46 protein-coding genes, 1 riboswitch and 1 other annotated feature are annotated in these 57,671 nt (G+C 50.7%); of the genes, 42 read left to right on the plus strand and 4 right to left on the minus strand.

Annotated features, from left to right (window positions below):
- Positions 1-110 precede the first annotated feature (110 nt).
- The 8 genes from thrH (at position 111) to ACXMYH_RS07205 (ending at position 10,064) form a co-directional block, all read left to right on the plus strand.
- Entirely contained in the window at positions 111-716 is a 606-nt protein-coding gene (gene thrH / locus ACXMYH_RS07170) for a bifunctional phosphoserine phosphatase/homoserine phosphotransferase ThrH (RefSeq protein WP_118513444.1), read from the plus strand.
- A gap of 255 nt (positions 717-971) precedes the next feature.
- Positions 972-1,640 carry a FadR/GntR family transcriptional regulator gene (locus tag ACXMYH_RS07175; protein ID WP_118531914.1) on the plus strand — a complete coding sequence of 223 codons (669 nt, stop codon included), beginning with the start codon at positions 972-974 and terminating at the stop codon, positions 1,638-1,640.
- A gap of 426 nt (positions 1,641-2,066) precedes the next feature.
- Positions 2,067-3,359: a nickel-dependent lactate racemase gene (gene larA, locus ACXMYH_RS07180; protein WP_486555784.1), complete on the plus strand. Its 1,293-nt coding sequence runs from the start codon at positions 2,067-2,069 to the stop codon at positions 3,357-3,359.
- Positions 3,360-3,498: 139 nt separating this feature from the next.
- The gene (locus ACXMYH_RS07185) at positions 3,499-4,938 is read left to right on the plus strand and encodes an FAD-binding oxidoreductase (RefSeq protein WP_118531706.1); all 1,440 of its coding nucleotides are present in this window, start codon (positions 3,499-3,501) and stop codon (positions 4,936-4,938) included.
- A 142-nt stretch (positions 4,939-5,080) separates the two neighbouring features.
- Positions 5,081-6,217, plus strand: a complete 1,137-nt coding sequence (locus ACXMYH_RS07190) for an acyl-CoA dehydrogenase family protein (RefSeq protein WP_118296809.1) — start codon at positions 5,081-5,083, stop codon at positions 6,215-6,217.
- A gap of 102 nt (positions 6,218-6,319) precedes the next feature.
- The gene (locus tag ACXMYH_RS07195; RefSeq protein ID WP_118531704.1) at positions 6,320-7,096 is read left to right on the plus strand and encodes an electron transfer flavoprotein subunit beta/FixA family protein; all 777 of its coding nucleotides are present in this window, start codon (positions 6,320-6,322) and stop codon (positions 7,094-7,096) included.
- An 86-nt stretch (positions 7,097-7,182) separates the two neighbouring features.
- On the plus strand, positions 7,183-8,151 hold the full coding sequence (locus tag ACXMYH_RS07200) for an electron transfer flavoprotein subunit alpha/FixB family protein (RefSeq protein ID WP_118320939.1): 969 nt from the start codon (positions 7,183-7,185) through the stop codon (positions 8,149-8,151).
- Between the two features lie 287 nt (positions 8,152-8,438).
- Positions 8,439-10,064, plus strand: coding sequence for an IS1182 family transposase (locus ACXMYH_RS07205; RefSeq protein ID WP_486554761.1), 1,626 nt, complete (start codon positions 8,439-8,441; stop codon positions 10,062-10,064).
- 185 nt (positions 10,065-10,249) lie between these two features.
- On the opposite strand, the gene ACXMYH_RS07210 is transcribed toward ACXMYH_RS07205, so the two are convergent.
- A complete protein-coding gene (locus tag ACXMYH_RS07210) occupies positions 10,250-12,943 on the minus strand; it encodes a transglycosylase domain-containing protein (protein WP_486555785.1) in 2,694 nt (897 codons plus the stop codon).
- Between the two features lie 358 nt (positions 12,944-13,301).
- Here ACXMYH_RS07210 and ACXMYH_RS07215 point away from each other — a divergent pair, with 358 nt between their 5' ends.
- The 3 genes from ACXMYH_RS07215 to ACXMYH_RS07225 all read left to right on the plus strand — a co-directional run bounded on the left by ACXMYH_RS07215 (position 13,302) and on the right by ACXMYH_RS07225 (position 16,913).
- A complete protein-coding gene (locus ACXMYH_RS07215) occupies positions 13,302-13,955 on the plus strand; it encodes a YigZ family protein (protein ID WP_118296801.1) in 654 nt (217 codons plus the stop codon).
- Between the two features lie 419 nt (positions 13,956-14,374).
- Positions 14,375-16,216 (plus strand): translational GTPase TypA, encoded by a 1,842-nt coding sequence (gene typA, locus ACXMYH_RS07220; RefSeq protein WP_118531696.1) that lies wholly within the window; start codon positions 14,375-14,377, stop codon positions 16,214-16,216.
- Between the two features lie 220 nt (positions 16,217-16,436).
- Positions 16,437-16,913, plus strand: coding sequence for a 2-thiouracil desulfurase family protein (locus tag ACXMYH_RS07225; protein WP_215702812.1), 477 nt, complete (start codon positions 16,437-16,439; stop codon positions 16,911-16,913).
- A gap of 484 nt (positions 16,914-17,397) precedes the next feature.
- Here ACXMYH_RS07225 and ACXMYH_RS07230 read toward each other — a convergent pair whose 3' ends face one another.
- Positions 17,398-17,862, minus strand: a complete 465-nt coding sequence (locus ACXMYH_RS07230) for a methylglyoxal synthase (protein ID WP_118531692.1) — start codon at positions 17,860-17,862, stop codon at positions 17,398-17,400.
- A 301-nt stretch (positions 17,863-18,163) separates the two neighbouring features.
- Positions 18,164-18,390 (plus strand) — a binding site (T-box leader).
- A gap of 68 nt (positions 18,391-18,458) precedes the next feature.
- On the opposite strand from ACXMYH_RS07230, the gene pheS reads away from it, so the two are divergent.
- The 17 genes from pheS to ACXMYH_RS07315 all read left to right on the plus strand — a co-directional run bounded on the left by pheS (position 18,459) and on the right by ACXMYH_RS07315 (position 40,421).
- Positions 18,459-19,481: a phenylalanine--tRNA ligase subunit alpha gene (gene pheS, locus ACXMYH_RS07235; protein ID WP_142412572.1), complete on the plus strand. Its 1,023-nt coding sequence runs from the start codon at positions 18,459-18,461 to the stop codon at positions 19,479-19,481.
- Positions 19,482-19,499: 18 nt separating this feature from the next.
- A complete protein-coding gene (gene pheT, locus ACXMYH_RS07240) occupies positions 19,500-21,914 on the plus strand; it encodes a phenylalanine--tRNA ligase subunit beta (protein WP_329752000.1) in 2,415 nt (804 codons plus the stop codon).
- A gap of 245 nt (positions 21,915-22,159) precedes the next feature.
- On the plus strand, positions 22,160-22,393 hold the full coding sequence (gene secG / locus ACXMYH_RS07245; RefSeq protein ID WP_118296789.1) for a preprotein translocase subunit SecG: 234 nt from the start codon (positions 22,160-22,162) through the stop codon (positions 22,391-22,393).
- 186 nt (positions 22,394-22,579) lie between these two features.
- On the plus strand, positions 22,580-24,814 hold the full coding sequence (gene rnr / locus ACXMYH_RS07250) for a ribonuclease R (RefSeq protein ID WP_486555786.1): 2,235 nt from the start codon (positions 22,580-22,582) through the stop codon (positions 24,812-24,814).
- A gap of 91 nt (positions 24,815-24,905) precedes the next feature.
- Complete coding sequence (gene smpB, locus ACXMYH_RS07255) at positions 24,906-25,376, plus strand: SsrA-binding protein SmpB (protein ID WP_118297114.1); 471 nt, start codon at positions 24,906-24,908, stop codon at positions 25,374-25,376.
- 162 nt (positions 25,377-25,538) lie between these two features.
- The gene (locus tag ACXMYH_RS07260) at positions 25,539-25,676 is read left to right on the plus strand and encodes a 4Fe-4S binding protein (RefSeq protein ID WP_118531686.1); all 138 of its coding nucleotides are present in this window, start codon (positions 25,539-25,541) and stop codon (positions 25,674-25,676) included.
- Positions 25,677-26,194: 518 nt separating this feature from the next.
- Complete coding sequence (locus ACXMYH_RS07265; protein WP_118531684.1) at positions 26,195-27,619, plus strand: hypothetical protein; 1,425 nt, start codon at positions 26,195-26,197, stop codon at positions 27,617-27,619.
- Positions 27,620-27,731: 112 nt separating this feature from the next.
- Entirely contained in the window at positions 27,732-29,528 is a 1,797-nt protein-coding gene (locus ACXMYH_RS07270) for an ABC transporter permease (RefSeq protein WP_243021210.1), read from the plus strand.
- A gap of 1 nt (position 29,529) precedes the next feature.
- Positions 29,530-31,182, plus strand: a complete 1,653-nt coding sequence (locus ACXMYH_RS07275; protein ID WP_021904241.1) for an ABC transporter ATP-binding protein — start codon at positions 29,530-29,532, stop codon at positions 31,180-31,182.
- 419 nt (positions 31,183-31,601) lie between these two features.
- Complete coding sequence (locus ACXMYH_RS07280; RefSeq protein WP_486555787.1) at positions 31,602-32,897, plus strand: CapA family protein; 1,296 nt, start codon at positions 31,602-31,604, stop codon at positions 32,895-32,897.
- Positions 32,898-33,288: 391 nt separating this feature from the next.
- Positions 33,289-34,839: an AbgT family transporter gene (locus ACXMYH_RS07285; protein ID WP_118531680.1), complete on the plus strand. Its 1,551-nt coding sequence runs from the start codon at positions 33,289-33,291 to the stop codon at positions 34,837-34,839.
- 112 nt (positions 34,840-34,951) lie between these two features.
- A complete protein-coding gene (locus tag ACXMYH_RS07290; protein WP_021904244.1) occupies positions 34,952-36,145 on the plus strand; it encodes a M20 metallopeptidase family protein in 1,194 nt (397 codons plus the stop codon).
- Complete coding sequence (locus ACXMYH_RS07295; RefSeq protein WP_215702808.1) at positions 36,142-37,308, plus strand: amidohydrolase; 1,167 nt, start codon at positions 36,142-36,144, stop codon at positions 37,306-37,308. The genes ACXMYH_RS07290 and ACXMYH_RS07295 overlap by 4 nt, the downstream gene beginning before the upstream one ends.
- Positions 37,309-37,448: 140 nt before the next feature.
- Positions 37,449-37,964, plus strand: a complete 516-nt coding sequence (locus ACXMYH_RS07300; protein ID WP_021904246.1) for an SEC-C metal-binding domain-containing protein — start codon at positions 37,449-37,451, stop codon at positions 37,962-37,964.
- 127 nt (positions 37,965-38,091) lie between these two features.
- A complete protein-coding gene (locus ACXMYH_RS07305; protein ID WP_215702807.1) occupies positions 38,092-38,853 on the plus strand; it encodes a class I SAM-dependent DNA methyltransferase in 762 nt (253 codons plus the stop codon).
- Between the two features lie 3 nt (positions 38,854-38,856).
- Positions 38,857-39,741 (plus strand): Hsp33 family molecular chaperone HslO, encoded by an 885-nt coding sequence (gene hslO, locus ACXMYH_RS07310; protein WP_486555788.1) that lies wholly within the window; start codon positions 38,857-38,859, stop codon positions 39,739-39,741.
- Positions 39,742-39,839: 98 nt separating this feature from the next.
- Positions 39,840-40,421 (plus strand): DUF5662 family protein, encoded by a 582-nt coding sequence (locus ACXMYH_RS07315; RefSeq protein ID WP_118296769.1) that lies wholly within the window; start codon positions 39,840-39,842, stop codon positions 40,419-40,421.
- Positions 40,422-40,550: 129 nt separating this feature from the next.
- On the opposite strand, the gene ACXMYH_RS07320 is transcribed toward ACXMYH_RS07315, so the two are convergent.
- Positions 40,551-41,630 (minus strand): ribonuclease H-like domain-containing protein, encoded by a 1,080-nt coding sequence (locus ACXMYH_RS07320; RefSeq protein WP_118531671.1) that lies wholly within the window; start codon positions 41,628-41,630, stop codon positions 40,551-40,553.
- Between the two features lie 190 nt (positions 41,631-41,820).
- On the opposite strand from ACXMYH_RS07320, the gene ruvA reads away from it, so the two are divergent.
- The 9 genes from ruvA (at position 41,821) to ACXMYH_RS07365 (ending at position 52,095) form a co-directional block, all read left to right on the plus strand.
- Positions 41,821-42,438, plus strand: coding sequence for a Holliday junction branch migration protein RuvA (gene ruvA / locus ACXMYH_RS07325; protein WP_118531669.1), 618 nt, complete (start codon positions 41,821-41,823; stop codon positions 42,436-42,438).
- A gap of 64 nt (positions 42,439-42,502) precedes the next feature.
- Positions 42,503-43,504, plus strand: coding sequence for a Holliday junction branch migration DNA helicase RuvB (ruvB, locus tag ACXMYH_RS07330; protein ID WP_118531667.1), 1,002 nt, complete (start codon positions 42,503-42,505; stop codon positions 43,502-43,504).
- Positions 43,505-43,616: 112 nt separating this feature from the next.
- Positions 43,617-43,946, plus strand: a complete 330-nt coding sequence (locus ACXMYH_RS07335; protein WP_118296761.1) for a cell division protein ZapA — start codon at positions 43,617-43,619, stop codon at positions 43,944-43,946.
- Positions 43,947-44,052: 106 nt separating this feature from the next.
- The gene (locus ACXMYH_RS07340) at positions 44,053-46,272 is read left to right on the plus strand and encodes a U32 family peptidase (RefSeq protein WP_486555789.1); all 2,220 of its coding nucleotides are present in this window, start codon (positions 44,053-44,055) and stop codon (positions 46,270-46,272) included.
- A 10-nt stretch (positions 46,273-46,282) separates the two neighbouring features.
- Complete coding sequence (locus ACXMYH_RS07345; RefSeq protein WP_486555790.1) at positions 46,283-47,617, plus strand: FtsW/RodA/SpoVE family cell cycle protein; 1,335 nt, start codon at positions 46,283-46,285, stop codon at positions 47,615-47,617.
- Positions 47,604-49,034 carry a peptidoglycan D,D-transpeptidase FtsI family protein gene (locus ACXMYH_RS07350; RefSeq protein ID WP_486555791.1) on the plus strand — a complete coding sequence of 477 codons (1,431 nt, stop codon included), beginning with the start codon at positions 47,604-47,606 and terminating at the stop codon, positions 49,032-49,034. The genes ACXMYH_RS07345 and ACXMYH_RS07350 overlap by 14 nt, the downstream gene beginning before the upstream one ends.
- A gap of 275 nt (positions 49,035-49,309) precedes the next feature.
- Positions 49,310-50,326 carry a UDP-glucose 4-epimerase GalE gene (gene galE / locus ACXMYH_RS07355; protein WP_118296755.1) on the plus strand — a complete coding sequence of 339 codons (1,017 nt, stop codon included), beginning with the start codon at positions 49,310-49,312 and terminating at the stop codon, positions 50,324-50,326.
- Positions 50,327-50,670: 344 nt separating this feature from the next.
- A complete protein-coding gene (locus ACXMYH_RS07360) occupies positions 50,671-51,123 on the plus strand; it encodes an NUDIX hydrolase (protein ID WP_118296753.1) in 453 nt (150 codons plus the stop codon).
- Between the two features lie 165 nt (positions 51,124-51,288).
- On the plus strand, positions 51,289-52,095 hold the full coding sequence (locus tag ACXMYH_RS07365; RefSeq protein ID WP_405582351.1) for an amidohydrolase family protein: 807 nt from the start codon (positions 51,289-51,291) through the stop codon (positions 52,093-52,095).
- Positions 52,096-52,126: 31 nt separating this feature from the next.
- Here ACXMYH_RS07365 and ACXMYH_RS07370 read toward each other — a convergent pair whose 3' ends face one another.
- Positions 52,127-52,996: a YihY/virulence factor BrkB family protein gene (locus ACXMYH_RS07370; protein ID WP_118650288.1), complete on the minus strand. Its 870-nt coding sequence runs from the start codon at positions 52,994-52,996 to the stop codon at positions 52,127-52,129.
- 482 nt (positions 52,997-53,478) lie between these two features.
- On the opposite strand from ACXMYH_RS07370, the gene ACXMYH_RS07375 reads away from it, so the two are divergent.
- The 5 genes from ACXMYH_RS07375 (at position 53,479) to ACXMYH_RS07395 (ending at position 57,234) form a co-directional block, all read left to right on the plus strand.
- Complete coding sequence (locus tag ACXMYH_RS07375; RefSeq protein ID WP_118296745.1) at positions 53,479-54,117, plus strand: single-stranded DNA-binding protein; 639 nt, start codon at positions 53,479-53,481, stop codon at positions 54,115-54,117.
- Positions 54,118-54,293: 176 nt separating this feature from the next.
- Positions 54,294-54,833, plus strand: coding sequence for a cob(I)yrinic acid a,c-diamide adenosyltransferase (locus ACXMYH_RS07380; RefSeq protein WP_486555792.1), 540 nt, complete (start codon positions 54,294-54,296; stop codon positions 54,831-54,833).
- Between the two features lie 11 nt (positions 54,834-54,844).
- A riboswitch (Lysine riboswitch) is annotated at positions 54,845-55,026 on the plus strand.
- Positions 55,027-55,112: 86 nt separating this feature from the next.
- Positions 55,113-55,997, plus strand: a complete 885-nt coding sequence (gene dapA / locus ACXMYH_RS07385) for a 4-hydroxy-tetrahydrodipicolinate synthase (protein WP_118320957.1) — start codon at positions 55,113-55,115, stop codon at positions 55,995-55,997.
- Positions 55,998-56,075: 78 nt separating this feature from the next.
- Complete coding sequence (gene dapB, locus ACXMYH_RS07390) at positions 56,076-56,828, plus strand: 4-hydroxy-tetrahydrodipicolinate reductase (RefSeq protein WP_118296741.1); 753 nt, start codon at positions 56,076-56,078, stop codon at positions 56,826-56,828.
- A gap of 70 nt (positions 56,829-56,898) precedes the next feature.
- Positions 56,899-57,234, plus strand: coding sequence for a hypothetical protein (locus ACXMYH_RS07395; protein ID WP_118320958.1), 336 nt, complete (start codon positions 56,899-56,901; stop codon positions 57,232-57,234).
- The last annotated feature ends 437 nt before the right edge of the window (positions 57,235-57,671 follow it).

The raw sequence follows: 57,671 nt of genomic DNA on the forward strand, positions 1-57,671 counted from the left end.
GGTGAAATTCTGTGGACACGATCAGAAAGCAGTTCTGGATTTTTACAGTGGATGATGGTATAATATCTGCATTGCGACATAGAAGTACGATCAATGAGGAGGAACTGATTATGGATATCGTGTGTCTTGACCTGGAAGGAGTTCTCGTGCCGGAGATCTGGATCGCATTCGCGGAGGAGAGCGGGATCCCGGAGCTTAAGAAAACGACGAGAGATGAGCCGGATTATGATAAATTGATGAACTGGAGACTTGGAATTTTAAAGGAACACGGTCTTGGTCTGAAGGAGATCCAGGAGACGATCGCAAAGATCGACCCGCTCCCGGGCGCGAAAGAGTTTTTGGACAAGCTTCGTGAGATGGGACAGGTTATCATCATCAGTGACACCTTCACGCAGTTTGCAAAGCCGCTGATGAAAAAACTCGGCTGGCCGACGATCTTCTGCAACTCTCTGGAGGTTGCCCCGGACGGAACGATCACAGGGTTTAAAATGCGGATCGAGAAGTCGAAGTATACGACGGTAAAGGCGCTCCAGTCGATCGGATTTGAGACGATCGCGAGCGGCGACAGCTACAATGACCTCGGAATGATCGAGGCGAGCAAGGCGGGATTCTTATTCCGCAGCACGGAGCAGATCAAAAAGGATCACCCGGAGCTTGCGGCATATGAGACATATGACGAATTATTTGATGCGATCAAAAAGGCAATGGAAGCGTAATAACGGAAAGGCGTGAAAGACTACAGCCGGTACATGATACCGGCTGCGGCTTTCAATTATCATGCATCCGAAAGGAGCTGCCGGCGGCTGCGAAGGACATACGAATGTGCCATGGCACATTCCTTTTTTCTGTCCTGAATAGGAAAAATTCCGTATGATACCAATGGGGTCGCGGATTTTGCCGATTCGGAATGCGGAGCGTGAAAGGCATGACGGTTCCGGACAGGAAATGATTTGGGGAAAGGATCAGAAACGATGGAGAAATCCTATGAAAAAGTCATTGAATATGTAAAGAAAGGGATCGGAAGCGGAGAGATCCAGGCGGGAGAAAAACTTCTTCCGGAGCGGGAGCTCGCCCAGAAACTGGAGATCAGCCGCAACTCTGCAAGAGAAGGACTCCGGATCCTGGAGAACATGGGAGTCCTGGAGAGCCAGCAGGGAGCCGGGAATTATGTCTCCGGAAATTTTGATGAGATCCTCGCGGAGATGCTCTCATTCATGTTCATCTTAAAAAAGATCGATGTGGATAAGATCACGGAATTCCGGTCCACCCTGGAATGGGGAGCGCTTGAGAGCGGGGTCCGTCAGGCAACCGCGGAGCAGCGCGAAAAAATGATGACATATCTGGAAAACCTGGAGAATGCTGAGACGGAGGAGGAGCGTGTCCGCTGGGACAAGGCGATCCACTATCTTCTGATCGAGGCGGGCGGGAATCTCTGCATGATCGCGAACTATAAAGCACTCAATAAGATCATGGATGAGTATATCCCGAAGATGCGCGGAAAGATTATCGAAGGAATGCACAGCGAACAGTTTTTGAGCCGTGCGCACCGGACGCTGGCGGAAGGTTTTGCGGAAGGAAATATCGAGAAGGCACGAGAGGGACTGAAACTCCATTTCCATTATATTTATCAGTATATGTAAGGAGCAGGAGAGAACCGGAATCAGGAATCGTAAACGATTCAGAGGAACTGGAAAGAGATCCGGCCTGCAGAGCACGGAGAAAGAAAAGAGGAGCAGACTTCCTGAGATTGACAAAAATCAGACAATCTGTGCGAAATTCATGCAAAGAAAAACAAAATGTCTTGACAAAAATACAAGACAGCGCTATCCTTGTATCAGAAAAAATACACTGCTTATGAGAGCAGTTATTTTTTAAGACTAATTGGTTCTACCAATAAGAAGCGAAAAAACAACAGTGTGCGCATAGTAAAAACAAATGTTCACATTGTTTTAAAAACAATATGATTGGTACTACCAATAAAAACGATGATCGATACGATCAAAAAGATAGCAGGAAAAGGACAGGAAAGACAGGAAACGACATTTCATGTCAGACTGGAGGGGAATATGGCAAACATCACACTTCCGTACGGAAGAGAGAACAAGACGGTCTGTATTCCGGACGAGCGGCTGCGGGGGATCCTAGTTTCCGGAGCGCATGGATACCATGCAGAGAAACAGGAGCGCGAGATCGTGAGGGATGCGATGGAGCACCCGATCGGATCACCTCGTCTGAGAGAACTTGCGAAGGGAAAAGACAACATCGTCCTGATCGCAAGTGACCACACGAGACCGGTCCCGAGCAAAGTGATTTTTCCGGAAATGTTAAAGGAGATCAAGGAAGGCAATCCGAATGCGAAATTAACAGTTCTGATCGCGACAGGTTTCCACAGGGAGACCACGAGAGAGGAGCTGGCAGATAAGTTCGGTGAGGAATACCTGGACCGCGACGATATCCGCTTTGTAGTACATAAAAGCCACAACAAAGAGGAGATGAAGGAGATGGGAGTTCTCCCGTCCGGCGGGATCTTAAAGGTCAACCGGATCGCTGTGGAGGCGGATCTTCTGATCTCGGAGGGCTTTATCGAACCGCATTTCTTTGCCGGATTTTCCGGAGGGCGAAAGAGCATTCTTCCGGGAGTTTCCAGTGCGGAGACGGTCATGGCAAACCACTGCTCCAAATTTATCGACAGTCCGAATGCAAGAACGGGAATCCTTGATGGAAATCCGATCCACAAAGATATGGTATTTGCGGCAAAGACCCTGAAGCTTGCCTTCATCGTCAATGTGGTCCTCGATGAGAACAAGAAAGTCATCCGGGCGTATGCCGGGGACTTCGATCAGGCACACAGAGAAGGATGCCGCTTCGTCGATAAACTTTCCGGAGTTGACGCGATCCCGGCAGACATCGTGATCTCCACAAACGGAGGTTACCCGCTCGACCAGAACATTTACCAGTCGGTAAAGGGAATGACGGCTGCGGAGGCCACCTGCAATCCGGACGGAGTGATCATCATGGTCGCAGAGTGCGGACAGGGTCACGGCGGTCAGTCTCTCTATGACACCTTTGCAGGCGGAAGAGACAAAAATGAGATTATGAAGCAGTTTCTCGACACACCGATGGAGAAGACGATCCCGGATCAGTGGGAAGCACAGATCCTGTGCAGGATCCTTTTAAAACACAAGGTGATCATGGTGACTGGTGCACCGGAATCCATGGTGCGGGATATGCAGATGGATTACGCGGAAAGTGTGGAGGAAGCGATCCGGATGGCGGATGCGTACCTTGGCAAAACGGATGCGGGGATCACCGTGATCCCGGACGGGGTATCCGTGATCGTGAGAAACACGAAAAAATAGAAAGACAGCAATACGGAAAGTGCCGGAAACTTAGAAAACCTGTCAGAAAACAGATTTGAGAGAAAAAGGCATGGACCCGTTTCATAAATCTGAATCCGAATGACTGAAAATTTAGGATATGAGAAGAGGAGAAACAAACATGGAAGCAAAGAAGTACAATCAGGTGACGCCTGAGATCCTGGAACAGTTCAAAGCGATCGTTCCGGGAAAAGTATACGCAGGTGAGGAGATCAACAGCGACTATTTTCATGATGAGATGCCGATCTACGGAAAGGGAATCCCGGAGGTTGTGATCGAGGCGACAACCACAGAGGACATTGCAGCGATCGTGAAAGTCTGTTATGAGAACTCCATCCCGGTGATCCCGAGAGGAGCAGGAACCGGTCTTACCGGAGCGGCGGTTGCTGTTGATGGCGGCGTCATGATCGACATGACCAAGATGAACAAGATCCTCGGATATGACCTTGAAAACTTTGTTGTCCGCGTAGAGCCGGGCGTTCTGTTAAACGACCTCGCGGAAGACGCACAGAAACAGGGACTCTTATATCCGCCGGATCCGGGTGAAAAATTCGCAACACTCGGTGGCAATGTTTCCACAAATGCAGGCGGCATGCGCGCAGTAAAATATGGATGCACAAGAGATTACGTGCGCGCGATGACGGTTGTCCTTCCGACAGGTGAGATCGTAAAAATGGGCGCGACGGTCTCCAAGACAAGTACCGGCTACAGCCTGCTGAACCTGATGATCGGTTCTGAGGGAACACTCGGCATCATCACCGAGCTCACCTTAAAACTCATCCCGGCTCCGAAGGAGACGATCAGCCTGATCATCCCGTATGAGAACCTGGAAGACTGTATCGCGACCGTTCCGAAGTTCTTCATGAATCATTTCCAGCCGCAGGCAGTGGAGTTCATGGAGAAAGAGATCGTCCTCGCTTCCGAGCGTTATCTCGGAAAGAGCGTATTCCCGAAGCAGGTCGAAGGTGTTGACATCGGTGCTTACCTTCTTGTGACATTCGATGGTGACAGCATGGACCAGCTGGAAGAGCTAACCGAGCAGGTTGCTGAAATTGTTCTTGACGCGGGAGCAGTCGATGTTCTCGTTGCGGACACACCTGCAAAGAAGAAAGATGCATGGGCAGCGAGAAGCTCCTTCCTCGAGGCGATCGAGGCGGAGACAAAACTCCTCGACGAGTGCGACGTTGTTGTTCCGGTCAACCAGATCGCAAAATATCTGACATATGTCAAAGGTGTTTCCGAGAAATATGATTTCGCAGTCAAGAGCTTCGGACATGCAGGAGACGGCAACTTACATATCTACACCTGCGCGAACGATCTGGATGAGGAGACCTTCAAGAAAGAAGTTTCCGAGTTTATGGCAGACATCTACAAGAAGGCAGCAGAACTCGGCGGCCTGATCTCCGGTGAGCACGGGATCGGCTTCGGAAAGAAAGGCTACCTCGCAGAGTTTGCCGGTCCGGTCAACATGCGCCTGATGCGCGGTATCAAGGAGACCTTCGACCCGAAGATGATCTTAAATCCGGGCAAGATCTGTTATGACCCGAAGGAAGAGGCATAACGATCCGTTTATGATTCCCCCCGGCGGCAGCCGCTTTCCTCCCCATTTGGCAGCCGCCGTACACCATATTTGTCAAATAACTGCCGGCCGGTGTGCTCCCACGCACCGGTCAAACAAAAAGAGACACGAAAGGAAATCGATTATGGCATATTTAATTTCTGAAGAAGCGCAGGATCTCCTGCAGGATGTAAAAAATTTCTGTGACAAAGAAGTTGTTGAACAGTGCAAAGAATACGATGTTTCCGGCGAATGGCCGAAGGCAATTTATGAGAAAGCGATCGAGCAGGGATATCAGGCTCTCGAGGTTCCGGAAGAGTACGGCGGACCGGGACTTTCCCGTGTGGATGTAGCAGCACTCATCGAGCAGATGGCGATCGCAGATGCCGGATTTGCGACCACGATCTCTGCGAGCGGCCTTGGAATGAAGCCGGTTCTGATCGCAGGGAATGAAGAGCAGAAACAGCATGTCTGCGACCTCGTTCTCGACGGCGGTTTCGGTGCATTCTGCTTAACAGAGCCGGGTGCAGGTTCCGATGCCAGTGCAGGCAAGACGACCGCAGTCAAAGACGGCGATGAGTATGTATTAAACGGAAGAAAGTGCTTCATCACAAACGGCGGCGTCGCTTCCTTCTACTGTGTAACGGCGATGACAGATAAGTCCAAAGGCGTAAAGGGAATCTCCATGTTCCTGATCGATGCAGGGACTCCGGGTCTCTCCACCGGCCATGAGGAGAATAAGATGGGAATCCGTACTTCCAACACCTGCGATGTTGTTCTGGAAGACTGCAGGATCCCGGCAGCGAACCTCATCGGTGAGGAAGGAAAGGGCTTTGGCATCGCAATGAAGACGCTCGACCAGGCGCGTGCATGGATGGGCTGCGTGGCGACCGGTATTGCACAGAGAGGCATCAATGAGGCTGTCGCATACGGCAAAGAGAGGATCCAGTTCGGCAAACCGATCATCAAGAACCAGGCATTACAGTTTAAGGTAGCCGATATGGAGATCAAGACCGAGACTGCCCGTCAGATGGTCGCACATGCCCTGACAAAGATGGATATGGGACTTCCGTACAGCAAGGAATCCGCGATCGCGAAATGCTACGCATCCGACATTGCGATGGAAGTTGCTTCCGAGGCGATCCAGATGTTCGGCGGTTACGGCTACAGCAGAGAATACCCGGTCGAGAAGCTCTTAAGAGATGCGAAGATCTTCCAGATCTTTGAGGGCACCAACGAGGTACAGAGGATCGTTGTTGCAAATAATGTGATCGGGAAATAAATAATGAAATAAGGGAACTGTTCAGCAGGTCTGCGCACTTGCTGCGCTGACCGTAATACCTGTGAGGGGACTGAACAGCTGCGAATAAGTTTGGAGGATAACATGGAAATTTTAGTTTGTGTAAAACAGGTTCCGGACGATTCCGTAGAGATCGCTCTGGATCCGAAGACAGGCGCACCGGCGCTCGACGGTGTGACACCGGTCGTAAACGCATTTGATACATATGCACTGGAGATGGCAGTCCGCTTAAAAGAGGCAGCAGGAGGAGAGGTCACAGTTCTTTCTATCGGTGATGAGAGCGTTAAGAACTCTTTAAAGAACTGTCTGGCAGTCGGCGCTGACTATGCATATCTGGCAGCAGATGACGCATATCAGAATGCGGATCCGGAGGTCATCGCAAAAGAACTCCAGGCCGCAAAAGCAGAGATCGAGGAGAAGACAGGAAAGAAATTTGACATCGTATTCTGCGGCAAGGAGACTACAGACTTTGCATCCGGACAGGTTGGAACGATCCTCGCAAAGGAGCTTGACGTTCCGGTAACTGCTGACATCGTTGATATCACAGCCGGCGAGGGCAAAGTGACAGCAAAACAGGAGACTGAGGAAGGTTACCGCATGATCGAGTCCGTTCTTCCGTGCGTTGTGACCGTCAATAAGCCGGAGTATGACCCGCGCTATCCGACGATCAAGAGCAAGATGGCAGCGAGAAAGAAACCGATCGAGGAGCTCGCAGCGGCAGAAAAGGCAGAGGCTCAGGTAACGGTCCTCAAGGTCTATGAGCCGGCAAAGAGAGCTGCAGGAACAAAGATCAAGGTGGAAGATCCGGAGGAGGCAGTGCACCAGGCACTTGCCATGATGGATGAGGCAAAGGCGCTCTAAGACTGCCTGATTTGCCGGTCTGAATGCAGTTCATGGCAGAAATGTTCATGAACTGCAGCAATCTAGTCGTGGAAGGAAATGAAAAAATGAAATATACAGATGGAAAGAATATCATGGTCTGCGTCCAGAGCGCAGACGGCGCTGCGATCGGAGCTGCACTCGAGACAGTCAGCAAGGCAGCAGAGCTTGCGAAAGCAGCAGGAGAGGAAGTCCTCGCAGTCGTATTCGGGAAAGATACCGATACAAAGCCTGTGATCGCAGCAGGAGCGGCAAAAGTCCTCACAGCAGGAAGCAATGAGCTTCAGGCAGCAGAGAAAGCAGAGATCCTTACAAAGCTTGTGGAAAAATATCAGCCGAAGGCTCTCTACATGGCAGGAACACCGGAAGGAAAGATGATCGCTCCGGCAGTTGCGGCAGCGTTTGAGTCCGGCTGTGCGACGGATGTGACAGGGATCACTGCAGACGGTGTTTACACAACACTTTCCTACAACGGAAATGTATTAAACGACATGAAGATGGGAGAAAACCTTCCGCATATCGCGACTGTCCGTTCCGGATCCTTCGCAAAGAATCTGGATGAGAGCAGGAGCGGAGAGGTTGCAGATGAGGATGTGACAGCAGAGGATGTCCGCACAAAGGTCGTTGAGACTGTAAAGGAGATCGCTGAGAGCGTCAACCTCGAGGAAGCCCAGGTCATCGTATCCGGCGGAAGAGGAATGGGAAGCAAGGATAATTTTGCTCTTGTGGAACAGCTTGCAGAGGTACTTGGAGGCGTTGTAGGCGCTACAAGACCGGCGATCGAGGAGGGCTGGGTATCCAGAGCCCACCAGGTCGGACAGTCCGGCAAGATCGTCGCTCCGAAGCTCTACATCGCATGCGGAATCTCCGGTGCGACCCAGCACGTATCCGGTATGATCGGTTCCGGATATATCGTAGCGATCAATAAAGATGAGGACGCATCCATCTTTGATGTGGCCGATGTCGGAATTGTCGGAGATGTCACAAAGGTTCTTCCGGTGATGATCGAAGAGATGAAGAAGAGAAAAGCAGAATAAAGCGAGCGGATCACAGTCAGAATTTACAGAAAATGCCATGATGTAAATGAAAACACGCTTCGCGTAAATTAAGAAAAATCCCCCGGTATGGAAAGTGCCGGGGGATTTTTCTTAATGGAAAAGAGCTTACTTTTATGCAACGTCTCAGACTCTTTTTTGTATACAGGGAAACCGGATATATGCTCATAAAAATGGGGCTGTCGCACTAACGTGCGGCAGCTCATTTCATATTTCCAACACAAAACGCCGAGCTTCGAAAAGCCCGGCGTTCGTGGTATAATCAGTTTATGCGACTAAACAAAATAATACAGAGAGATTATACCTCTTTTTCTCTGTATTATCAAATCAAACTTCCGCTGGATTTAGAGATTTCTATTCCATCTGATGATCCGGTTCGTCTGGTAAGTGCCTTTGTGGAGGAAATGGACCTTTCTGAACTGTATAAAACTTACAGCAGGATCAGAAAAAATCAGGCAACGCCGCGTCAGATGCTGAAACTCGTCATCTATGCAGCAATGAATCGAATCTACTCAAGCAGGGATATCCAAAAGGCATGCAAACGGGATATCAACTTTATGTACCTCCTGGAAGGAATGCCGGCTCCTGACCATGCAACGATCGCGCGTTTTATCTCCCTGCATTTTTCGGCTTGTGCAAAGGTACTGCTTGCCCAAATGTCAGATCTGCTCTATCTTCTTGGTGAGATCTCAGGAAAGACCATTTTTATTGATGGCACCAAGATCGAGTCTGCAGCCAATAAATATACCTTTGTATGGAAACGGGCTATTACGAAAAATCAGGCCCGGTTATACACAAAACTATCTTCTTTTGTGGCTGAATGCGAAGAACTCTATGGAATCAGGACCGTATACCATGACCGGATATCCATCCACACATTAAAACGGTTAAAGAAGCAGTTGTGCCGCATAAAAGTGCAGGAGGGAATTGTGTTTGTACATGGAATCGGGCGTAGAAAAACACAATTACAGAAATCTCTGGAACAGCTGGATCAATATCTGGAGAAACTAAAGGAATATACAAAAAAGCTGTATACGCTTGGGGATAGAAACAGCTATTCCAAAACAGACCCTGACGCAACCTTCATGAGAATGAAAGAGGACGCGATGCTGAATGGACAGTTAAAGCCTGCTTATAACATTCAGCATGGAGTGGATTCCGAATACATCACATGGATCGATATCAGCCCGCACCCTACCGATACACGTACCCTGATCCCGTTTTTGAAAGACATGGAGAATCACCTGGGATTTAAGTATTCAGAAGTCGTTGCAGATGCCGGGTACGAAAGTGAAGAGAACTATCTTTTCATTGAGGAAAACGGACAGACCGCCTATATAAAGCCGCAGAACTATGAGATTTCGAAGACCCGAAAATACAAAAAAGACATCAGTAGAAGGGAAAACATGGAGTACCATGCAGACAGAGACAGCTACATCTGCCTCAACGGAAGGGAACTAACTGTCACAAATGAACGCAGAAGTAAAACAACTAGCGGATATGTCAGTGTAAAAACTTATTACAGAAGCCCAGACTGCACTGGTTGTCCTTATAAAACGGAATGTATCAAGGGAAACAACTGCAAAACACCTATGGAAAAGCGCAATAAAGTGCTGATGGTTTCAAAAACAATGAGCCAGAAACGCGCAGAAGATCTGGAACGGATCACAAGTGAGTATGGAACGATGCTCCGTATGAATCGCAGTATTCAGGCAGAAGGTTCTTTTGCTGACGTAAAAGAGGACATGAATTTTCGAAGATATCTGTATCGTGGAAAGGCAAATGCACTGGCAGAGAGCATCCTTCTGGCGATGGGACGAAATATCAATAAGCTTCATTGCAAGATTCAGACCGGAAGAACGGGAAGTTATCTTTTTCCATTAAAAAGGGCATAGATTTTGATAGTTGAAAACAAAACAGCCTGAAATAAGGCATGCCGAAAGGGATGCCTGGGAATGAACTGCGTTTATAAAGAATGGCATCGAAAACGTGACCGATTTCGATGCCATTTGGGCATAAAGCAGGGCTGCCGCCCAGCAAAAAATATTTGCTAATGCGACAGCCCCATTTCCTATGGATTTTATTCGTATCCGGGACCTCTCGGGATATATACCTGGTCAAGCGGCGATTTCGGCGCTGCCTTTGTGGTCTCGGGAACCGTTTCCTGCGTGGTCTCAGCCTGAGAGGAGCTGTTTTCATCAGACGTCTCATCGCTCGGGACTACAACGGAAGACGATCCGTGGATCGTGCAGGTTCCAGGTGAGCGGTACTTTGAATCATCCGTTCCGCCGGACTCACCTTCCGGGATCACCATGAAGGTTCTCGTGGTCTTTTCCGGACAGTATTCGGTCGCAAGACCGCCGGATTCACTGCAGACGGTCAGCTGGACGTGATGATCGCAGACCTCGGTGGGAACTGTCCCCTTTGCGAAATATTCCGTGTAGACGGCGCTTCCTCTCGGGTCATGATCGCAGACGCCTGGGATCGCGAGTTTTCCGGATTTCCGGCAGATCTGGGCGGTCGTGACGGAAGACGGAACCGGGAAACCGGTATCTGCAAGTCCTTCGTGGATTGTTGTCATGATCTTTTTCCAGATCTTCTTGTGGTAGGAAGTGCTGCTTCCGATCGCGGAGATCTTCTGGTTATCATCACATCCGGACCAGATTCCCGCCGTGTAATACGGGGTAAATCCGACGAACCAGATATCGTTGTTGCTCGTTGTCGTACCGGATTTACCGGCATTGGACATCCCCGGGATATTAGCCACCGCACTGGTGGAGTTTAAGCTGACTCCGGAGGAGGCGAACATGCGGCTGCTCTCCATCGACTGTGCCATCGCATCCGTGAGAAGGAATGCGGTGGAATCCTTGAGAACACGTTTTGTCTCCGGCTCATTCTCCAGAAGAACTTTTCCGCTGTGGTCCAGGATCTGGGTGAAGAAGACCGGCTTCGTGTAGATACCGCCGTTTGCGATCGCAGCGAACGCGTCCGTCAGCTCCAGGTTGGAAACACCTTTTGTAATACCGCCGAGAGCGGTAGAGGCGTTGTAATCGCTGTCCGTCAGGGAGGTGATCCCGAGGTTTCTCGCGTATTCCACGCCGAGCTGAGGTGTCACAGTCTCGATCATACAGCGCACGGCAACGATATTCATGGAGTAGACGATACCGTCACGGATCGTACTGTAGCCCATATAGCCTTTGCTGCTGTACCAGTTCCGGAATGTCTTTGTTCCCATCGTGTACGGAGCATCATAATAGACACTTCCGAGGGTAGCTCCGCATGTATCGATCGCCGGAGCGAAGGATGTGATGACCTTGAAAGTAGATCCAGGCTGGCGGAGCGTGTTTGTCGCACGGTTTAAGGAACGGCTGACTTCTTTCTGCCCGCGGCCGCCGCTCAGGGCTTTTACATAGCCGTTGGACTGGTCAATGAGGACGAAGGACGCCTGCGGCTGGAGTACGTAGTGTACGGATTCACCGAGAATCGTATCGCCTTCCTTTGTCATCGCCGTCCGGTATTTCTCGATCGCCTCATCCGCCTTTTCTTTCGAGGTGAACAGGCCGTCAAAGTTAGATTCTCCGAGATCCTTGCGGAAATATGTCTTTAAAGTCTCATCAGAATAGTTCGTTGTTGTCTGGTCTGCGTGCTGGATCGACAGCCGATAGTCGATCGAGTAGTAGACCACGTCATAGTTTTCAGGATTGCTGATCTCCGTATCCACAACGGACTGGATATCAGGATCCTGGGTGGTGTGGATCTCAAGACCGCCGGAGAAGAGGAGATTGTAGGCCTGTGTCTCCGTGTAGCCTTTTTTGTCCTGCAATGCTTTTAACACCTGGTCGATCAGCTCGTCGGTAAAGTAGGAGTACGGAGTCTGGGTCTCCTTTGTGACGATATCCACGTTTTTGATGCGGGAGTAAACGTCATCGGCGAGAGCCTCTTCCTGTTCGTCCTTCGTGATCTTTCCCTGCTCGTACATGTACTGGAGGATGACGCGGCGTTTTTCCTCGTTGCGCTTTCTTCCGTTTTCGGAGAGCGGGTTGAATCTCGACGGGTTCTGGGTGATACCGGCGATGACCGTTGCCTCTGAGAGCGTGAGCTCCGAGACGTCCTTGTCAAAGTAGCGGAGAGCCGCCGCCTTTACGCCCAGGGTGTTGTTTCCAAGGTTGATCGTGTTTAAATAGTTTTTGAGGATGATCTTTTTATCCATGATCTTCTCTAACTGGATCGCCAGATACTGCTCCTGGATCTTTCGCTCAAGCTTTTCTCCGAAGGTGTCCTCATTTCCGCCTTCAAAGATATTGTTTTTGATGAGCTGCTGGGTCAGGGTACTTCCGCCGCCGGCACTGGAGTCGCCGGTGATGATCCCGACGGCCGCACGGACCATCGAACGGACGTCAACGCCCTTGTGGGACCAGAACCTGGAATCCTCGATCGCAACGAAGGCGTCGATCAGGCACTGGGGAAGTTCCTCGTAGGATGCCTCAAGACGGTTCGCTCCGGATTTTACGAGCGTTTCCGTGAGGTTTCCCTTACTGTCATAGACCATGGTGGCATAACCGCTTGGTTCGATGCTCGCCACATCAATCTCCGGGGCCGCATCGATCACGCCCTTGAAGATCCCGTAGCCGAAGCTGATCCCAAGCACCGCCGCAAACAGGACAAGGATCAGGATGATCTTTGTGAGAAGAAGTACCAGATGTGAGGTAATCTTCTGAGCCCTGGAATTTGTTTTGCAGAGTGCCTTTTCCACCTCGTTTTTTCCATAATTCATTCAGGATGCCTCCTTTGTCATTCCCTAATTATAGCAAAGTTTCTTTCATTTATAAATAGTTATTGTGGAAAAGTTTGGTTTGTATTATGATATTTTTGACCGCAAAGTGGGGAAATATGAAGGAAAAATTACATTTTGTGGTCGGATTCGTCAAAAATATGACAAAAAGATAAATATCATGGGCGACTTTCCATGATGTGGAATTCAGAAACGACACTCAGCTATATACAGGGAACATAGAAAAATACACCGTTGGATTGGTTGCATTTGTACATTTCGGCGGAAATTTTCTGTCATATGCAAATGAAAACAGGAAGCAGGGAATGGCTGAGCTGACTTTTGAAAAAGGAGATAAGATATGGCTGCTGACAGCGTAAAAATTTTGTATAAAGGCGGAACGGCGGAGACTGAGGTGAAGAAATCCCGCTTTATCGCGAACTTAAAGCCGGTGGAGTCCGAGGAGGAGGCGACGGCATTTATCGCGGAGATGAAGAAGAAATACTGGGATGCCCGCCACAACTGCCAGGCGTTTACAATCGGGATGAACCACGAACTGACCAGGTGCAGCGATGACGGGGAGCCTGCCCAGACGGCGGGACGCCCGATGCTCGATGTGCTCCTCGGCGAGGATGTCCACAATGTCTGCGTTGTGGTGACCAGGTATTTCGGCGGAACACTGCTCGGGACCGGAGGACTTGTACGGGCTTATTCGGGTGCGGTGAAGGAAGGACTTGCGGCCTCCGAGATCGTGGAGAAGAAGCGCGCCTTTGAGATGAAAATCGTGACCGATTACACGGGAGTCGGAAAGATCCAGTATATTCTCGGGCAGGAAAACATGACGGTGCTCGACAGCGTGTATACAGATAAGGTGGAATTCTCCGTTCTCGTCCCGGTTGCTGCTTACGACGGTCTGGAAAAGAAGATCACGGAAGGAACGAGCGGCAGCGCGAAGATCGAAAAGGGCGACGAGGTGTGGTACGGCACACTTAATAAGGAAGTGATCCTTTTCTAGACCAGCCATCAGCACCAGGACATAAGAGGCTGAGGGCTGATTTCCCACGGAAATGGCAGAAGAGAAGATAGAGGGCGGCAATCTGTACGGTGTAGACTTTCGCGCTCGCATGCCGTAGGAGGCACACAGTCTGAACATAGGCATTTAGCAGCCTGTTTTCTCAGGCGGAAACAGAGGCGCTCTCCAGAGAGTAAGAGATGTCTAACCGCAAATTGCTCAGAAATAAACACAAAGAATGGCGAATTCACCCCGAATTTTGGATGATTTTGTATTGCATTTTGATTTCATGAATGCTATAATTTTGAGTCGGTAACGCAAAAATCAGGAAATGTAACAGATACAAGATAAGATGACTGTGCAAAACGGGTCGGAAAATGATCGGTGTGCGGACAGTTATAGATGAAGAAAGAGGATTGATTATGAAGATCAAACGCGAAGATATCAGAAACATTGCGATCATCGCCCACGTTGACCACGGTAAAACGACCCTGGTAGACCAGTTATTAAAGCAGAGCGGCGTATTCCGCGCAAACCAGGAAGTAGAAGAGCGTGTCATGGACTCCAATGACATCGAGAGAGAGAGGGGAATCACTATCCTCTCCAAGAATACGGCTGTATTCTACAAAGGAGTAAAGATCAACATCATCGACACCCCAGGCCATGCGGACTTCGGCGGTGAGGTTGAGCGTGTCCTTAAGATGGTAGACGGTGTTGTTCTCGTTGTCGATGCATTTGAGGGACCGATGCCGCAGACAAAGTTCGTTCTCCAGAAGGCACTTGACCTTGACTTAAGAGTTATCGTCTGCATCAACAAGATCGACCGCCCGGAGGCAAGACCGGAGGCAGTCATCGATGAGACACTGGAGTTATTCATGGACCTCGATGCATCCGATGAGCAGCTCGACTGCCCGTTCGTATATGCGTCCGCCCGTGCAGGTTTTGCAAAGAAAGAATTAGATGATCCGGAAGTGGACATGAGTCCGTTATTCGAGACCATCATCGACTATATCCCGGAGCCGGAAGGTGATCCGGATGCTGAGACCCAGGTCCTGATCAGCACGATCGACTACAACGAGTTCGTTGGCCGTATCGGTATCGGTAAGATCGACAGCGGTTCCTTAAAGTTAAATCAGGACTGCGTGATCGTAAACCATCATGATCCGGACAAGATGAAGAAAGTAAAGATCGGTAAGCTCTATGTATTCGATGGCTTAAAGAGAGTTGAAGTACAGAGTGCGACGATCGGTGAGATCGTTGCGATCTCTGGTATCCCGGATATCCACATCGGTGATACCCTCTGCTCCCCGGAGAAGCCGGAGGCGATCCCGTTCCAGAAGATCTCCGAGCCGACGATCTCCATGAACTTCATGGTAAACGACAGCCCGCTCGCAGGTCAGGAAGGTAAGTTCATCACTTCCCGTCACCTCCGCGACCGTCTGTTCCGTGAGTTAAACACAGACGTCAGCCTTCGTGTCGAGGAGACAGAGTCCGCAGACTGCTTCAAGGTTTCCGGACGTGGTGAGCTCCATCTGTCCGTCCTGATCGAGAACATGCGCCGTGAGGGCTTTGAGTTCGCTGTCAGCAAGGCAGAGGTTATCTACAAATACGATGAGAGAAACAGAAAGTTAGAGCCGATGGAGCTTGCTTATGTGGATGTTCCGGATGAGTTTACCGGAGCTGTCATCCAGAAGCTCACGAGCAGAAAGGGCGAACTTCAGGGAATGAGCCCGACAAACGGCGGCTACACAAGACTTGAGTTCTCCATCCCGTCCAGAGGTCTCATCGGTTACCGCGGTGAGTTTATGACAGATACAAAGGGTAACGGTATCTTAAACACAAGCTTTGACGGATACGCTCCGTTCAAGGGCGAGTTAAGCTACAGAAAGACAGGCTCCCTGATCGCGTTTGAGGCCGGTGAGTCCATCACCTACGGTCTGTTCAACGCTCAGGAGAGAGGTACTCTGTTCATCGGACCTGGTGTAAAGGTTTACTCCGGTATGGTCGTCGGACAGAGCCCGAAGGCAGAGGATATCGAGATCAACGTCTGCAAGACAAAGAAGCTGACAAATACACGTTCCTCCAGCGCGGACGAGGCATTAAAGCTTGTTCCGCCGAAGATCATGAGCCTGGAGCAGTGCTTAGACTTCATCGATACCGACGAGCTTCTTGAGATCACACCGACGAGTCTTCGTATCAGAAAGAAGATCCTCGATCCGACTCTCAGAAAGAGAGCAATGATCAGCAAGAAGAGCCAGATGTAATCTGATCCGGAACGAATTGAGATACAAGTGAAGAGGGGATTGCGAAGACGCAGCGTGATCTCTGAAAATAGAAAGAGAAAGCAGGATCGCTTCCGCAGGTTGATTTGTGGGGCGGTCCTGCTTTTTTCGAACAGATGGCCTGCATTGGCAGATGATCGAGCGAGCGTGAAAGAGCTGGATTTGCGGTTTGCACGAGCTGGTCTATGAAAGAGGGAGAATTATGATACATATTCTTATCAGTGCCTGTCTCATCGGTGAGAACTGCAAGTGGGATGGGACGAACAATCGGAATCAGGGTGTGCTTGAGTTTATGAAAAAGATGGAGGGAAAGGCCGAGTTCCATCCAGTCTGTCCGGAACAGCTGGGCGGTCTTCCGACTCCGCGTGCGGCTTCCGAGATCCATATGCCGGATGAGGCGGTGATCAATACGGAGGGCGAGGATGTGACGGGAGAGTTTCTTCTCGGTGCGGATGCGGCATTGCAGACAGCGAAGAAGTATGGATGTGGGATCGCGATCCTGAAGGATAGAAGTCCGTCCTGCGGATCGAATGGGGTTTATGATGGGAGTTTTTCGCATAAGCTGCGTGAGGGAATGGGGAAGACGGCGGCGGTGTTGGCCGGGTATGGGTTGAAGGTGTATGGGGAGAGCCAGATTGAGGAGCTGGTGGATCTTCTGGATAAAGATATGAAGGAATGATGTGATTGGCGAGAGGGACGCGGTGAGCTTCCGGGCAGGGGCGCTGGGGATGCGGGGAGGGTTCCGCTAGGCCTGCGTGAGACTGCTAAGGGCGGACGAGTGGAGGTAGCCAGCGCCTTTTATATAGGAATTTTCTGAACTGAAAATTCCGTATGATACAGTAGCGGTCGCGGATTTTGCCGATTCGGAATGCGAAGCATCGGCAAAATCCTGTCACAGTGCGCAGGCAGGAAGGCCTGCGTACTGTGACACAACTCGCTGCGCTCAGACAAGTGTTATCGCTTGTCCAACGCAGTCACCCGCGGGCCAAGAGGAACCAGCTCCCCGGATCATGCGCCCCTGCCCGGAAGCTCACTGCTGTTGGTTGGCGTGAGATGATAAATGCAGAGGGTTCGAAAGGCATGGAAACGTTGTGAACGTGTTTCCATGCCTTTCTAGGTTTGGTAGAATTTAGTTTGCATCGATTGGTTTTACATTTTGAGTTCTACAGTTTGCTTGCCCGCTCCTTGATGTTCTGGTGGAAGTTGATGATCTGGTGATCATATTCTTCGTTCATGAGTGGGGAGGTGATCATGAAGTCGGCGGTCGCGCGGTTGTTGGCGATCGGGATATCGTAGACCTGGGCGATGCGGAGGAGAGCTTTTACGTCCGGGTCATGTGGCTGGGCTGTGAGGGGATCGGAGAAGAATACGACGAAATCGATGCGTCCTTCGACGATTTTTGCGCCGATCTGCTGGTCTCCTCCGAGAGGACCGCTGTTGTAGCCTTTGACCGGGAGACCGGTGGCTTCGGTGATCATTCTGGCGGTTGTTCCTGTGCCGCAGAGAAAGTGTCCCTTTAAGATTTCTTTGTTTGCTTCGCACCAGTCGATCATTTCATGCTTTTTGCTGTCATGGGCGATCAGGGCGATGTTTTTTTGTTTTCCGATGGTTAATGTCAGAAAATCCATAGGAATCCTCCTTTTCTTGAGGTTGTTTTTCGTTTGTTTTGCGGGCAGATCATATATAAATTCCATGGAATGGAATATTAACAGATTATTCCTGCCTATAAACTGATGATGCCATAAATGGCTGGATGTGTCAAGAAAGTGAGAGAAAATTTCGCTGAAGTTTTACACTTATTATGCGGGGACAGTGTCTGTTAGAAGGTTTGGGCGGGAAACTGCGTTGCGTGCAGCTTTGGTGCTGATTTTGCCTCTGCCCCGGTGAGACTTGACAAACCAGTGGGAATGTGCTACCATCGACCATGTGTGAAACGCAATGACAGAGACAGTACAGGAGAGTTCCGGTATGACAGAGAGAAGGTTCACCGGCTGAAAGACCTTCCGAAGGAAACTTTTGTAAATTCACTCTTGAGCAGCCTGTGCGAAAGGGATCCAAGTAGTGCAGGACGGGAAGTCCCGTTACAGACGTTTGAGTGCCGCATGAATGCATGCGGAATCTGGGTGGTACCACGGAGAGTCAGCTTCGTCCCATGGCGGGACGGAGTTTTTTTTGTCCTCGCACTGATAGAATGTAAAACCATACCGAAAGAATGAGGTGGACTATGGAAGAGAAGATCAAAGCACTGAAGGAGCAGATGGAAGCCGCTCTCGGCAGTGTACAGTCCAAGGAACAGCTTGGTGAGTTCTGGCAGAGCTTCCTTGGCAAGAAAGGCAGCATCGCAGACCTGATGAAGGGTCTTGGAAGTGTTCCGAAGGAGGAGCGCCCGAACGTCGGAAAGACGATCAATGAATTTAAGAACCAGGTAGAAGCCCGCTACCAGGAAATGAAGAATAAGATGGATGAGCTGGAGCTCGCAGCCCGCAATAAGAGCGAGCAGGTCGATATCACGATGCCTGCAAAGATGCGTCCGGCCGGAGGTCTCCATCCGCTTACCGTAACAGAGAATGAGATGATCGATGTTTTCGCAGGAATGGGCTTCGAGATCTTCGACGGTCCGGAGATCGAGGATGACGACCACAACTTCACAAGATTAAACGTTGCGAAGAATCATCCGGCGAGAGATATGCAGGATACGTTCTATGTAGCGGAAGATATCTTACTCCGTACCCATACAAGCCCGGGACAGATCCGTGTGATGGATGCGAAGAAGCCGCCGATCAAGATGCTGGCACCGGGACGTGTATTCCGTTCCGACAGTGATGCGACTCACTCCCCGATGTTCCACCAGATGGAAGGCCTTGTTGTCGATAAGAAGATCACGCTCTGCGACCTTCAGGGTATGCTCGACAAGTTTGTACAGGCGATCTTCGGCAGCAACGTAAAGACACGTCTCCGCCCGAGCTATTTCCCGTTCACGGAGCCGAGCGTTGAGGTCGATGTCAGCTGCTTCGAGTGCGGCGGAAAAGGCTGCCCGCTCTGCAAGCACACCGGCTGGATCGAGGTATTAGGCGGCGGTATCGTACACCACAAGGTTCTTGAGAACTGCGGCATCGACCCGAATGAGTATTCCGGTCTCGCCTTCGGTATCGGTATCGAGCGTATCGCCATGTTAAAATACGGTATTAACAACATCAACCTGCTTTATGAGAATGATCTTCGTTTCCTGAAGCAGTTCAAAGGCTAATAAGGGAGGGAGAAGATCATGAAAGTACCATTTAGTTGGCTGAAAGAATATGTTGACATTGATGTCACTGCCCAGGAGCTGGAAGACAAGCTCTTTGGCTGTGGATTTGAGGTAGAGGAACTGATCGATCTCTCCGCTGAGATCGACCGTGTCGTTGTCGGCGTCGTAAAGGAATGCGAGCCAATCGAGGGAACACACCTCTTCAAGTGTAAAGTAGACTGCGGCGAGTATGGAAATGATATCCAGATCCTCACAGGTGCTCCGAACGTCTACGCAGGCATGCACACACCGGCGGCTCTTGATAATTCCACACTGCCGGGCGGCATCAAGATCAAGGCAAAACCGATGCGCGGCATCGAGTCAAACGGTATGCTCTGCTCCGGTGAAGAGCTCGGCTTAAACGATGACCTGTATCCGGGCGCTGAGGTTTACGGTCTCCTGGATCTTCCGAAGGACACCGTTCCGGGAACTGATATCGCAAAGGTTGTTGGTCTCGACGACTACATCTTCGATATCTCCGTAACGGCAAACCGTGCAGACTGCCAGTCTGTTCTCGGTATTGCGAGAGAAGTTGCAGCAGTTCTTGATAAACCGCTGAAAATGCCGGCTCTCGACTACAAACAGAGCGATTATAAATATGAAAATCTTGATATTAAAGTAGAGGCACAGGATCTCTGCCCGCGCTACTTAGGACATGGCGTGAGAAACATCACTCCGGGCCAGTCCCCGAGATGGATGCGTCGTCATCTGGCTCTCTGCGGTCTCAGAAGCATCAGCAACGTGGTCGATATCACGAACTACGTAATGCTCGAGATCGGTCAGCCGATGCATGCATTCGATATGAGCACATTGGAGAGCTCCCAGATCATCGTCCGCCGTGCAAAGCAGGATGAGATGATCCAGACACTTGACGGCAAGGAATTCAAGTTAAACGAGAATAACCTTGTGATCTGCGACGGAAGCAAGCCGGTTGCTCTTGCGGGTATCATGGGCGGAATGAACAGTGAGATCACAGAGAATACGACACAGCTTCTCTTTGAATCCGCAAAGTTCATGCGCGACAACATCCGTAAAACTGCGAGAAGTCTCGGACAGAACACAGACGCATCCAGCCACTACGAGAAAGGTATCGCGGAGTACACCGTTGAGATCGGTATGGCGCGTGCCCTTCACCTGATCGAGGAACTCGGCTGCGGCGAGATCACAGCGAGCGCATTCGATGTGGATGCGGGAGCACCGAAGGAAGGAAAAAAATTTACCGCAACGTTGAGCGGCATCAACAAGATCCTCGGCATCGAGGTCCCGGCAGAGAATGTTCTCGACATTCTCCGCAGACTCAGCTTCGAGGTTGAGCGCGACGGCGATGTCATGACTGTCACAGCACCTCGCTACAGAGAGGATATCGAGGTTGGCGAGCCGGATCTTGCGGAGGAAGTCATCCGTGAGTACGGTTATGACCACATCGTTCCGACCTTCTTAAAGGATTCCGCAGTCACAAACGGCGGATTAAACCCGGCACAGAAGAGAAGAACAAAATTAAAACAGGTGATGGTATCCCAGGGTTACTTCGAGGTATCCACGCTGGCATTCTATTCCGACGCTGACCTTGACGCGCTTCATATCGCTGAGGACGCGAAGGAGCGCAATGTGATCCGCCTGTTAAACCCGATCACGACAAACCTTTCCATCATGCGCACCACACTGGCTCCGTCCATGTTAAATACAGTCGTTGAGAACGTGAAGAAAGGCAACACAGCCGGACGTTTCTTCGAGTATGCAAACGTATACTATCCGAAGGCACTTCCGCTCACAGAGCTCCCGAACGAGATCCCGCATGTCGGCTTCGCGGCATTTGGCGAGCAGGAAGATTTCTTCACTGTAAAGGGAACGATGGAAGAGCTTGCAGCTTCCTTCGGTGTAAGCTTTGAGTATGAGAGAGCGGAGGATGTTCCGTATCTCCATCCGGGAATCTCCGCGTATGTCCTCTGCGACGGCGAGCGCGTTGGTTCCTTCGGTAAGCTGGCAAACAGCGTTGCCGGTGAGTTAAAGCTTCCGAAAGACAGCAAGGCGAACAACCAGATCTACATCGGTGAGATCGACTTCGCAGCACTTTCTGCCCATATGCCGGAAGGTCTGCGCTACAAACCGATCTCCGAGTACGATACCGTGACCCGTGACCTCGCGATGGTCGTTGACGAGGAGACAAGCTGCGGCAGCCTGATCGATGAGATCAAGAAGGCATGCAAGCAGGTCGGAGATGTTGAACTCTTCGATATCTACCGCGGCGACCAGATCGGCAAGGGCAAGAAGAGCATGGCATTCAAGATCTCCTTCATCCCGGAGGACAAGGCACTTGATCCGACGGACGTCGAGCGCTTTGTAAAGAAGATCCTCGGAAACCTGAAGTTCCGTCTCGGTGCGGATATCCGATAAGTGACATAATACAGAACGGTCATTCCTGTGGGAGAAATCCTGCGGCGGATGGCCGTTTTTTGACCCCTAAGTCACGATCAGCGAATGATGTGCACTTGCAAGACGAGTGAGATTGATGCAAGCAGCCGCGCGCGGCACACTCCTTTATATGCCGGAAAATCAGTTCCGGCCCGGAAAATACGAGGATTGACAGCCATCCTATTTTATGTTATGATGACTTTAATTGTGGACAGGAGGTGTAGTCGGTGATTAGAATTATTCTGACGATTGTATTCGTTATCTTATGTATTGCAATGACAGTGATCGTGTTAATGCAGGAAGGAAAGACTTCCGGACTTGGTGCGATCAGCGGTGTGGCTGAGAGCTACTGGGGAAAAAATAAAGGTCGTTCTATGGAAGGCAACCTTGAGAAATTTACAAAAATTGCGGCAGTCCTGATTTTTGTACTTGCCCTGGTATTAAATTTAAAGGTAATCTAATTCTAAGATGACGAACACTCCTGCAGCGATCATTCCCGTGCAGGAGTGTTTTTGTTTAACACGAAGATCGGAAGCTGCACTGTCTGAGAACTGTCCGCAGGATCTATCCGGTTATTTGCGGCTGCCCGGCGTGAAGTCTGTGCCGGGAACTTTTGAAAAACTGTTTTTGATATGACAAGGAGAAGAATGGAAGAAACGTTAATGGAAGAGCGGAAACAGATGCTGCTGACCCTGATGAAGGATCCGACATATGTTCCGATGAAATTAAAAGAACTCGCGATGCTTCTCGGAGTTCCGAAGGAGCAGAGAAAAGATCTGGAAGAGGTCTTAAATGAACTGGTCGCTTCCGGCAAGGTCGGGATCTCGAAGAAGGGAAAGTACGCGAGATCCGAGGTGTTTGCGCAGACGGGGATCTTTTCAGCGCATCACAGAGGCTTTGGATTTGTGACGATCGAGGGACGCGACGGCGATCTCTTTGTCCCGCCGGATGATACCGGGGACGCGATGGACGGGGATACGGTCCAGGTCATTATTGATGAAAACGGAAGAGGCGGCCGCGCGGAGGCGAGAGTTTTAAAGGTATTAAAACATGCCAACGAGACGCTGATCGGTACCTTTGAAAAAAATAAAAGCTTTGGCTTTGTGATCCCCGACAATCCACGGATCACGATGGACATCTTTATCCCGCAGGGGAAAGAGAACGGCGCTGTCTCCGGACACAAGGTAGTCGTGAAACTGGACACATATGCGACCATAAATAAGAATCCGGAGGGACATGTGCAGGAGATCCTCGGACATATCAATGACCCGGGAGTCGATATCCTGTCGATCGTCCGTGCCTACGGACTTCCGGAGGAGTTCCCGGAGGACGTGATGGAAGAAGTTTCCCATGCGCCGGAGGAACTCTCCGCAGACTATGTGGCGGAGGAGATCGGGAAGAACGGAAGAGTGGATCTCAGAGATGTCCCGATGGTGACGATCGACGGCGAGGACGCGAAAGACCTCGACGATGCGGTCAGTGTGTCGAAGGAGACGATCAACGGGGAGACGATCTACCATCTCGGAGTCCATATTGCGGATGTGAGTCACTATGTGAAGGAGGGGACGCCTCTCGATGCGGAGGCATATAAGCGCGGAACGAGCGTGTATCTCGTGGACCGTGTGATCCCGATGCTGCCGCACCGGCTCTCCAACGGGATCTGTTCCCTGAATGCGGGCTGCGACCGTCTGGCAATGAGCTGCCTCATGGATATCGATGAAAAAGGGATCATCGTGGGACATAAGATCTGTGAGTCGGTCGTCCGGATCGACCGCAGAATGACATACACGGCGGTGAATGCGATCCTGGAGGCAAAGAATGGGACTGAGGAACCGCAGACGGATGCGCCGGAGAAAGAGAAATCGAAGGAAAAAGCGGAATTTGCAAAGAAGTGCCTCGAAGAATATGCAGATTTCGTTCCGATGTTCCTGCTTCTCGACGAGACGGCCCGTGTGCTGAGGAAAAAGCGCATGGCGCGCGGTGCGGTCGACTTTGATTTCCCGGAGTGCAAGATCATCCTGGACGCAAAGGGACGCCCGGTCGAGATCAGGCCGTATGAGCGGAACGCGGCGACGATGCTGATCGAGGACTGCATGCTGGCTGCGAACGAGACGGTCGCAGAGGATTATTACTGGCAGCAGATCCCGTTCCTGTACCGGAGCCATGAGAAACCGGACGGTGAGAAGATCAAGCGCTTCGGCATTCTGATCAACAATTTTGGCTATTCGATCCGGCTCCAGAACGGCGAGCTTCATCCGAAGGAGATGCAGAAACTGCTCGAAAAGGCAGCGGGATCCCCGGAGGAGGCGCTGCTCGCGAGACTGGCACTCCGCTCAATGAAGCAGGCAAAGTACACGACGGAATGCATGGGCCACTTTGGTCTCGCAGCAAACTATTATACGCACTTCACCTCCCCGATCCGAAGATACCCGGATCTCCAGATCCACCGGATTATCAAGGAAAATCTCCACGGCGGTCTCACGAAAAAGAGGATCGCCCATTATGAGAAGATCCTTCCGGAAGTTGCGATCTGGACATCTTCCCGGGAGCGTCTCGCAGACGAGGCGGAGAGGGAGACCGATAAGGCAAAGAAAGTTCAGTTCATGGAGCGCCATATCGGGGAAGAATTTACCGGCGTGATCTCCGGGATCAGCAATTACGGCTTCTATGTGGAGCTTCCGAATACGGTGGAAGGCATGGTACGCTTAGCGAACCTCGACGGCGACTACTATGTGTTTGATGAGGAACACTATGAACTGGTGGGAGAGCGGACGAGAAAGAAATTCAAGCTTGGCCAGACCGTGAAGATCCAGGTCGTCTCTGTGGACCGGTATCTGAAAACGATCGATTTCCTTCCGGTGCGGAATTTCGACAAACGATAGCACGGTTTCGTTTTTTGCAGCGGACAGACCTTGTGATAGAAATGGTTCCGGCATGGGACACTCCTGCCGGAACGGAAAAGAGGACGAAGTTATGGCAAAGAGCAGCGGATTTAAGCTGATCGCAAACAATAAAAAGGCATATTTTGATTTCTTCATCGATGACAAATTTGAGTGCGGTATCGCGCTTGCGGGAACCGAGGTAAAATCTCTCAGGATGGGAAAATGCAGCATCAAGGAATCTTTTGTGCGGATCACGAACGATGAGGTCATGATCTACGGCATGCACATCAGCCCGTACGAAAAGGGAAATATCTTTAATAAAGATCCGCTCCGCGAGCGGAAACTCCTGATGCACCGCTATGAGATCAACAAGCTGAAGGGAAAGATCCAGGAAAAAGGATACACGCTGGTCCCGCTTCAGGTGTACTTTAAGGGAAGTCTCGTAAAGGTTGAGATCGGTCTGGCGAGAGGTAAGAAATTGTACGACAAACGTGCGGATATCGCGAAAAAGGACCAGAGAAGAGAGCTTGAGAAAGAGTTTAAGGTGAAAAACCTGTATTAATAGCGGAGAAAATTGTTGTAAAGAGACCTCAGTCCGGAAAGAGATGATCTATCAGGTGCATTTTGGAGCAAACTACGAGACCGGGGAATACGGCTGGACAACAAATCTCGAGAAGGTGAAAAAACAGATCGACTGGCAGTTAAAAGAATTTCCGGGGATACGATGGCGGCGGACCACTACGCGACACTGGAAAAACATGCTTCCGACTGTATCTCCTGCGGTCACTGCGATAAGCGCTGTCCGTTCCATGCCGTACAGACGGGAAGAATGAAGGAGATCGCGGCGTATTTTGGAAAATAGGCGGAAAGCTCTGTAATGGAAAAGCGGCAGAGGATCCGGAATCTGAAATGACAGAAAATAAAAATGAGGAAAAGAGAACTGAGCCTGCCGGGGCAAGGTTCTCTTTTTTAATTTACGCGAACAACGAGCCAAAGTCCGCGCTTGCGCGAGATCTTGGCGACTGTCGCGATAACAAGGGGAAACTCGCGAAACGTGTTTTCACTTGTTTACGCGAACAACGAGCCAAAGTCCGCGCTTGCGCGAGACGCCCGAATGTGACAAGGCACATTCTTTTCATATCGAAAAACATGCCTTTACAGCAATATGCTGGTACTACCAATTCTGACAATCTAAAACATATGTCGTAACTGCACAAAAAAAGCAGAAATACGAAACATAATTATACAAAATCACAGGATTTCACAAACTATCGCAGTTTTGTCCACTGTTAAATTTTTCTGCGCACCGCTATAATAAAAGTACAAAATGAGTCGTGAGAAAAACAAAATGACCCAATCAGATGAAGGAGGAACAGTTTTATGAGAAAACGTACTTTGTCATTGGCACTTGCAGTTTCCATGGCAGCGATGTCCCTCGCAGGATGCGGCGGCGGTGGAACCACAACGGCAACCACAGCGGCGGCAGGCGGTGAGACAGCGGCAGCCGGAAGTGAAGCGGCAACGGAGGCAGCGAAAACGGACGATGCTGATCTTTCCGATGTAGAAAAGATCATCAAGGAAGCCGAAGGAATGTCGATGGAAGAGCTTGCAAAGAAAGCCATCGAGGAGTCCAACGGAAAGACCTTCTACGGTGTCGGAAACTCCAGCCGTGGTAAGAGCGCACTCCCGTTATTCATCGAATACCTGCAGTCGATCGACCCGTCCTACAATATGGAATATGAGTGGCAGCAGCCGAAGAACAACAAGATCTTTGAGCAGTTGACCGCAGATTCCTTAAAGACCGAGGGAACTTTCGCGATGACCCTGATCCAGGACGGCAACCAGATCCAGACGAAGATGGTAGAGCCGGGAATCTTAAAGACTTATATCCCGAAGGAATGGGCAGAGGCAAACGGGACCACACCGGATGCATATGAAGGATTCCTTCCGTTGCAGACCTTAAACAAGGTATTCATGTACAACAGCACCGGAAGCGCAGAGTACAATAACTGCTGGGATTTCGTGGCAGAAGGCGTTCATCCGTTATACATGGATATCGATTCCGAGATCGTCGGAAAGAACTTCTTATACATGCTGACAGAAGATAAGTATGCGGGATGGTTAAAAGATGCTTACGATGCTCTCGATGATACAAAGAAAGCATACTTCAAGCCGGTCATCGACGAGATGGCAGCAGATGCCGAGGATCTTGGACTTGGCGAGAACGGCGCATACGCACTTGCATGGATCAAGCTCTGGGTTGAAAATTACAACGAGCAGACAGATGATGGTCCGATCTGCAACACACTTGTATCTGATTCCGCAACGGATCAGGCTGGCCTTTTAGTTTACTCCAAACTTCGTTCCGTAGAAGAGTCCGCAGGCGTTTCCTTAAATAACATTAAGGTTGCCGCTTATCAGGACGGCTACAAAGGCATCGGCGGTTACGGTTACTGCCATTACCTTTTCGTTACAAACAACAGCCCGCTTCCGTGGACTGCATGTGCATTCATCCAGTACATGACATGCACAGAGGACGGTTTCTCCGCATGGGGCAAAGACATGGGCGGCTACTCCGCAAACCCGGAAGTTGCAGCAGCGATCGAGGAAACTTATCATCACAGCAAGGGCGGCTACAACGAGGCCGGCGAAGATGTATATCCGTGTAAAGATGACCGTGGATATGACTGGTGGACAACTGACGGCGAGTTAGTTCTGGAAGATCCGGACTACTGCGCATCCGTTTCCTTCACAGTCGGAAGCTGGATCGAACTTCTCACGAAGTACAGTGACTCTGCTAAGTAAATCTGACTGACACTTGAGAGGGTGCCGTACATGCGTGCGGCGCCCTCGTGTTACATATGGCATCTGCCGTAACAAACGGCATCCATGTTTTAGGAAAGGAGCGGACATTTCTGTGAATGGATATAACCGGGTAAAAACATATTTTTCAAAACCGCAGAACATCATCCTTCTCCTGTTCGGCATCGTACTGACTTTCTCCACTGTTGCACCAATCGTTGCGATCGTAAAGGATACGATCACGATCCATCCGGGAACCATCGACGCCCACCTCGCGGGAAAAGCGTCCGGTTACACGCTGGTCAACTATGTGGACCTCTTTACAAGCCGTCTGGCGAAGACAAACCTCTGGAAGCCGCTGTGGAATACGATCCTCTTAGCAGTATTTACCTGCACGATCTCCATCATTTACGGCGGAACCTTCGCATTTTTAGTAACAAGAACAAACCTGAAATTCAAAAAATATTTAAGCTCTATTTTCATTTTTCCGTACATCATGCCGCAGTGGACACTCGCCGTTGTATGGCAGAACGTGTTCAACAGCAACGCGGTTGTCGGAACGTCAAACGGACTTCTTGCATCTCTTGCGGGGATCTGTATGCCGAAATGGTGGTGTCAGGGGCTGTTCCCGAGTTCCGTTGTCTTAGGACTCCATTATGCGCCGTTCGCCTATATCCTGATCGGCGGTATTTTCCGGAATATGGATGCGAACCTTGAGGAGGCAGCGACGATCCTTGATACACCGAAGCTCAAGACGATGTTCCGGATCACGCTCCCGATGGTAAAACCGGCGATCCTCTCGACGATCCTTCTTGTATTCGGAAGTTCGATGGGAAGCTACCCGGTACCGCATTACTTAGGTCTTACAACGCTTTCCACAAAGTATATCTCCTTAAACTCCAAGTACACAGGTGAGGCGAGTATCCTGGCGATCATCATGATGATCTTCGGAGTCGCGATCCTCACGATGAACCAGGTGAGCTTAAAGAGCCGGAAAAATTACACGACAGTCACCGGTAAATCGGGACAGCTGTCAAAGATGAACCTTGGAAAAGTCGGAAAATATGCGATCGGTATCGTGATGATCGTCCTGACATTCTTTACAAGTATCTTCCCGATCTTCTCCTTCGCACTTGAGACCTTCCTTCCGAACCCGGGCGATTACAGCTTCCTCTATACAGGAGATCTGAGCAACCTGACAACGAAGTGGTGGATCACAAAGGAGAATATCACCGAGAACGGTATGTACGGACAGCACGGCATCCTCTACAACAATACGATCTGGCATGCATTTGCAGGAACCTTGCTCGTCGCTGTCTGCTGTGCCCTGCTTGCCGGAACGATCGGTACCCTGATTGGATATGCGGTCGCGAAGAACCGCAGAAGCCGGTGGGCGAGCTATGTAAATGGTGTGGCATTTCTTCCGTACCTGATGCCGTCCATCGCAGTTGGTGCAGCGTTCTTCATCCTGTTTTCGAATGAACATATCAACCTCTTTAATACATATACGCTGCTGATCATCGCAGGTACGATCAAGTACATCCCGTTTGCGAGCCGGAGCGCGCTGAACTCCATGCTGCAGATCAGCAATGAGATCGAGGAGGCGGCGATCATCCAGGATATCCCATGGACGAAACGAATGTTCCGGATCATCATCCCGATCCAGAAGTCAGCGATCATCAGCGGATACATGCTCCCGTTCATGACATGTCTCCGTGAGCTGTCCCTGTTCCTGCTCTTATGTACGCAGGGCTTTATCCTCTCGACAACGCTCGATTACTTCGATGAGATGGGACTTTACGCGTTCTCGAGTGCGATCAACCTGATCCTGATCGTTACGATCCTGATCTTCAATACATTAGTCAATAAGCTGACAGGTGCAAGCCTTGACGATGGAATAGGAGGAAACTAATATGCCGGAAATCACATTGAGAAATATCACAAAACGCTGGGGGAAATTTTACGGGGTCGATCATCTGAACCTGGATATCGCGGATAACTCCTTCATCACACTGCTTGGACCTTCCGGATGCGGAAAGACGACGATCCTCCGTATGATCGCAGGACTTGAAACGCCGACGACCGGTCAGATCAAGATCGGGGACAAGGTGGTCTTTGACAGTGAGGCGGGGATCAACATTCCTGCCAACAAGCGAAAAGTCGGTTTCCTGTTCCAGAACTACGCACTGTGGCCGAACATGACCGTCTACCAGAACATTTCCTTCGGTCTCAGCAATATCAAGGAGAAACTCCCGAAATATGATTTTGATGCCATGACGACCGGGGAACTGATCCGGGCTTTAAAGAGCGGAAAGAAGATCAAAGAGCTCGTGGAAGAGTGCCGCGATAAGCGCGGAAAACTCGACACGGATAAGGTATATCTGAAGTTTATCGACGCGTTCATTCTCTCGATCTATACAGCAAAAATCCTCTACGGATACGGGATCCAGGATGCAGCGGATCCGGATGCGGCTGCGAAGGCGAAGGCGGAGGAGCTGAAAAAGAAACTGGACGGGATCAGAAAATCCTATGAAGCAAAAGGACAGTCCCTGAATGACGAATATGCGATCGTATCCGGCGGAAAAGTCCTCACCGAGGAGAGAAAACTCACAAAAGAGGAGATCGATAAATCCGTCCGCAGAGTCTCCCGGATCGTAAAGATCGGGATGTTCATGAACCGCTACCCGGCAGAGCTTTCCGGCGGCCAGCAGCAGCGTGTCGCGATCGCGAGAACGCTTGCCCCGGAGCCGTCCGTGCTCTTCATGGATGAGCCGCTGTCCAACCTGGATGCGAAGCTCCGTCTTGAGATGAGATACGAGCTGCAGAGACTCCATGTGGAGACGGGAAGCACCTTTGTCTATGTCACACATGACCAGATGGAGGCGATGACGCTGGCGACGAAGATCTGTCTGATCAACAACGGGGTCCTTCAGCAGTATGACGCACCTCTTGATGTATACAACCGACCGGCGAACCTCTTTGTTGCGGACTTCGTCGGAAATCCGTCGATCAACTTTGTGGAGGCGAAAGGAAAGGAACAGGCGGACGGAAGCTTCCGCTTTACGATCCTGGATGACCTCGAGGCGACTTTCCGGCCGAATGAGCCGATCGATATGGATGCCTGGTTCAGAAAGCGTGATCAGGATGCGGCGGACCTGGAAGCCCAGCGGCTGGAGATGTTAAAGGATAAGAAGGCTGTCGAGAAGAGCAATAAGGATGAGGTATTTAAATATCATATCGCGAAGGTCGATGAATCCGACTATGCGGTTGAGGAAGAGCCGGAGATCACCAACGAGGATTTTGTCCTTGCGATCCGGCCGGAAGCATTAAAGCTTTCGAAAGACGGTTCTGTCGCATCTACGATCTACGGAGCGATGCCGACCGGTATGGAGTCGACCGTGAAGTTAAAGATAGGAAAGTACCTCCTGACAGGCGTAATCTTCGGAGGCGTTACCTTTAAGCTCGGCGAGGAGACAGGTGTGGACATCGCAGGTACGGATATCCTGCTGTTTGACAGGAAGTCCGGGAAGGCGATCGCGGCTGGAAGTCTCAGCGTGAAAGGGTGAAAAGCTGATATTGGATTTATAAAATTGAATGATGAGTAGAGGAGTGCGGCAGATCTGTGAGTGGGTCTGCCGCACCTTTTTGCGTATGCAGCCGGTCGCGTTGCACAGCGCCGTTGTGAGAGGTTGACGTTACTTTTCACGGGTAGGAATTTTCTGAACTGAAAATTCCGTATGATACCGTTATGGCCGCGGATTTTGCCGATTTGGAATGCGAAGCATCGGCAAAATCCTGTTACAGTGCGCGGGCATGGAGTGCCCGTGCACTGTAACAGGTTGGCAGTTCAGGGATGGTTGTGGGGATTAAAGCGTTGCATGGGAGGGAAAAGTCTGGTAAGATGGAACGAAGGAGAAAAATCGAAAGAAACCAAAGAAAAGAAAGGTGGAACCGAAAGAGCGTTTTCTTGCGGTAAGAGTATATTATGAGAAAAGAAACAGCAGCTGGCTGGCTGACGGCAATTCTGACATGTGTCTTGCTTACAGGCTGCGGAAGTCAGGCAGCCGGGGCAGCGAGAACGGCGGCAGCCATTGAAAGTCAGGCCGGGAGTACGGAAGAGATAGCTGATCATTCTGAAGAAAAGGCGGAAAAACCGCGCGTGGTCCTGCAGCAGGAGGAGATGGGAAAAGAGACAGAACGGTCGGAGAGCGAAGCAGGAACAGAGCCGGAACCTGAGACGGATACGCCGGATCCTTACGCGGATCTTTTAAAGGATCCGGAAGTGATGGCGGCAAATAAGATCTATGCGAAGGAGACAGCAGAGCCCGGAAAGACGCGGATCGTCTTTGCGGGTGATATCCTGTTTGACTCCCACTATGCGATCATGGCATCGCTTTTAAAGCGCGGACAGGGAATCGAAGGCGGGATCTCCGCGGATCTTCTCTCCATCATGCGGGACGCAGATATTTTTATGGTAAACAACGAGTTCCCGTACACGAACCGCGGGACGCCGACGGCCGGAAAAAAGTTTACCTTCCGGGCGGATCCGAAGTATGCGTCCTGGCTGTTTGACATGGGCGCAGATCTTGTGTCGCTCGCGAACAACCACGCGTATGATTACGGGGAGGTGTCCCTGACGGACACGCTCGATACGCTGGAGTCCATCGGAATGCCGTATGTCGGAGCCGGGAGAAACCTCGAGGAAGCGGTCAGACCGGTTTCTTTTATCGCAAACGGGAAGAAATTTACGTTCATCTCCGCGACACAGATCGAACGGCTGAATCCGCCGGATACGAAAGGGGCGACGGAGACATCCCCGGGCGTGTTCCGGTGTCTTGATATCACAAAACTCCTGAAAGTGATCGGGGAGGCAAGAGCGGACAGTGACTATGTGATCGTGTACATTCACTGGGGGACCGAAGGAACTGACAAGCTGGACCACTGGCAGACGGAACAGGCTGCGCAGATCGCGGCAGCAGACGTGGATCTCATCATCGGGGATCACCCGCATGTGCTGCAGCCGATCGGGTATGTGGGGGAAGTTCCGGTCGTGTACAGCCTCGGAAATTACCTCTTTAACTCAAAGAGTCTCGACACCTGCCTCGTCGAGGCGGTGTTTGGAACGGAGGGACTGGAGTCCCTGCAGTTTATCCCGGCAAAGCAGGAAAACTGCCGTGTCACGAAGGCGGAAGGAGCGGAGAAGGAGCGGATTCTTGCATATATGAGGAAGATCTCCCCGGAAACTGCGATCGATGACAACGGGTTTATCACTGCCAGATAGGACGTTGCTTTTTTGAGGGAAAGATCAGGAGAATCATGAAAATGCTCTGCTGAAAATACAGACCGCAGCAGAGACTCGGAAAACGCATGGGATTGCAGACAGAAGATGTGTCGGAATCCCATGCATTTTTTATCAATAATACTGCAGATTACAGTGCGTTCCAATAAGCAGCGGGGTGCTTGATGATCAATGGAGAACGGACTGTCTGAATCTGCAGCCCGACGGATAAAGAAGAACGGATCGAGGATTCTTTTAGAAAAAATTCATAGGAAATTTATTTTTTTCATAAATATTCAACAAAAGGTTGCAAATGAAAAACTTTACCGCTATAATATATTAAAAAAATAAAGAGCTGCCTAATCAATATGGCAGTGGAAAGAAGGGGTCATCTATGAGTGAGAACAGTTCCGCAAAGAAAAGCCGCCTTGATCGTATTCTGGATGCGATTGAGCGTGCCGGAAACAAACTTCCGGACCCGATCACGATGTTCCTTGGACTGGCGATCATTGTCACGATCATTTCAGCGATCTGCAGTGCAGCCGGCGTCTCCGCGGTAAACCCGGCGGATGGATCAACGATCGAGGTATTTAACCTCCTGTCCCTCGATGGAATTCGTTATCTCTGGACGAATGTCATCACAAACTTCTCCGGCTTTGCACCGCTCGGCATGGTGCTTGTCGCTGTCATCGGTTCTTCCGTTGCAGAGAAGAGTGGTTTCCTCGTTGCCGTCATGGTCAATTTCCTTGGCAAGGCAAAAGGATGGATCGTCACCATGGTCATCATGTTCCTCGGAATCAACTTAAATATTGCCGGTGATGCAGGCTTTATCGTACTGCCGCCGCTTGCAGCGATCCTGTACATGTCCATCGGACGTCATCCGCTTCTCGGAATGTACACCGCATTCGCATCGGTTGCAGCCGGTTTCTGTGCGAACATTCTTCTCGGTCTTTCCGATGCACTTGCATACGGATTCACAGAGCAGGCAGCACAGATGATCGATCCGAACTATCAGCAGTCCATCGCGATCAACTGGTATTTCCTGATCGTCTCCTGCGTACTTCTTACGATCGTGGGTACGATCCTGGTTGAGAAAGTTCTTCTTCACCGTTTCCCGGTTTCAAAAGAAGAACTTGCCAAATACGATTTTGATGAAGATAATTCCAACATCACACCGATCCAGAAAAAGGGAATTGCAGCAGCAGGTCTTTCTGTTCTGATCTATGCGGCTGTCGTAGTCTTCATGTGCCTGCCGATCTTCGGCGGACGTGCGATCCTCGCAGATGAGAACGGATCCATCACAAGCGGTGCATCCCCGTTCTCAAAGGGTATCGTCTTTACGGTCACTTTATTCCTCATGATCCCGGGTATCGTTTACGGTGTTGTGATCGGAAAGTATAAAAATGATAAAGATGTCTGGGCGGATATCAGCCAGGGCTTTGCCGAGATGGGAAACTATGTATTCATGTGCTTCTTCATCGCCATCTTTACAAACTTCTTCTCCGTATCAAAACTCGGAACTGTCCTTGCGATCAAGGGAGCAAACCTTTTAAGCACGATCGGATTTACAGGAATCCCGCTGCTTCTTGGCCTGATCTTCCTTTCCTGTATCGTCAACATCTTTATTGGATCTGCTTCTGCAAAATGGGCGATCCTTGCACCGGTATTTATTCCGATGATGATGTTGATGGGCTTCGATCCGGCGATCACACAGGTCGTTTATCGAATCGGCGATTCCATCACAAACCCGCTGTCTCCGTTATTTACATACCTTCCGGTCATTCTGGGCTTTGCTCACAAGTATGACGAGAAGGTTGGTCTCGGAACTGTCATCGCGAACATGCTTCCGTTCTCGGTAACATTCGCGATTGCATGGATCCTTCAGGTTGTGATCTGGGTTCTCTTAAACCTTCCGCTTGGACCTGGAGGAGCGATCTATCTGTAGAAACAAACGGAAATGTTTGAGCAGATAAAAGAACTATAGTAAAAAAGAGCACCGCATGAGATGGCAGTTATGCCGTGCAGTGCTCTTTTTACTTGTTAAGAAAGGAGCACTTATGAATTTTGCAAAAAGAGCAGAGGAAACAGAGAGTGCGATCATAAAAGACCGCCATTTCCTCCATGAACATGCCGAGCTTTCTTTCGAGGAGAAAGAGACAACGGCATATCTCGTCTCAGAACTTGAAAAAATGGGGATCCCGGTGCAGACATTCCCGGATTATACGGGCTGCATCGCGACCATAAAAGGAGAAAAAGGAGACGGACCAACGATCCTGCTCCGCGCGGACATCGATGCACTCCCGATCATGGAGGAGAGTGGAGTCGATTTCGCGAGCAGGACTCCGGGCGTGATGCATGCCTGTGGCCATGACTGCCACGCGTCGATACTTTTAGGGGCGGCGAGACTCTTAAAGGAGCAGGAAAAGGAATTAAAGGGAACTGTAAAACTCCTGTTTCAGGCGGCGGAAGAGGCGTTTATCGGAAGCCATTACTATGTGGATCACGGATATCTGGAAGGGATCGACGCGGCGATGGGAATGCATGTGTGGCCGACAGGCCCTGCCGGACAGGTCCTTATCAAAGATGGAGAGCTGATGGCAAGCTGTGACAACTTTAAGATCACGGTCCACGGCATTTCGACCCACGGCTCCATGCCGCATCTCGGAAAGGACGCGATCGTCGCGGCGAGCTCGATCCTGCTCGGACTCCAGCACATTGTGAGCCGTGTGAATGATCCGTTGAATTCGCTGGTCGTTTCGGTCGGAAAGGTCTCCGCGGGAACCCAGTTCAACATCATCACGGACACCGCTGTCATGGAAGGAACTGTCCGCTGTTACGCGAAGGAGACACGGGCGATGGTCGAGGAGACCATGAGAAGGATCGTGACGGATATCGCAGCTGCGGAAGGATGCACGGCGGAGCTCGAATATTCCTATCTGGAGCCGTCGGTTGTAAACGGGGATCCGGAGCTTACGAAGATCGCCAGGGAGGCTGCGGAAAAGCTCTACGGACCGGGTGCATGGGCTGAGGCGAAGAAGGCAAGCGGAAGTGAGGACTTCTCCTATGTGATGGATCATATCCCGTCTTCCATGTTCGCATTTTTAGGCTGCTATGATGAGAACGACAAGGACATCTATCCGCTCCACAACGGAAAATTCAGAGTCAACGAGAAGATCCTGAAAAAGGGAGCTGCGTTCTACGCGCAGTTTGCCGCAGATTATCTGGAGAAAAAGGGAGGAGAAGAGCGATGAGAGTACAGGAACTTGCAAAAGAACAGGAAGCATATGTGATCGCGTGCCGCCGCCATCTCCATGAACATCCGGAACTCAGCACGCAGGAAGTTGAGACGACAAAGTTCATCAAAGCGGAGCTTACAAAGATGGGGATCCCGGTACAGGAATTCGACGGGATCACCGGCTGCGTCGGAACGATCGAGGGGACGATGCCGGGAAAGACCGTGATGCTGCGCGCGGACATCGATGCGCTCCCGATCCAGGAAAATCCGGGGAAATCATACTGCAGCAAAAATCCGGGCGTGATGCATGCCTGCGGTCATGACTGCCACACGGCGATGTTGCTCGGAGCTGCGAAGATCTTAAGTGCAAACCGTGATAAAATTCACGGGACCGTGAAGCTGATCTTCCAGATGGCGGAGGAGATCGGAAGAAAATCGGAGGAATATGTAAAACGCGGGGCGTTGGAAGGCGTGGATGCGATCTTCGGAATGCATATCTGGGCGACGATGCCGACCGGAACCGTAAACTTTGAATCCGGCGAGCGGATGGCGTGCAGCGACCGCTTTACGATAAAGATCCATGGTCAGAAAGCACACGGAAGTGCCCCGAATCTCGGAAAAGACGCGATCCTGGCGGCGGCTGCGGCGATCCAGGTCCTCCAGACGATCCCGAGCAGGATCAATGACCCGTTCAATGCACTCGTCGTCTCCGTCGGAATGTTCCACGGGGGAACAAAGGAGAACATCATTGCGGATGAGGCGGAGCTTGTCGGAACGGTGAGAGCCTTCAACCGGGAATTCCGGAACGGAATGCCGGAGCTGATCAAAAAGGTCGTGGAGCCGACGGTCGAAGGATATGGATGTACAGCGGAGTTTGACTACTATTTCGGACCGAGCCCGCTGATCAATGACAATGAGGAGCTCGTGAAGACAGCGAGACGCGCGGCTGCGGAGGAGATGGGCGAGGAAGCACTCATCCCGTTAAAGAAGATGACAGGGGCCGAGGACTTCAGCGTCTACACGGAACATGTCCCGGGCGTGTTCGGCTATCTCGGCTGCAGAAATGAGGAAAAAGGCGTCACAGCACCGCATCATCATCCGGCATTCGATGTGGATGAGGACGTTCTGTTCCACGGCACAGGGATCTATGCGCAGTTTGCATTAGACTATTTGGAATAACCTTTTGCCAATTTTCCTGTTTACAGAAAAAATATCCTATGTTATAATACGCTCTAGACGTTTCCTGTACCAGTCTGCCCTTTTGGAGCTTGGCGGTGCGGAAAAGAATAGAAACAGTATACGAAAAGGATGGAACTGATATGGCAACATTACTTGAAACATGGAGAAACCTCGCTTACGGCGACGGTCTCGATGATAAAAAGAAAGAAGAACTCTGGACAAACTATTTTACGATCGAGAAAGGCATCTACGAGAAGATCCTCTCCAACCCGACAGAGGTTGTTGAGGGAACTGTAAAAGAGCTTGCTGAGAAGTATGGCACAGAAGTTCTCATTATGACCGGTTTCCTCGATGGAATCAACGAGAGCTTAAAGGGATATGAGAACCCGATCGACACAATGACAGAGGATACTGTTGTTAAGATCGAGATCGATCCGGAGAAGCTTTACTACAATATGGTAGAGGCAAAGGCTTCCTGGCTCTATGAGCTTCCGCAGTGGACAGAGATCCTCTCCGCTGAGACAAGAACCGAGCTCTACAAGAAGCAGAAAGCTTCCGGAACCGTACGCCGCCAGGGCCACAAGATCTACCCGAACGATCCGTGTCCGTGCGGAAGCGGAAAGAAGTACAAAAAGTGCTGCGGCCGCAACGCATAAGATGAAACGTAAGCCATTACCTATTGTGGGTAGTGGCTTTTTCATTACTGTACACGGGCAGGAATTTTCTGAACGGAAAATTCTGTGTGATACAGTTGTGACCGCGGATTGATAAGGAGAAAAAACAATGCAGGCATATACAGGATTTGCCGCTGTCTATGATACGTTCATGGACAATATCCCATATGAAGAGTGGTGTGAGTATCTCACAGGACTTTTAAAAGAGCAGGGAGTTTCAGAAGGACTGCTCCTGGATCTCGGCTGCGGGACTGGAAGTCTCACGGAGCTTCTGGCAAAGTCCGGCTACGATATGATCGGAGTCGATAATTCCGAAGAAATGCTGGAACTTGCCCTGGAAAAGAAGGAAAAATCCGGAAGCGATATCCTCTATCTCTGCCAGGATATGAGGGAATTTGAGCTTTACGGCACGGTGGCGGCGGTCGTCTCCATCTGTGACTGTATGAATTATATTCTGGAGCCGGAGGATCTGACGGAGGTGTTCCGCCTGGTCAACAACTATCTCGATCCGGGCGGAGTCTTTATCTTTGATCTGAATACCGAGTACAAATACCGGGAGATCATGGGTGACAGTACGATCGCCGAGGACCGGGACGACTCCAGCTTTATCTGGGACAACCAGTACGAAGAAGAGGAAAAGATCAATATCTACGATCTGTCGATCTTCGTCCGGGAAGAGGGAGACCTTTTCCGGAAATATCACGAGACGCACTACCAGCGGGCGTATTCCCTGGAGGAAGTGAAACGCGCGATCAGTGAGGCAGGCATGGAATTTGTTGCCGTTTATGACGCGTTTACGAAAAATCCGCCGCGAAAAGACAGCGAGCGTGTTTATGTGATCGCGAGAGAACATGGAAAAGAAAGGAAATAGAGCATGAATGATTATATGATCCGTGCGACGGCTGCGGACGGACAGATCCGCGCCTTTGCCGCAACGACAAAAGAGATGGTGGAAACCGCGAAGAATGCCCACAATACAAGCCCGATCGCGACGGCTGCCCTGGGACGTCTCATGACGGCGGCTGCCATGATGGGATCCGACTTAAAGGGGGAAGGAGAACTCCTGACACTCCGGATCGAGGGAGACGGCCCGATCGGAGGACTTTTAGTGACTGCTGACGGAAAGGGCGATGTAAAGGGCTACGCGTTCAATCCGGATGTCATGCTGCCGCCGAATGCGCAGGGAAAGCTTGATGTCGGCGGTTCCCTGGGACTCGGCGTCCTGAGTGTGATCAAGGATATCGGTTTAAAAGAGCCGTATGTGGGACAGACACAGCTCATCACGGGTGAGATCGCGGAAGATCTGACTTACTATTTTGCAACATCCGAGCAGGTTCCGTCCTCCGTCGCTCTCGGAGTCCTGATGAACAAAGACAATACCGTCCGTCAGGCCGGCGGCTTTATCATCCAGCTTCTTCCGGGCGCATCCGATGAGATCATCGACCGCCTTGAGGCAAAGTTTTCCGGAATTTCCTCCATCACATCCCTTCTCGATGCAGGAAAGACTCCGGAGGAGATCCTGACAGATATTCTCGGGGAGTTCGGACTTGAGATCTTAAAGAAGATGCCGGTGCAGTTCCACTGCGACTGTGAGCGCTCCAGAGTGGAGAAGGCGATCATCAGCATCGGAAGAAAAGAGATCCAGGATATGATCGATGAGGGAAAAGAAATCGAGGTCAACTGCCAGTTCTGCAACAAACATTATAAATTCTCTGTGGATGAACTGGGTGAGATGTTAAAAAAGGCGACAAGAGAGTAACTGAGGATCCGCCGCGGGCAGACCTCTGCAAAAATATGGATCTTTGCTGGATCGCACACCGGAAGATGGAACGGTCCGGAAGATAAGGAAATAAAGATATGAGTTCTGTTAAGTTAAATGATGAGGAAAAACGGCTGCTTTGCAATGCATGGCATCATTTTCTGACGATCACGCACCACAAGCTGGTTGTCATGGAAGGATGTTTTAAGGTGGGGCTGTTTAAACAGGGACTGCTCCATGACCTGTCAAAATATTCCTGGGAGGAATTTCGGACAGGAGTAAAGTATTATCAGGGAACGAGAAGCCCGAATGCTGCGGAGAAGGAAGAGAAAGGATATTCCTCCGCATGGCTTCATCATAAAGGAAGGAACAAGCATCATTTTGAGTACTGGACTGACGTGTCTACAGCGGAAAACAACTGGAAGATCGTCGGAGTGAAGATGCCGGTGAATTATCTGGCAGAGATGGTCATGGACCGGATCGCCGCATCTAAGATCTATCAGGGAAAGAATTACACGGACGCGGCGCCGTATACCTATTTCTCCAGAAACAAGGAATTTATCGTCATGCATCCGGAGACGAAGGCATGTCTCGATAAGATCCTTCTGATGTTAAAGGAAAAGGGCGAGAGAAAAACGTTCGCATATATCAGAAAACTTCTGAGAGACGGGGATTATTAGAGGAACAGATGTGCAGGCAAAACGACAGCAGCGGGAAGAGAGAAGGATCTCACAGTCGGCTGCTGTCATCATTGTCATGCCGGTTCCCGGAAAATGACGATCGTGGGCGGGATCTGTGTTCATGTGCGGTCATTTCAGAAATGAAAAGATCTCATGGATGTAGTGATTCAGTTTTTCGGCATCGGAAAAACAGTCTTCCCGGACTTCAAAAAATCCTGTTTTATCTTTGCAGGAAGTTTTAAATTCCGGTTCCCAGATATCCGCGGGCTGAGGGAGAAAGACGCTGTCTTTTTTCGTATAGCAGGTCTCCTTCGTTGCCTTGATCCGGGCGTCCTTGTCAACAAACTCGCCGACGCTCTTATGGATCGCAGTGTCCTCGTAGATCAGATAGTAGTAGTCTTTATAGTTCGGATAGTAATATTTCAATGTGCCTTTGTAGACCCGGATGGAAAGCTCCATCCGGTCTTTGTCTGCCCGAAAAGCGTAGGCGGGGACAGAGGCACTCACCGGGGCCGGAAGGATCGTTTCCGGATCTCCGGCCAGGGAGAGGAGAAGCCGGTCCGTCTCACCGGAAGCTTCCCTCACAGAGCTCAATGTGAAATCCTGAGCGAAAAAGTCCGGATAGAAGAGGACTGGGAGAAGTGACGGCATTCCTTTTAAGTCATCCTCGTTGTGGAGGAGAAGAAGGCGCTTTTCTTCCTCATCCCGGGTCTTCAGATAGTCCAGATAGACTTCGATCAGCTCGCCGCCGTTATAGAGATCCTCGCGGCTGATCTTTAAAAACCGCTCGATGGTCTTCTGCTTCATGTCAGGCAGACCGAGGAGTTTTTTGAATGGTTTGATCCGGCGGAAGATATCGATGCTTTCCACGCAGTCAAACGTGGGAGTGAGCTTTAATGTGCCGGCGCGCTTTGTGACAAAGGGGATATCGAACATGTCCCCGTTGAAATGGACGAGGGTGCGGAAATTCTTTAAAAATTCAAAAAATGCATTGAGGACATCGGTCTCGGCAGTTTTTGTGTCGGCAAACCACTGGATAAAGCGGAGCTGATCTCCTTCCGGCCAGATACAGCCGATGAGATACACCGTGTTGTAGCCAGCGGAGAATCCCGTGGTCTCGATGTCAAAAAAGACGAGTTTTTCCGGGTCGCCGAGGCGCTCTAACGGGTAGGCGATGGTGCCGGGAAATGTTTTTTCTATTGTAATCATACGTTTTTCCTGTAGTGTTTATGTTCGGTGTCTGCGTTTTCTGATTATACCTGTGGGCTTTTGGAAAGTCAATGAAGCATCGATAAAATAAAATCGAAAATATGTTCGATTCCACCGGCGGTTTTGCTTGCACTTAAATGGCGGCTATGGTATGATTACGACATGCATTATGATTAAGGAGGTTCATCCAGTGATTTCATATATACGTGGTCCTCTGGAGGAAAAGAGGGAAGATTCCGTCGTTGTCGAGGCGGGGAATATCGGCTACCGGATCTTTATTCCGTCGTCGGTTCTCGGGGAACTGCCGGGACTTGGGGAGGAAGTAAAGATCTATACCTATTTTTCTGTGCGCGAGGACGGAATGAGCCTCTATGGATTTCTCTCGAAACAGGATCTTGAGATGTTCCGCCAGCTGATCGGAGTGAACGGAGTGGGACCGAAGAGTGCGCTCGGGATCTTATCCGCCCTGAAGCCGGATGTCCTGCGGATGGCGGTGCTCTCCGGCGATGCGAAGGCGATCTCAAAGGCACCCGGTGTCGGAGCAAAGACGGCCCAGAGGATCATTCTTGACCTCAAGGACAAGGTAAAAGCGGAGGACGTCCTGTTTGCCGGGGTGGAACCGGAAGAGACAGGAAAGATGGAATTCTCCGGAATGGCGGAAGCTGGAAAAGAGGCAGTGGAGGCACTCACGGCGCTCGGATATTCCGCATCCGAGGCACAGACGGCCGTGAAGAAAGTGACGATCACGGAAACGATGACTTCCGAGGATGTGTTAAAGGGTGCGCTGAAACATCTTGCGTTTTTATGATACCGCAGCGTATGAGGCAATTCGGTATCAGAGGAGCAGAAACTAAGACAGGATAGGAAATATTATGAGCCGGAAAATCATTACGACCGAAGAGACGGAAGAAGATAAGAAAATAGATGGGACTCTGCGCCCGCAATATTTAAAAGATTATATCGGTCAGGAGAAGATCAAATCCACATTGAAGATCTTCATCGATGCGGCGAAGAGCCGCGGGGAGGCGCTCGATCATGTGCTTTTCTACGGTCCTCCGGGACTCGGAAAGACGACGCTCTGCGGGATCATCGCGAACGAGATGGGCGTGAATCTGAAAGTGACCTCCGGTCCCGCGATCGAGAAACCGGGGGAGATGGCCGCGATCTTAAATAATCTCCAGGAAGGCGATGTCCTGTTCGTGGATGAGATCCACAGACTGAACCGCCAGGTGGAGGAAGTATTATATCCCGCGATGGAGGATTTTGCCATCGATATCATGCTGGGAAAAGATTCCTCGGCCCGCTCGATCCGGCTGGATCTTCCGAAATTTACACTGGTGGGTGCAACGACGAGGGCAGGACTTTTGACAGCCCCGCTCCGTGACCGTTTCGGCGTGATCCAGCGGCTGGAATTTTATACGCCGGAGGAACTCTGTGTGATCGTAAAGCGCTCCGCGAAGGTTCTCGGCGTTGAGATCGATGAGGAGGGCGCGTTTGAGATCGCCAGAAGATCCAGAGGAACTCCGAGACTGGCAAACCGCCTCTTAAAGAGAGTGCGCGACTTTGCCCAGGTAAAATATGACGGCGCGATCACAAGAGACGTGGCGGACTTTGCCCTCGATATCCTGGATGTCGATAAACTCGGTCTCGACAATAATGACAGGACCTTGCTCCTCACGCTGATCCAGAAATTCTCCGGCGGTCCGGTGGGACTGGAGACGCTAGCAGCATCGATCGGGGAGGATTCTGGGACGTTAGAAGACGTATATGAGCCGTATCTTCTGATGAACGGGCTCATCATGCGCACTCCGAGAGGAAGAATGGCGACGGATCTCGCCTACAGACATTTCGGACTTGAGACGGCAAAAGAATGAAAAAATATGACAGCTGTGAGAATATGAAACAGTTACCAGTTAAGATAGATCTTTTCGCTGACCGGAAGGCAGAAGAACGGTCATGCGGGGAGAAAAAGTGAGGAATATTGGAATGGAAGAGAAGAATTATACAGAAGTACTGATCAATGGAAACGTCTATACACTGGGCGGAGCGGAAGACCCGGAATATCTGCAGAAAGTGGCTGCCTATATCAATGAAAAAGTTGCCGTATTAAAGGCGCAGCCGGGTTTTACAAGACAGAACAAAGATTACCAGGAAGTCATGATCTACTTAAATCTTGCGGATGATTATTTTAAGACGCTTCAGGAAGCGATGATGCTGCGCGCCCAGAAGGATGAGATGGAGAAAGAGATCTACAGCCTGAAACATGAGCTGATCAGCCTTCAGATGAAGCAGGAGGCTGCCCAGAAAGAGGACTAGCCGGGGAAAATACGGGTTGTCCCCGGGAATGTGACTGTAAATATATGCGGATCTGCAGCTGCTGGATCCAGCCAGCTGCAGATCCTGATGTAAAGAAGGAGACAAGATGAAGAACAGAACGGTTGAGATCCTCGCACCGGCCGGCTCCTACGAGAGTATGGTGGCAGCGGTGAACGCGGGAGCGGACGCAGTCTACATCGGCGGAAGCCGGTTTGGCGCGCGCGCTTATGCGAACAACCTGGATGAGGAGACGATGGTAAAGGCGATCGATTTTATGCACATTCACGGATGCAGGATCTATATGACAGTCAATACTCTCGTCAAAGAAAAAGAAATGTGGGATCTGTATTCCTATCTGAAACCATATTACGAGGCGGGGCTGGACGCTGTCCTGGTCCAGGATATGGGCGCACTCACCTATATCCGGAAACACTTTCCGGATCTGCCGGTGCATATCAGTACTCAGATGACCGTGACGGGAAAGTACAGCGCGAGGGACTTAAAGTCGTTAGGCGCTGTCCGCGTGGTCCCGGCGAGAGAGCTTTCACTGAAGGAGATCCGCGAGATTTATGATGATACAGGGCTTGAGGTGGAGACGTTCGTCCACGGGGCGCTCTGCTACTGCTATTCCGGCCAGTGCCTGTTTTCAAGTCTGATCGGCGGGCGCAGCGGAAACAGAGGGCGTTGTGCCCAGACCTGCCGTCTGCCTTTTGACGCGGAGCAGAATGGAAAATATGTCAATAAAAAGAACGAGAAGTATCTTTTAAGCTTAAAGGACCTCTGCACCCTGGATCTGATCCCGGATATCCTGGAAGCAGGAGTCTGTTCCTTAAAGATCGAGGGACGGATGAAGAGCCCGCGCTATACGGCCGGTGTCGTGAGCATTTACCGGAAATATGTGGACCTCTATTTAAAAGAGGGCCGCGCTGGGTACCATGTAGACCAGGCGGACCGTGACGCCCTGCTCGCCCTTTTTGACCGCGGCGGGCAGTCACAGGGCTATTACAGAGCCCACAATGGCCGGGATATGGTAGTCCTGAAAGAAAAACCGGAATACCGCGACGTGAACCAGGAGCTTTTCGACTATCTGGACCGCACCTATGTAAATACGGAGAAGAAGATCCCGGTGACGGGAAATGCGTATATCGCAGTTGGAAACGCGGGATATTTTTCTGTGTCAGATGAGGCCGGAAATACGGCCTGGGAGGAATCTCAGCCTGCTGAGGAGGCAAAGAATGCCCCGATGGACGCGGAGCGCATCCGGAAACAGCTCTCAAAGACGGGAGATTCCATGTTCACCTTCACAGATCTCTCCGTGGAGTGCGAGGGAAATGTGTTCATGCCGGTACAGGCGTTAAATAAGATGCGTCGGGATGTCCTGGAAAAACTTAAGGAAGAGATCCTTTCCGGATATCGGAGAAACAGCTCAGTTCCTCCGACAAAGGAAGAGGAGACGCTTCCTGTAAGGAAACCGTCGGAAAAGATCCCGGAATTTACTGCGCTTGTCCAGACAAAGGCACAGTTCGAGACAGTTCTCGGGAAGTTCAAGATGTACCGGAAATTATCCGCGGGAGAATACGGGATCTATCTGGCGTCGGAGAGCTTTGATGCCCAGGAGTGGAAAAAACTTGCGGACCGCTGCCATGAGGCCGGAGTGAGATGTTATCTGATGATGCCGAGAATCTTCCGGAAAGAGGCGGAGCAGTATTTTAGAAAGCAGATGGATCTTTTAAAGAACGCCGGTTTTGACGCTCTCGGGATCGGATCAATGGAAGAACCGGGATTCCTTAAGGAAGCTGGGATCGGGCTGCCGCTCTTTTTTGACCAGGGAATGTATTCCTGGAACCACCTGGCCGGGGAGGCGATGGAGCAGTACGGGGCAGACCGTCTGACCGTTCCTGTGGAGTTGAATGAGCGGGAGATCCGGGATTCCGGGATCCACGGAGAGATGATCGTATACGGCTATCTGCCGATGATGATCTCCGCACAGTGTATCAGGAAGACGACGCTCGGATGTTCCGGAAAACCGGAGATCATGTGGCTGAAGGACCGCAAAGAGATGCGTTTCCCGGTGGTGAATCAGTGCCGTTTTTGTTATAACACGATCTACAACTCGGCTCCGCTTTCTCTTCTTGGACTTTCGGCTTCGGTGGAAGGACTCGGACCGAAGGCGCTCCGCCTGAACTTTACGGTAGAGGAACCGGCGGCTGCGGGCGAGATCCTGGACGCGTTTTTCGAGGAGTACGCTCTGGGAGAAAAGGCAGCAGAACCGTCTGTTTTGAAAAATCAGTTTACGCGCGGACATTTTAAGCGCGGAGTAGAGTAGGTGATAATTTTTGACGAATCTGATCATACAAATATCGAGATACCTGATGATCCTTCTCATTGCCCTGGATACCTATTACAATTTCCGTTTCTTTTCCGTGCGGGATGAGGAGGGAAAAGACCGCGTCTGCGGGCGTCAGCTCGTGTGCCTGTTTATGCTTCACTTTCTGGCGAATGTCCTGATCTGGCTGAATACGGGATCTGTGACGATGCTGGCCTTTTATGGGGTGCAGGTGCTGTTTTTCCTGCTGTATATCTATCTGACCCGCCTGTTTTACCGGAACAGCTCCAAGCTTCTCGTCAACAATATGTGCACGCTCCTGGCAACGGGATTTATTATCCTGACAAGACTGAATCCCGACCGGGCGATGCGTCAGTTTGCGATCGTTGCGGTGGCAACAGTCGTGACATGGATCATCCCGTTCATCATCGACCGGGTGTGGCAGCTTGTCACGTTTCCGTGGGTCTACGGGATCCTGGGGCTTGTGCTTCTCGCCGTGGTGTGCGTGATCGGAAATACTTCCTACGGAGCCCAGCTCTCCCTGACGTTCGGGGGATTTACGGTGCAGCCATCCGAGTTTGTAAAGATCAGCTTTGTATTCTTTGTGGCTGCCATGTTCTACCAGTCGACAGACCGGGACACGATCATTAAGACGACCGTTGTTGCGGCGGTCCATGTTCTGGTCCTGGTGCTCTCGAAGGACCTGGGAAGTGCGCTGATCTTTTTCGTGGCCTATATGACGATGCTCTTTGTCGCGACATCCAGTTATCTGTGGTTCGGTGCAGGCATCGCAGGCGGATCCGTTGCAGCGGTCGCGGCTTACTACCTTTTCCCGCATGTGAGAAGACGTGTGGAGGCCTGGGCGGATCCGTGGTCTGATATCGCGAACAAGGGCTACCAGGTTGCCCAGGCGCTGTTCGCGATCGGAACAGGCGGCTGGTTCGGAATGGGATTATACCGCGGAATGCCGGAGAAGATCCCGGTGGTGGACAAGGATTTTGTCTTTGCAGCGATCTCCGAGGAGATGGGAGCGCTCTATGCGCTCTGTGTTCTGTTTTTGTGCCTTGGCTGCTATATGCAGTTCATGATGATCGCGATGAAGATGCAGGCGATGTTCTACAAACTGATTGCATTCGGGCTTGGAAGCGTCTATATCACACAGGTGTTCCTGACGATCGGCGGTGTGACAAAGTTTATCCCGTCGACGGGTGTGACGTTGCCGCTTGTGAGCTACGGCGGAAGTTCCATCGTCTCCACATTTATCATATTCCAGGTCATTCAGGGACTCTACGTCTTAAAACGCGGAGAAGAAGAGGAGGAGGAACATTCAAGTGAAGAAGAGTAAACCGAATCCGAAAGCAAACCGGAATATCCTCTGGTTTGTGTATGCAGCAGTATTTTTATTTCTGGCGATGGGGATCTATCTGGGATACTTTCTCGTTGTGAAGAGCGATACGGTGATCGACAATCCTTACAATGCCAGAGCGACGATCTTCGAGGACCGGGTCACCCGCGGAAAGATCCTTGCCGATGACGGGACCGTGCTTGCGAGGACCGTGACAGCGACCGGTTCTGACGGGACAGAGACCCGTGAGTACCCATACGGCAGTCTGTTTGCCCATGTGGTGGGGTATTCGACGGTGGGAAAGACCGGAATCGAGTCGCTGGCAAACTTTGACCTCCTGCGGTCCCATACAAACCTGATCGAGCAGACGGCGGATGAAATCATGGGGAGAAAGAGCGTCGGTGACAATGTGGTGACAACCTTAAATGTGAATCTGCAGCAGATCGCCTCGGACGCACTCGGAAAGAACCGGGGAGCGGTCATTGCCATCGAGCCGGATACCGGAAAGATCCTCTGCATGGTGTCAAAACCGTCGTTCGATCCGAACACGGTGGCGGCAAACTGGCAGGACCTTGTAAACGGGGACAGCACGGAGGCAAAAATGTTGAACCGTGCGACCCAGGGACTTTACCCGCCGGGCTCCACCTTCAAGATCGTCACGGCCCTGGAGTATATGAGAGAGCACCCGGGCGCATACAATGACTATCACTTTGACTGCAGCGGGATCTTTTCATTTGAGAATAATAAGATCCAGTGCTACCACAAGACGGCTCATGGGTCCCAGGACTTTACGCAGGCGTTTGCAAACTCCTGCAACGGAGCGTTCGCGAACCTCGGCACAGAGCTTGATCTGACAAGCTACCGGAATCTTGCGGAGCAGCTGCTGTTTAACCGGAGTCTGCCGCTCGACATTCCGTACAGCAGGAGCACCTTCAAGATGCAGCCGGGCGCAGAGACATGGGAAGTCCTGCAGACAAGTATCGGACAGGGAGAGACACTGATGTCCCCGATGCATAACCTCCTGATCACTGCAGCGATCGCGAACGGCGGGATTCTGATGAAACCGTATCTGATGGATCATGTGGAGAATTCCGGCGGCGATGTGATCCGGAAGTTTTCCCCGTCAGTGGCGGGAGAACTGATGGTGCCGAACGAGGCGGACGCCTTAAAGAATCTGATGGTACAGGTTGTCAACGTCGGAACAGGATCCGCCTTGAAGCGGGATTCCTACCAGGTGGCAGGAAAGACAGGATCTGCGGAAGTCGACAAGGCAAAAGAGACCCACGCCTGGTTTGTAGGCTTTGCTCCGGCGGATGATCCGAAGATCGCAGTCTGCGTGATCGTCGAGGAAGGCGGTTCCGGCGGACACACTGCGGCTCCGATCGCGGCGAAATTGTTTGACGCGTGGCTGCAGTAAAGGAAAGAAATGTTACAGTACACGGGCACTCCATGCCCGCGCACTATAACAGGATTTTGCCGATGCTCCGCATTCCGAATCGGCAAAATCCGCGACCCCAACGGTATCATACGGAATTTTCAGTTCAGAAAATTCCTACCCGTGAAGAGTAACAAAGAAATCTGTATAGGATAAAAGAAAAATGATATTCCCTTTTATCTGCAGCGGTGTTAAAATGATAACGAAAAAGTAAAATAACCGTATCTCAGAACGGCAATATTCGGGGAGGGTTCATCATGAGAATTTTAGTAACCGGCGGCGCAGGATATATCGGAAGCCATACATGTCTGGCACTTTTAGAGCAGGGGCATGAGGTCGTAGTTTTTGATAATCTCTACAATGCGTCGGAAGAGTCATTGAAAAGAGTAAAACAGCTCACAGGAAAGGATATCACATTCTACAAGGCGGATATGCTGGACCGTGATGCGATGGAAAAGATCTTTGACGCGGAGAAGATCGACGCAGTGATCCATTTCGCTGGATTAAAGGCAGTCGGCGAGTCCGTGGCAAAACCGTGGGAATATTACCACAACAATATCACCGGTACGCTGATTCTTCTCGACGTGATGAGAAAGCATGGCGTGAAGAAGATCATCTTCAGCTCCTCCGCTACCGTATACGGAGACCCGGCGTTCGTCCCGATCACCGAGGAGTGCCCGAAGGGACAGTGCACAAACCCGTATGGACAGACGAAGAGCATGCTGGAGCAGATTCTTACCGATATGCAGAAGGCAGATCCGGAGTGGAATGTGATCCTGCTCCGCTACTTCAACCCGGTTGGAGCTCATGAGAGCGGCCTGATCGGCGAGGATCCGGAGGGAATCCCGAACAACCTGACACCGTACATCACTCAGGTTGCGATCGGAAAGTTAAAAGAGGTCGGTGTATTCGGAAACGACTACGATACTCCGGACGGAACGGGCGTCCGCGATTATATCCATGTGATGGATCTTGCGGAAGGTCATGTAAAGGCGTTAAAGAAATTTGAGGACAAGCCGGCGGTATATATCTATAATCTCGGAACCGGTCACGGATACAGTGTTCTCGATGTGATCCACGCATTCTCAAAGGCGGTCGGAAAAGAGATCCCGTATGTGATCAAGCCGCGCCGCGCGGGAGATATCGCGACCTGCTATTCCGATGCGACAAAGGCGAAAGTGGAGCTCGGCTGGGAAGCAAAGAGAACACTCGATGATATGTGCCGTGATGCATGGAACTGGCAGTCCAAAAACCCGAACGGATATCGTTCATAAAAGAAAACAACAGGCGACCTGAAAATGGTCACGGATGTGAAAACTCCGGCGGAATGTCGATATTCCTGCCGGAGTTTTCTTTTTAACAGGAAATACCGATGGAACTTCCTGTTAAAAAAGGGCACTGCCTCCCTAAGATGAGTACTCGCGCGAAGAGGAAGGTTGTCGCAGGCGACCGCGCGAGACGCCCGAATGTACCTTGGCACATGCCTCCTGGTGTCAGGGTCAGAGAAAACGTGGTTGCAAACACGGATAAAAAGAAGTATACTAAACACAGTTAAAAACACACCTGCGGAATCTGCTTTTAGCGGAGTCCCTTGAATGCCTGTCAGGAGGAAATTGCGATGATAGAAGCAACGAGCTGTGGCGGTGTGGTTATATTTCGGGGCAAGATCCTGGTCCTCTATAAGAACTACAGAAATAAGTATGAAGGATGGGTTTTGCCGAAAGGAACTGTGGAAGCAGGAGAAGAGTTTAAAGAAACGGCTCTCAGAGAGGTGAAAGAGGAGACCGGGGTTCAGGCCCAGATCATCAAGTACATCGGAAAGAGCCAGTATTCATTTAACACGCCGCAGGATACCGTCGACAAGGAAGTCCATTGGTATCTGATGATGGCGGACAGTTATTACAGTAAACCACAGCGCGAAGAGTACTTCGTAGACTCCGGATATTATAAATATTATGAGGCGTACCACCTTCTGAAATTCTCAAATGAGAAGCAGATCCTGGAGAAAGCCTACCACGAATATCTGGATCTGAAAAGATGTAATCTCTGGGGCAGCAAGAAATATTTCTGATCCCGGGATCACAACTGTGTCATGCAGAATTTTCGGTCAGGAAGATTCCTGACCGTGAAAAGCAACCGGCAAAACCTCTGGAAACAGAGGTTTTTGCTGTATATGAAGACCGGAAAGCAGCAAGTGCGGCAAAACAGTACAGGGAAAGACATAAGGAGTGAGAATATGAAAATTATTGATGTACATCTTCACTTTGTGCCGGAGAATCCTTATTTTCAGGAGATCGCGGTGCGGGCGGAACATAAAAATACAGAAGAAGATTTAAGGGCAGTCTATCAGAAATACGGGATCGTCGGCGGTGTCGTTATGGGAAACCGCGGCGTTGATCCGGCGGCACATTCCTACCCGGATTTTCTGAAATACTGTGTCGGACTCGACCGGGATTTTCTGGTGAGTCAGGATAAAAAGAAGAGTCTGGACCAGGTGGAGGCAAACTTAAAGCGGGAGGACTGCGTCGGGATCAAGCTGTATCCCGGCTACAATAAAGCGTATGTGACGGATGAAGTGTATGAGCCGGTCTATGAGCTTGCAAAGGCATATAATAAGCCGGTTGCGATCCACATGGGGCAGACGGCCGGTTCCCGCGCTTACTTAAAGTACAGCCACCCGCTGACCCTGGATGAGGCAGCAGTCCGCCATCCGGATGTGACGTTCGTGATGTGCCATTTCGGAAATCCGTGGCTCATGGATGCGGCGGCTGTCGTGGAGAAAAATGAGAATGTGATGACGGATCTCTCCGGACTTCTGGAGGGAAAGATCGATTTTCCAAAGCTTTTAGAGCAGCAGAGAGGATATTTTGACACGCTGAAGACCTGGATCTCCTATTGCAGCCAGTATGAGAAGTTCATGTTTGGAACTGACTGGCCGTTAGCTAATTACGGAGATTACATCGGGGTCGTAAAATGGCTGATCCCGGAGAAAGAGTGGGAGAAAGTCTTTTACGAGAATGCAAAGAGGATCTACGGATTTTAAGAATTGCTCCGGAGACCGGCCGGTCTGAAACTCAAATCTTTGTAGTAGGATCCGAGGCAGTTTTCTTCTGTGAAATTTGGATCCCTTCCCTGTAAAACAGCAGGAACCAGTTGATCTCCGCCCCCACAAACAGAATGCAGATGGAGGCATAGAGCCACAGCATAAAAAGGATCACGGCGGTCAGACTTCCGTAGGTGACAGCGTATGAGCCGAAATACCGGAAGTAGACAGAGAATGCCAGGGAAGTGAGTGCCCAGCCTGCGGCGGAGAACATTGCACCGGGGATCTGTCCGGGGATTGAAAGCCTGCGGTGCGGAAGCGCAGTGTAAAGCGCAATAAAAAAGATCGTCAGCATGAAAAACATGACAAGACCGCGGCACAGGGAGATCGTTCCCGAGAGGTACGCCAGGGCCGGGATCCATTTTAAGAGCATTCCCTGAAGGAAGCTTCCGAAGACGAGGAGCGCGAGACTTGCCACGCACATCAGGGAAAAACAGAGCGTGTAAACGCTGCAGAGTGCCCTGCGGAGAATATAATTCCGCGGGGACGTGACTCCGAATACCCGGTTTAAGCCCTTTTCGATCCCGAGCATCCCCTTTGATGCGGACCAGATGGCGGCTAGCGCAGTCACGGAGATCAGGGCTGCCGGGGAGTCGGAGCGCAGACTGTCCAGAAGGTAGATCAAGAGTCCGCGAAAGCGGTCCGGGATCGCCGGGAGCAGAAAGCGGAGAAGGTCCGCTTCGTGGATCATAGGAGCGACTTGGATCAGGGCCAGGAGGACCATGAAAAACGGGAATGCCGCCATTATGATGAAAAATGATGCCTGTGCGGCATATACGGACATTTCGTCCGCAGAATATTTCAAATAGACCTGTCGTCCGAAGAGAAGCAGGTGGATCATAAAAGTCTTTTCCTTTTCACGACAGCCCAGGGATCCCAGGGCTGTTGTCCTTTCATATATTCATAGAGTGGAAGGCAGAAATCCCATCGGCGGAGCCGATCCGGAATGGATTTTTGCCCGTAACGGTGAGGGTACTGAACAGTTACGACGATCTTTATAAAATATTAACATGAACAGAAAAAAATAACAAGTACAGGCAAAAATGAAGAGGTCCCGTGAAGAGTTCCAGGGAAAATCTGCTGTCGTAACTGCATTGTCCGGGAGTTTCAGCTCGGAAAATTCTGATCCGCGAAAAGTAATAATTCTGCCTGCATATGGTAAAAATGGGGGTTCCTGTCAGAAACTGGAAAAACAAAAGGAGTATTGTCGACAAAAACAGGGAAAAAACGGACACAAAACGGTTCTGAAATACGTTCTGATTACATACAAATATACGGTAAAAGCTGTATAGCGGAAAAAACAATCAAAAAGGAGAAAATACTATGACAGAAAAAGGAATGGAGAACAATAAAGTAACCGTAATCGGAACGATCGTTTCAGGATTCACATTCAGTCATGCAGTGTTCGGGGAAGGATTCTATCTGGTGGATCTTCTCGTAAATCGTTTGAGTGAGCAGGCGGACACGATCCCGCTTATGATATCAGAACGTCTGATCGATGTGACGAAAGATTACCGGGGCTGTACAATGGAAGCTTCCGGACAGTTCCGCTCCTACAACCGCCATGAGGGGACGAAAAACCGTCTGGTCCTGTCTGTGTTTGTCAGAGAAGTCCGTTTCATGGAGGAGTTCACGGATTATACGAAGACGAACCAGATCTTCCTGGACGGGTACATATGCAAGGAGCCGGTCTACCGGAAGACCCCGCTCGGAAGAGAGATCGCGGATCTTCTCGTGGCAGTGAACCGGCCGTACGGAAAATCTGACTATATCCCGTGCATCGCCTGGGGCAGGAACGCGAGATATGCATCCGGATTCGGCGTCGGAACAAGGATCCTGATCTGGGGGCGTGTCCAGAGCAGGGAGTACACAAAAAAAGTCAGTGAGACAGAGTGCGAGAAACGCGTGGCGTACGAGGTATCCGTGAGCAAACTGGAATGCGCGGAACACGCAGAAGTGTAGAAGATCCTGCTGCAGTGCACGGGTATGGAGTGTCCGTGTACTGCAGCATACTGCCGTCCGGATCCCGCCGGCATACAGGCAAATCTCTTGCAAACGGAAGTAAGGTGTGATAATATAGCATAGCAGAAGCCCTGAAAAGCTTCAGCGAATGGTATACACAAAGAGAGGGAATGATCATGGCAAGTGGCAGAGTCCGTGTGATCTGCGGAGCGGGTAACGGAAAGTCCGCATCGGCGCTTGGATACGCAATGATGGGAGTTTTCCGCGGAAAAAGGGTCATTATGGTACAGTTCCTGAAAGGAATGATCGGAGAGGAAGCGGCGGACGTTTTAAAACGTCTGGAGCCGGATCTGAAATTTTTCTGCTTCGAACATTCAAAGGAACGGTTTGAGGACCTTCCGGAGGAGCAGAAGCACGAGGAATTGATGAACCTGCGAAATGGCTTCAATTTCGCGAAAAAGGTAATGACAACGGGGGAGTGTGACGTTCTGATCCTGGATGAGATCCTTGGGATCGTGGACCAGGGGATCATCTCAGCCGAAGAATTCCGGAGTTTCCTTGAGGCAAGAGATGAGGAGACCGATCTGGTCATGACCGGACGTGTGTGTCCGGAGGGAATCGAGAAGTATGTGGATGAAATTTCTGTAGTTTCCACAGGAAAGAATTTACGGATTTCACAGGCAGAAAACATAGACATTGACAATCATCAGGAATGATGATACCATAAATGATAAGTAGAGGTCGCGCCTGACATGAGTAGACCGGCAGATAGAGGGAAATGGCTGTCGGAGAAAAGGGGAGGGCGCCGAAGAGACAGGAAAATAAGTCCCTAGGGTTCCCGTTTCTGGGCATGCGGTGAAGAATCGTATGACTGTCATCTTTAGAAAAAGATGGAGGGCTGCTTAATCTGGAAGATCCGGGAGCTGACATCTTATTTGATCTCAGCTCCTTTTCTTTTGACATGATATTTTACATAATAAAGAGGAGGACGCAGTATGGCTATTTTTGAAGGAGCCGGCGTAGCACTTGTAACGCCATTTAAGGAAAATGGATCAGTAAATTATGAGGTACTGGAAAGCCTGATCGAGGAACAGATCGCAGGCGGAACTGATTGTATCGTAGCGATGGGAACCACAGGCGAGTCCGCGACAACATCCGAGGAGGAGCACATCCAGGTGATCCGTTTCGTATGCGAAGTCGTAAACGGAAGGATTCCGGTCGTTGCCGGAACAGGATCCAATTGTACGCAGACAGCGGTTGAACTTTCCGTTGAGGCTGAGGAAGCTGGTGCGGACGGTGTCCTGTTAGTCTCCCCGTACTACAATAAAGCGACACAGAATGGCTTAAAGGCACATTTCACAAAGATCGCAAACTCCATCAAGATCCCGGCGATCCTCTATAACGTACCGAGCCGTACCGGCGTCAACATCGCTCCGGAGACCATCGTTGATCTCTGCAAGAATGTCGAGAATATCGTCGGAGTCAAGGAAGCGAGCGGAAACTTCTCCGCAGTTGCGAAGATCCTCCAGCTCTCCGGCGGATATGTGGATGTATATTCCGGAAATGATGACCAGGTTGTTCCGATGCTGGCACTTGGCGCAAAGGGCGTGATCTCCGTTCTCTCCAACGTTGCTCCGAAGCAGACCCACGATATGTGTGCAGAATTCTTCAAAGGCAATGTGGAAGCCAGCAGACGAATCCAGTTAAAGGCTCTTCCGCTGATCGAAGCTCTGTTCTCTGAGGTAAACCCGATCCCAGTAAAGGCAGCGTTAAACTTAATGGGTAAGAATGTCGGCGAGCCGAGACTTCCGCTTACAGTGATGGAGCCGCAGCACCAGGAAGTATTAAAGAAGGCAATGCAGGATTTCGGTATCCTGTAGGAAACGATAGGAAAAAAGCCGCGGCGGAGCTGCAGCATGGCGGCGCACTGCCGGTCGGTTTCAGATGAGGAGAAAACAATGATCAGAGCAATTATGAATGGATGCCACGGTGTGATGGGACATGTGATCACGGATATTATCTCAAAGGATGACGCGATCGAGATCGTCGCAGGCGTGGATATGAACACAGAAACTTACGCAGGATATCCGGTATTCAAATCTCTCGCTGAGTGCCCGGAGGCCGATGTCATCATCGACTTCTCCACAGCGAAAGCGGTTGACGGACTCCTGGATTACTGTGAGGAGAAGAAGGTTCCGGTCGTTTTATGTACCACAGGACTTTCTGAGGATCAGTTAAACCATGTAAAAGAGGCGAGCAAAGTGGACGCAGTCCTTCGCTCTGCAAATATGTCCATCGGGATCAATCTTCTCATGAAGACATTAAAAGAGGTTGCCCCGGTCCTTGCGGCAGCAGGATTTGATATCGAGATTCTGGAGAAGCACCACAACCGTAAGATCGACGCGCCGAGCGGAACAGCCATCGCTCTTGCAGACGCTATCAATGAGAGTCTTGACAATACCTACCACTATAAATATGACCGTTCCTCCGAGCGTGTCGCAAGAGATCCGAAGGAGATCGGGATCCAGGCTATGCGCGGCGGCACCATCGTCGGCGAGCATGATATCATGTTCGCAGGCCGCGATGAAGTCATCACCTTCACACACACCGCGTACTCCCGCGAGATCTTCGCAAAGGGCGCTGTGGAGGCTGCGAAATTCCTCGCAGGAAAACCGGCAGGACTTTATGATATGTCCGACGTGATCGGTTGATATCCATTTTTTTCCAAAATACTTCTCCTTTCTATGGCACATAATAGCCGTAGAAAGGAGATTGTTTTTTATGGGAAAAATCAGATGGATCAGAGTATGTGTGCTTCTTGTGATGACCGTGACCGTCATGACAGCATGTGGAAGAAAGAACGGAAATAATATGACCACGGCTCCGGATACGGGAAGCGCCGGAGCGGGAACGACCATGGAGAGCCGGACCGATGGAACGAACCAGAGTACGAACGCCCCGTCCCAGACGGCCGGCGAGAGCGGAGGAGTCCTGAGGGACATGGTAGATGATGTGGGAGACGGCATCAATAACCTGACGGACGATGTGACCGGCATGTCGGGGACCACCGCGGCGGGAGCGGAGAGCAGCGCGCGGGAGACAACCCGGGCAGACTAAGAGGGAACGCGAAACCGTTGCAGTACACGAGCGTCCCATGCCCGTGTGCTGCAACATGTTTCTGCCGATGCCCTGCATTCCGGACCGGCATGTCGGGAACCAATGCGACGGTATCATGCGGCATTTTCCGGCCGGAAAATTCCCGCCGTGTGCAGGAATGTGAAATACCGCAGTATGATCTTGCGGGCCATTTTTCAGTTGAGAAAATGCGGGAAAAAAGATATAATAAGAATGCATATTGAAAAACTACATAGGAAACCGTTAAACTGTGAAAACGAACCCTAAAAAATCCTGAAAGGAGGGAACGCTATCCGCTATCTGTATCGTCCATACCATCCGTGGAGACACGGATACCGAAGGGAAAAGATAAGAAAAGCCGCCGTAAAGACTGCAAGGATCCTTTTGCTGCTGGAGCTTCTCTGGTTCGCATACTCGTA

The sequence above is a fragment of the Pilosibacter sp. NGB245 genome (genome assembly GCF_057397225.1).

Excerpts from the sequence above, each read along its gene's own strand:
- thrH (WP_118513444.1), top strand. The coding sequence starts at position 111 with ATGGATATCGTGTGTCTTGACCTGGAAGGAGTTCTCGTGCCGGAGATC.
- ACXMYH_RS07175 (WP_118531914.1), top strand. The coding sequence starts at position 972 with ATGGAGAAATCCTATGAAAAAGTCATTGAATATGTAAAGAAAGGGATC.
- larA (WP_486555784.1), top strand. The coding sequence starts at position 2,067 with ATGGCAAACATCACACTTCCGTACGGAAGAGAGAACAAGACGGTCTGT.
- ACXMYH_RS07185 (WP_118531706.1), top strand. The coding sequence starts at position 3,499 with ATGGAAGCAAAGAAGTACAATCAGGTGACGCCTGAGATCCTGGAACAG.
- ACXMYH_RS07190 (WP_118296809.1), top strand. The coding sequence starts at position 5,081 with ATGGCATATTTAATTTCTGAAGAAGCGCAGGATCTCCTGCAGGATGTA.
- ACXMYH_RS07195 (WP_118531704.1), top strand. The coding sequence starts at position 6,320 with ATGGAAATTTTAGTTTGTGTAAAACAGGTTCCGGACGATTCCGTAGAG.
- ACXMYH_RS07200 (WP_118320939.1), top strand. The coding sequence starts at position 7,183 with ATGAAATATACAGATGGAAAGAATATCATGGTCTGCGTCCAGAGCGCA.
- ACXMYH_RS07205 (WP_486554761.1), top strand. The coding sequence starts at position 8,439 with ATGCGACTAAACAAAATAATACAGAGAGATTATACCTCTTTTTCTCTG.
- ACXMYH_RS07210 (WP_486555785.1), bottom strand. The coding sequence starts at position 12,943 with ATGAATTATGGAAAAAACGAGGTGGAAAAGGCACTCTGCAAAACAAAT.
- ACXMYH_RS07215 (WP_118296801.1), top strand. The coding sequence starts at position 13,302 with ATGGCTGCTGACAGCGTAAAAATTTTGTATAAAGGCGGAACGGCGGAG.
- typA (WP_118531696.1), top strand. The coding sequence starts at position 14,375 with ATGAAGATCAAACGCGAAGATATCAGAAACATTGCGATCATCGCCCAC.
- ACXMYH_RS07225 (WP_215702812.1), top strand. The coding sequence starts at position 16,437 with ATGATACATATTCTTATCAGTGCCTGTCTCATCGGTGAGAACTGCAAG.
- ACXMYH_RS07230 (WP_118531692.1), bottom strand. The coding sequence starts at position 17,862 with ATGGATTTTCTGACATTAACCATCGGAAAACAAAAAAACATCGCCCTG.
- pheS (WP_142412572.1), top strand. The coding sequence starts at position 18,459 with ATGGAAGAGAAGATCAAAGCACTGAAGGAGCAGATGGAAGCCGCTCTC.
- pheT (WP_329752000.1), top strand. The coding sequence starts at position 19,500 with ATGAAAGTACCATTTAGTTGGCTGAAAGAATATGTTGACATTGATGTC.
- rnr (WP_486555786.1), top strand. The coding sequence starts at position 22,580 with ATGGAAGAAACGTTAATGGAAGAGCGGAAACAGATGCTGCTGACCCTG.
- smpB (WP_118297114.1), top strand. The coding sequence starts at position 24,906 with ATGGCAAAGAGCAGCGGATTTAAGCTGATCGCAAACAATAAAAAGGCA.
- ACXMYH_RS07260 (WP_118531686.1), top strand. The coding sequence starts at position 25,539 with ATGGCGGCGGACCACTACGCGACACTGGAAAAACATGCTTCCGACTGT.
- ACXMYH_RS07265 (WP_118531684.1), top strand. The coding sequence starts at position 26,195 with ATGAGAAAACGTACTTTGTCATTGGCACTTGCAGTTTCCATGGCAGCG.
- ACXMYH_RS07275 (WP_021904241.1), top strand. The coding sequence starts at position 29,530 with ATGCCGGAAATCACATTGAGAAATATCACAAAACGCTGGGGGAAATTT.
- ACXMYH_RS07280 (WP_486555787.1), top strand. The coding sequence starts at position 31,602 with ATGAGAAAAGAAACAGCAGCTGGCTGGCTGACGGCAATTCTGACATGT.
- ACXMYH_RS07285 (WP_118531680.1), top strand. The coding sequence starts at position 33,289 with ATGAGTGAGAACAGTTCCGCAAAGAAAAGCCGCCTTGATCGTATTCTG.
- ACXMYH_RS07290 (WP_021904244.1), top strand. The coding sequence starts at position 34,952 with ATGAATTTTGCAAAAAGAGCAGAGGAAACAGAGAGTGCGATCATAAAA.
- ACXMYH_RS07295 (WP_215702808.1), top strand. The coding sequence starts at position 36,142 with ATGAGAGTACAGGAACTTGCAAAAGAACAGGAAGCATATGTGATCGCG.
- ACXMYH_RS07300 (WP_021904246.1), top strand. The coding sequence starts at position 37,449 with ATGGCAACATTACTTGAAACATGGAGAAACCTCGCTTACGGCGACGGT.
- ACXMYH_RS07305 (WP_215702807.1), top strand. The coding sequence starts at position 38,092 with ATGCAGGCATATACAGGATTTGCCGCTGTCTATGATACGTTCATGGAC.
- hslO (WP_486555788.1), top strand. The coding sequence starts at position 38,857 with ATGAATGATTATATGATCCGTGCGACGGCTGCGGACGGACAGATCCGC.
- ACXMYH_RS07315 (WP_118296769.1), top strand. The coding sequence starts at position 39,840 with ATGAGTTCTGTTAAGTTAAATGATGAGGAAAAACGGCTGCTTTGCAAT.
- ACXMYH_RS07320 (WP_118531671.1), bottom strand. The coding sequence starts at position 41,630 with ATGATTACAATAGAAAAAACATTTCCCGGCACCATCGCCTACCCGTTA.
- ruvB (WP_118531667.1), top strand. The coding sequence starts at position 42,503 with ATGAGCCGGAAAATCATTACGACCGAAGAGACGGAAGAAGATAAGAAA.
- ACXMYH_RS07335 (WP_118296761.1), top strand. The coding sequence starts at position 43,617 with ATGGAAGAGAAGAATTATACAGAAGTACTGATCAATGGAAACGTCTAT.
- ACXMYH_RS07340 (WP_486555789.1), top strand. The coding sequence starts at position 44,053 with ATGAAGAACAGAACGGTTGAGATCCTCGCACCGGCCGGCTCCTACGAG.
- galE (WP_118296755.1), top strand. The coding sequence starts at position 49,310 with ATGAGAATTTTAGTAACCGGCGGCGCAGGATATATCGGAAGCCATACA.
- ACXMYH_RS07360 (WP_118296753.1), top strand. The coding sequence starts at position 50,671 with ATGATAGAAGCAACGAGCTGTGGCGGTGTGGTTATATTTCGGGGCAAG.
- ACXMYH_RS07365 (WP_405582351.1), top strand. The coding sequence starts at position 51,289 with ATGAAAATTATTGATGTACATCTTCACTTTGTGCCGGAGAATCCTTAT.
- ACXMYH_RS07370 (WP_118650288.1), bottom strand. The coding sequence starts at position 52,996 with ATGATCCACCTGCTTCTCTTCGGACGACAGGTCTATTTGAAATATTCT.
- ACXMYH_RS07375 (WP_118296745.1), top strand. The coding sequence starts at position 53,479 with ATGACAGAAAAAGGAATGGAGAACAATAAAGTAACCGTAATCGGAACG.
- ACXMYH_RS07380 (WP_486555792.1), top strand. The coding sequence starts at position 54,294 with ATGGCAAGTGGCAGAGTCCGTGTGATCTGCGGAGCGGGTAACGGAAAG.
- dapA (WP_118320957.1), top strand. The coding sequence starts at position 55,113 with ATGGCTATTTTTGAAGGAGCCGGCGTAGCACTTGTAACGCCATTTAAG.
- dapB (WP_118296741.1), top strand. The coding sequence starts at position 56,076 with ATGATCAGAGCAATTATGAATGGATGCCACGGTGTGATGGGACATGTG.
- ACXMYH_RS07395 (WP_118320958.1), top strand. The coding sequence starts at position 56,899 with ATGGGAAAAATCAGATGGATCAGAGTATGTGTGCTTCTTGTGATGACC.